The sequence below is a fragment of the Pseudoalteromonas translucida KMM 520 genome (assembly GCF_001465295.1).
In the GTDB taxonomy this organism is placed as follows: Bacteria; Pseudomonadota; Gammaproteobacteria; order Enterobacterales; family Alteromonadaceae; genus Pseudoalteromonas; species Pseudoalteromonas translucida.
Genome location: NZ_CP011034.1, coordinates 57,672 through 115,342, shown reverse-complemented (window position 1 = coordinate 115,342; position 57,671 = coordinate 57,672). Strand labels below are relative to the sequence as shown.

Sequence of the window (57,671 nt, the reverse complement as noted above, 5' to 3'; positions counted from 1 at the left end):
ACCCAAGATACACTAATAACTAGATTGTAAACAATGCTTAACCCACTGATAGATGAGATTTTTGAGTTGCTTTTGCAAAAAAAAGTATGGATGGTGCATACTTTAGCGGCAGAGTTACAACAACGTAAAGTGATTAGCACGCTTGATGCTGCCCCTGATCGTGATTTATTCAAACGTAACTTTTTAATTATGAACGCGCTTTATCAGCTACAGCAGCAAATTATGCCTAAGCAGCAACTCCTTATTGGTGGTTTACAAATACAACTTATTACCACAGCCAGTAACACCCTCGTAAAAAGTACCGATCCGCTACGAGACTACTACCTTGATTGGCAAAACTTTGAAACCTCTAGCGCCGAAATCGATGCTCTTTTAACCCAGTTTTGGCAGCGTTTTACCAAGCACAGTAAATCTGCACAAATAATAGATCCAGACACTCATAAACAGCTATTAGTAAAGTGGCAACTATCTCAGCAAAGCACGCTAAAAGAAGTACAAAAACGTTGGCGGCAACTGGCGTTACAGTGTCATCCTGATAAAGCAGTTGGTAATGCAGAAAAATTTAAACAGTTAAAGTGTGAATATGAGCAGCTTAGGGCAAGCTGCTCAATAGATTAGTAATTATTGAATTAGTTATTCAATACATTATTAGCACGTAAGGCGACGAGCGCGTATTTTACGGCCTTTAATATTACCTTCGGTTAATTTACGCAGTGCCGGCTTTGAAGAGTTACGCTCTACGGCAACAAACGCAACGTTGTCGAGTACGTTTATTTTACCAACTTGACGCCCTGCAATACCGTCTTTACCGGTAAGTGCCCCTAAAATATCACCTGCACGTACTTTTTGCTTTTTACCAGAATCAAGCATTAAGGTTACCATTTCTGGTTTGTACGGTGGTTTTTCTAATAAGCTAAACGATGGCATTGGCTCTGGGATCACATCGCGTTCATAATGATCACCAATTTGTGCAATTTTAAACGCTTCTGCTTCACCATAAATAGAGCATGCAATACCCTTTTTACCCGCTCTACCGGTACGACCAATACGATGCACATGTGTTTGTGTGTCGTGAGCTAAGTGATAGTTAATCACCATATCCATATCGTCAATGTCTAAACCACGCGCGGCCACATCGGTTGCCACTAGTATTGATGCACTTTTATTAGAAAAATGAATTAACGTACGCTCACGATCACGCTGCTCTAAATCACCATGCAAAGATACCGCACTAAAGCCTTCATCAACTAAATCATCACACAATTGCTGTGTTTCTACCTTAGTATTACAAAACACCACGCAGCTTTGCGGGGTAAATTTAAGCAGCAATAATTTAAGTGTTGGGTAGCGTTGTTTATTGTTATCCATTTTATAGAAGTATTGCTTAATAGTGCTTTTAGCTTGCTCTTCTTCTACCTTAACCATTACTGGATTGCTAAGCACACGCTTTGCAACAGCTTCTATTGCACGTGGAAACGTAGCGCTAAATAGTAATGTTTGGCGGTTAGTGGGAATGCGCTCAATAATTGCATCTAAGGTATCTTGAAAACCCATATCTAGCATTTGATCGGCTTCATCTAGTACGAGCGTTTCTACATCATCTAAACGCAAAGTACCTTTACGAATATGATCATCAACTCGCCCCGGTGTACCAACAATAATATGTGCGCCATGTTCAAGTGAGCCAATTTGTGGGCCAATTGATACACCACCACATAAAGTAAGTATTTTAATATTATGAATGCCACGCGCTAATTTGCGCATTTCTACAGCTACTTGCTCTGCCAACTCGCGTGTTGGGCACAATACTAAAGATTGAATACGAAAACGTTTTACGTTTAATTTAGCCAATACGCCTAAGCTAAACGCCGCAGTTTTACCTGACCCCGTTTTTGCTTGAGCAATAATGTCTTTTCCAGCCAGTACTGGCGGTAAACTTTGCGCCTGAACAGGTGTCATGTGGGTGTAGCCGAGTGTTGATAAGTTATCAACTAACCCAGAAGGTAAAGCCAAAGATGAAAAAGCAGTTGTGGTCACAGTAAATTCCAATGCAAAAAAAATAACATGGGGGAAAGCCCCACTCAATATGCTGCTAATAATAGCAGAATTCCTAATTGGCAACCATTAAGCATTATAAAAAAACACACCAAAAGGCATTGCAAATGATACTAGTTTTCATTAAGGTTAACTCAGCATTAATACTATTAACCCGGAAACAACTAATGAAACTAAGCCCACTTTTTATCGCACTGCTAGCAAGTACTACTGCGAGTGTTTATGCAAACGCAACAGATATAGAACATATAGAAGTAAAAGGAAGTTATTTTAATGACTATAAAGTAGACAATGCTAATGGCGCAATGAGAACGTCTGCTTCATTACTTGATACCGCACAGTCGGTTACCGTTATTACCGACACTATAGTAAATGAACAACTCGCAACTACGTTAGGTGAAGTACTTACTAATGACGCCAGCTTAACGCCAGGTTCAAAGCAACGTAACCGTGAAGTATTTAATTTACGCGGGTTTGAACTGAGTTCATCTACAGGTTACTTACGTGACGGCCATCAGCACTGGTCGCACTACCAACAACCTATCGAAATATTACAACAGGTTGAAGTTATTAAAGGTCCATCTAGTATTTTATATGGCCAATCGGGTCCTGGTGGCTTGGTTAATATGGTAACTAAAAAACCCACGTCGCAAACACTATTTAAAGCCAGTGCCGATGTTGATCAACATGGCTCAACCCGCTTTATGCTGGATGCGGGCGGTGCACTTACTGAATCGGAAGATTTACGTGCTCGTGGTATTTTAGTAAAGCAAGATGTTGATTATTGGCGTGAATACCAAAATGGTGAAAACCGTGAACGCGATCGTTTTTTAGGTGCATTAATTGTTGATTACGATATTAGCGATAACGCCTTAGTACGCGTACATTACGACCGCACAGATGACGAAGCCGGTTTAGATACGGGTGCCTGGATTGATAGTAATGCCAATGTAATTGGCGACGATAAAACAATTCGCGATATGTCTTGGGCGTTTACCGATATAACGGTAGAAAACCTAGGTGTTGACCTAGAAGTATTTTTAACCGAAAACTGGCAAGTAAAGCTTGGTTACAACGAGCAAACATTTGAGCGTCAACGCTTTGAGTCATCGCCACGTAAACCAAGTAACTTTATCGAGGGTGATAGCTACACCTCAAAACCTTACGATCGTTTTGATGATTGGCAGTTTAAAACCGCCTTTATTGACTTTATTGGTGAATTTGAAACCTTTGGTATTCAGCATCAATTTTTAATTGGCGCAAATTCGCTTGATTATTATTACGGCCAATTAAAAACTAATGCCGACTCATTTGACTTTAGCGCCGGGCAAAGCGAACCATCTCGCCCAACTATAAGCTATAAAACCGATGACACTATTAGCTCATCTGCTTATGATTATTACGGTATTTACATACAAGATCTCATTTCGTTATCACCAGAATGGCAGCTATCTTTAGGTGGTCGTTACGATAAGCAAAGTAAAGAAAATAGTAATAATGAATCGTTTGTTCCTAAAGTGGGTGTGCTATATCACCCTAATGCCTCAGCCACTATTTACGGCAGTTACTCTGAGGGCTTTGAGCCGCAAAACGAAACGTTAGTAAATACAAACGATGTTAATAATGGTATGAAGCTCGATGCGATTACCTCTGAGCAAAAAGAAATTGGTATTAAATGGCAGCTGTTTGACGATCGCTTAATGCTCAGTGGCGCATTATTTGATATTAGCAAAACTGGCACTTTAGTGAGCGAAGATCTTGTTAACCCTATTGATAATATAACAAGCATCACCACTCAAGCTGGCGAACAGCGCCATAAAGGCTTTGAGTTAGCAGCACAAGGCGCAGCAACTGACCGCTTATTTGTAATGGCATCAACTATGTATTTAGATGCCAACTATGAGCGCGACGCAACATTGCAAGGTAAGCGCCCTACCGATGCCCCTAAATGGTCTGCATCACTATGGACTCGTTACGAATTAAACGACGTAATTGCATTAAACGCAGGTGCATTTTACGAAGGCGAACGCTTTGCCGACAATGCCAATACCGTTACTAAAGATGCCTATACCCGCGTAGATGTGGGTGCAACGTATAAAATAAACTTAAACAATACCGACGTTAACTTACGCCTCAATATTGAAAACTTATTTGATACTAACTACCTAGCAGGTGGTGGCTTAAATAATGTAACCATAGGCGAAGGAGCGAGCGTACGCTTAGCAGCACAATTTAGCTTTTAATTAATACAGCCCATACACATTTAACTGTATGGGCTTATTTAACAATACGGTTGTTGAACAGGCAATAATTGTAAGCTGTGAATTAGCGCTATTTTTTGAATATTTTTAAATAAGCTAAATGCCCAAGCACAACAACTAAGCCAGCTATCACACCCAATAAGCCATCAAATATAAGTGGTGCTAGCACTTCACCGGTAGTACCTACAATTGTTTGCCCATAATTGGTTACCGCTATTTGAATATGATGCAAAGCTTTAATGCCATGCACTAAAATGCCGCCGCCAACTAAAAACATTGCAACTGTACCCGCAAATGCCAAAAACTGCATAAGCCGTGGTGCTGCCGCTAACAACCCTTTGCCTAGTATTTCTTTAAATTTATTAGCCGATTGCTTAGATTGATTAAGTAAATATAGCCCTGCATCATCAAGCTTCACAATTCCTGCAACTAAGCCATAAACGCCAATGGTCATAATTATGGCAATAACACACAATACCAATGCCTGATTTATTAATGTAGCAGCTGCAACTGTACCAAGCGTAATTACTATTATCTCTGCAGAAAGTATAAAGTCGGTTCTAATCGCGCCTTTAACTTTTTGCTTCTCGTATTCTACTAGGTCTAATTTGTCGCCCTCACTTTCGCTTTTATCATCATGAGGCAAAAACTTGGCAAATACTTTTTCTGCGCCTTCAAAACATAAAAATAATCCACCTAGCATTAATAATGGCGTAATTAACCAAGGTAACCACACACTTATTAATAATGCAGTAGGTACTAATATTGCTTTATTTAAAAACGATCCTTTTGCTACCGCCCACACCACAGGTAGCTCGCGCTCTGCAGCTACACCGGTAACTTGTTGAGCATTAAGCGCTAAGTCATCACCTAATACACCCGCTGTTTTTTTCGTAGCAACTTTACTCATAGTTGCAATGTCATCTAGCAGCACAGTAATGTCGTCTAATAAGGTTAAAAGATTAGTACCTGCCATATATATACCTAGCTTAAAAATAATATTATTAACATAACTTAAAGCTACATTTTCACCAACGGTTAATTTTGCTTTGTTATGCTGATTAAAATTAATACGCAAATATCGGTAATTATTTGCTGTTTGCACTGGAGATATAAATGAAAGCGCTGCTGATAATCGCATTAAGTGTATTAGGCTTATCTGCTTGTAATGAGCCCACAATTAATACTCGCTACCTGTGTAATCAAAAAGAAGCCACGCTTAGTGTTATCAATGAGCAAACAGCAGCACTAACACTTAATAGTAATACTTATCAGCTTAGCCGAGAAAAAAGTGCCTCTGGTAATAAATACATAAATAAAAGTGTGTTGTTTTGGAGTAAAGATAGTGAAGCCATGCTTATTATTGAAGGGATAAAATACCACTGCCTACAACAGTAGCTGATACAGTAAAACTAATAAAATTAAACCGTGATAAACCAAGTTTAGCGATACAAAGTAACTGTATTTTTCCAAGTGCTAATGGCTAAGTAACTGAGCATGCAATTTTACGTTACTTGGGTATAATACTTTTAACTTTATTGCTTAATAGCGGCCCACAATGAAATACAAAGATCTTCGTGATTTTATCGATTTACTTGAAAAAAGAGGTGAGCTTAAACGCATCACTCAAGAAATCGACCCGTATCTTGAAATGACCGAAATAGCCGACCGTACATTACGTGCCAAAGGCCCTGCGTTATTATTTGAAAACCCTAAAGGTTACGATATTCCGGTATTGGCTAACTTATTTGGCACACCCAAGCGTGTTGCCATGGGCATGGGCCAAGAAGATGTAAGCGAATTACGTGAAGTTGGCAAGCTCTTGGCTTTTTTAAAAGAACCAGAGCCACCAAAAGGCATTAAAGAAGCGTTAGGGCAAATACCTGTTTATAAACAAGTGCTTAATATGCCAGCTAAAGAAGTAAAAAAAGCCCCCTGCCAAGAAGTTATTTTACAAGGTGATGAGGTCGATTTAACTAAACTGCCTATTCAACATTGCTGGCCAGGCGATGCCGCACCGTTAATTACTTGGGGCCTTACCGTTACTAAAGGGCCTTATAAAAAGCGCCAAAATTTAGGCATATACCGCCAGCAACTGTTAGGCAAAAATAAAATTATTATGCGCTGGTTATCACACCGTGGCGGTGCGCTTGATTTTCAAGAATGGTGTAAAGAAAACCCAGGCCAACCGTACCCGGTATCTGTGGCATTGGGCGCCGATCCGGCAACTATATTAGGTGCAGTAACCCCCGTACCCGACACATTAAGCGAATACGCTTTTGCAGGCTTACTGCGCGGTAGTAAAACTGAAGTAGTTAAATCAATATCAAACGATTTACAAGTACCCGCAAGCGCCGAAATAGTACTTGAAGGCTACATAATGCCAGGTGAAATGGCACCTGAAGGTCCGTATGGCGATCACACCGGATATTATAACGAAGTTGACGACTTTCCGGTGATGACAGTAACCCATATGACCCACCGTAAAAACCCTATTTACCACAGTACCTTTACTGGCCGCCCGCCTGATGAGCCTGCTATTTTAGGGGTGGCATTAAACGAAGTATTTGTACCTATTTTACAAAAACAATTCCCTGAAATTGTTGATTTTTACTTACCGCCAGAAGGCTGCTCGTACCGCATGGCTATTGTTACCATGAAAAAACAATATCCCGGCCATGCAAAACGCGTAATGATGGGAGTGTGGTCTTACTTACGTCAATTTATGTATACCAAGTTTGTTATTGTGTGCGATGACGATATTAACGCCCGAGATTGGGAAGATGTTATTTGGGCAATTACTACGCGTATGGACCCCGCTCGCGATACCACTTTAATAGAAAATACACCAATTGATTATTTAGATTTTGCGTCACCAATTTCTGGCCTTGGCTCTAAAATGGGTATGGATGCAACGAATAAATGGCCTGGCGAAACAAACCGTGAATGGGGCGAGCCGATTGAGATGGATAAAGCCACCAAAGATCGCGTAGACGACATTTGGCAGAGCCTTAACATTCTCTAATATCCTAGACCAATAGGCTATAAAACAAACCAGCAGATATGCTAGAATCAACACATTCTATTGCGTATCTGCTATGAAAAGCGCTGCTAAAAGGTAAAAAATGCAAACATTAAAAGCTGAAGTTGTTGCTATCAGCCCACTTACAGAATTTGTTCATAAAGTAATTTTAAAACCACAACAACCGGTTTCGTTTGAAGCAGGCCAATACATGCACCTTGTATTGAGCGAAAATGACAAGCGTGCATTTTCGATTGCCAGTCGCCCTTCACAATGTGATCAAATAGAGTTACATATTGGCGCTTCGGGAACCGATACGTATGCAATGCAGTCGCTTGAACATTTACGCAATGCACTTAACGAAAAGCAGCTAATAGCAATAGAAGCAGGCTTAGGTATATCGCAACTTCGTTTACAGTGTGAACGCCCAATTATTTTACTTGCTGGCGGTACTGGATTTTCATATGCAAAATCAATGGCTGATCACCTAGCTGAAATTAGCTGCGATCGCCCGGTATTATTATACTGGGGCGTAAAAGAAGAATCGGCACTTTATGCACACCGCGAAATGCAAGTATGGGCCGATAGCCACAAAAACTTTCAATTTATTCCGGTAGTAGAAAACCCATCGGCTGATTGGCAAGGGCATACAGGTTATGTACACAAAGCCGTAATGCAAGATATAGTATCGCTAGCGCCTTACGATATTTACATGGCTGGACGTTTTGACATGATTGGCATAGTTCGTGATGATTTTATTGCTCATGGTGCTATTCGCGAAAACATGTACGCAGATGCGTTTGCATTTATTAAATAATTGCACTTAACGCTCTCAATTCAAATATTAAGGCATCTAAATAGGTGCCTTAATTATTTTTATAACAATAAATAATTAATAGTTAAAATCTATCAACATCATCAACATAAACAATTTCCTAAAAGTCGATCTATAAACCATACTTTGTATAGAACATTCAGCGGGAGAGACCCATATGCTCAATACAAAAGTAAAAGACTTTATGCAACACAAGTTGCCAAACATTACCCCAGATACCGAAATGACCACTGCCATTGCAGAGCTGCAAAAATTTAAATTACTTGGCGCCCCAGTATTCGATAGCAATAAGTTTTTAGTTGGCTTTATCTCTGAGCAAGAGCTGCTTAAACCACTCATGCAAAGCAGTTATTTTTGTGATGGGGTGGTGAAAGTATCGCAACTAATGCAAACAGAAGTAGTGACTGTAAATGGCGACACCAACATTATTGAACTTGCTGAGCAAATGAGACCCGGTAAACCGAAAAATTACCCTGTGGTTGACGGAGAAAAAGTAATAGGAATGATCAGCAGAGCCGATATTCTCAAAGCCCTTTACGATAACTACCTAGCTTGTCAAACACACTAAGCCACTAATTTATAAACACTTAACCTGAACTCTGGTTACTTAGATACAAAAATGCCGCTATTATTAGCGGCATTTTTTATACTAATAGTATTAAATTAGCGCGCACTTGCCATTGTTAGCAGTGCTTTTTTATCGCTGTAACTTAAGTAGGCAATTTCAAGCGCATTAGCTTGCGCTTTTTCTATATCGGCTTGTGATAAACCAGCTTGTGGCGCTGCCACTAAATATTCGTGTTCAATTTCAATACCTTCAACCGCAGGGTCATCGGTATTAATACAGGCCAAAATACCATGATCTAAAAACTGTTTTAGCGGATGCTGAGCTAAATCATTTACGGTACTGGTTTGTATATTACTGGTTAAGCACGACTCAATACCAATACGCTTATCGCGCAGATAGTTCATAAGTTCAATATCTTCAATTGCTTTAACACCATGGCCTATACGGCTCGCACCTAGCTCGTTAATTGCTTGCCAAATGCTTGGCGCACCTAGTGCCTCACCAGCATGAATTGTTGCAGCTAAGTATGCGTCGCGTACTTGCTTAAAGTGTTCTACAAATAACTCACCCGGAAAACCAATTTCATCACCGGCTAAATCGACAGCCACTAAATCATCTTTAAAAGCGAGTAAGGCATCAAGCTCTTGTTGGCAAACTTTTACGCCATAAGTGCGTGATAAAATACCAATTAAATTAGCTTTTACATTAGCACCTTTAGTTGCCGACTTAATGCCATCAATTACCGCTTCAACCACACCTTGAGGGTGTAAGCCTTGACTTTGTGCCATGTAGTAAGGACTAAAGCGCAGCTCAACATAATCGAGCCCTTGGGCTTGTGCATCTTCAATATTTTCAATCGCTATACGTCTACAAGCATCGTAGTCACCTAATACTGTTACACCCCAATCTAATTTTTGTAAAAATGCCATCAGGTTTGGCTCAGGATCAATGACTTGTACATGAGGAATAAGTGCTGCAACGTTATCAGCAGGCAAAGTTATATTAAACTGACGACCAAGTTCTAATATGGTTTGCGCTCGTACATTACCATCTAAATGGCGATGAATATCTAGCAAAGGTAGTTTTCTATTGATCATAGTAGCAACTCAGTTAGGTTAAAATTGCGCGCATAATACGCAGCTATAGTAATAATTCAAGTCTAGTTTATTTAAAATATACTTTTGAGGCCATATGTCTGCTTTTTATGCAAAAAAAGCAGATGATTTTATTTTTCTATCGCCGCTAAATAATGCCAAAGAGCTTTAAACAAAATATTCGCATCTATTGGTTTTGTTATATAGCTATTCATTCCACAGGCAAGCGCTTTTTTAACATCGTCATCATGCGCATTAGCCGATAAACCTATAATAGGTAAATCTAATAAGCCTAGCTCATTACGTATTACCTTGGTTGCTTGTAAGCCGTCCATTTTGGGCATTTGAATGTCCATCAGAACAATGTCATAACTTTTTTCAGTTAACATTTCAATTGCGGCAAAGCCATCATTAGCAATATCAGCAACACACCCTTTGGTTTTTAAAATGGCAGTGGCTACATGTTGGTTTAACGGGTTATCCTCAACCAAAAGTAATGTGAAGTTCGCAAATGATACGTTTTCTATATCCACGTCACTAAAGCTTTGCTCACTTTTCTCTACTTTAGGTAAAGGGGAGTTAAGCGGTAAACTAAAGGTAAATGTTGAACCTTGCCCTGCAGTACTTTTTAAATCTATAGCTCCACCCATAAGCTCAACTAGCTTTTTACAAATACTGAGGCCCAACCCTGTACCGCCATATTGGCGTGACGTAGAGTTATCTGCTTGAGCAAAAGGCCTAAATAATTTCTTTTGTGCCTCTTTACTAATACCAATACCTGTATCGCTTACACTTAAATAGGTCATGGTTTTTGATTGCCAAATTTTCAGTGTAATACTCCCTTGAGCAGTAAATTTAACCGCATTATTGAGTAAATTTAGTAACACCTGCTTTAAACGAATAGCATCGGTGTTAATCACCAAGTCTGTGTTTTTATCGTAATCTAGCTTTATTTCTAACGACTTAACATTTACTTCAAATTGTATTAAGTTAATTATCTCTTCGGCCAAGCGCCCTATATCTACGGGTTCTTGCATTAAATCAAGTTTACCTGCCTCCATTTTAGAAAAATCGAGCAAGTCATTTAATACTCTAAGTAACACCCCTAACGCACCATCAGCTTGCTCTATGTAAGTACGGGCTTGCTGCCAATCATTTTGTTGTAACGCTAAGTAGTGTAAGCCTTTAATACCATTAATTGGCGTGCGCACTTCGTGGCTCATATTCGCTAAAAACTGACTTTTTATTTGGCTCGCTTCATCAGCTTTTTGCTTTTCTTGGCGTAATGTGCGCGTTTGCTTAGCAACTTGCTCGCGTATTTGAATATTTGTGCCTGTAACAGAAATTAAAAATGCTACCAGTAACCACACAAACAGCATCCCCACTATTTGTGCCAACCAATATATTAGCCAGGAGGTTGTAACTAAGGGCTCGTGCAACTCAACCTGCCACATACGTTTACCAATGAGTAGCTGGTAGGACTTTAACAATTCCATTGACTCGTTGTTGGCAATATAAATAGCTTGGGTATTATTGGTATTGTTAATGTCTAAAAAGCTTGCTGTAACTAAGTTTTCATGATCAAAAAGTAACGACTGCGATAGCTTTTTTAAGCTCACTACCGCAACTGCAAAACCTTTAAAGTCATCTTCAGTCTCTATACTTCCAAATACGGGATGTAAAAATAGCACCCCTAACTCAGCCTGATTTTGCACCAACTTAACCGGTTGGCTAATGACCATTTCGTTGAGCACTTTTGACTTATTTAATGCCTCTTGCATAAAGCCGTTTGACGCTAAATCAAAGCCAATAGCATCTTCATTGCCTTTTAATGGGTATGCATACCTAATTGGGTAATATACATCTCGCTCAGCAACGGCTTGCCATTGGTTGGTTGGTGACTTTTCTTTTACAAAAAAATGATCAACATCGGCTAGTTGCGTCATTTGTTGATATTCTAACAGCGCACTTTTAGGAACATACGGTACCCATTCAAACGCCAATATTTCTTCGCTATAGCTCAACTGTTTTGCCGTAAATTGCCGAAACTCTTTAAAGCTCACATCTTCACTGCTCGAAAAAAAAGTAGCCAGTAATGCCAAGTGTGCGGTTATTTCATCTAATTTATGAGCAATTGAATCTTGTACGGCTAATGTTTTTATCTCTTGTTTTTGAATGTTTTTTTCTTTTTTAACACTGGCAGCGCCATAAAAGCTCACACTAATAAGAATGTAAATAAGTAAAGAAGGCAGGATAACTTGTAGCCGGTATCGCATCACTGAGTAATTAAATGCAGCCAGCATCAATGGCGTAAAAATGAGCACCCCAATACTGTCGCCAATCCACCACGCAATAAAACTATCTAGCGCGGCATGTTGTGCAATTATATTATTAAAAACAAGTAAGCTGGTGCCTACACTAGCGCCAATAATACAACATACAGGGCCGGCTATAATTAAGCTTTGTACACTGTGTTTTAGTGACGATAAATCGAGGGGGGCTTTAATAACTTTAATTATTATTTGCGCGCCAAGCCATGCTTGAAAAACAACAGCGATAGCAATTGCAGCGGCTTGGAAAAAAACTTGCCAGTTTAGTATATCAACAACATTATCAAGGTGAATTAAGCTAGTAAGTAATGCACCAACAATAATACCTAAAAAAGATTTGCGGCCCCATAACAAAAAGCTTGCTACAGCTATGCCCGCAGGAGGCCAAGAAGCCACAGCAAAACCATCTATAGCAAGCAATAAATTACTAAAGTAGCCTGTAATAAAGTAAGCGCAAGCTAAGCTAAAAGACAATTTAAACAAACCTTTCATCGCCTTTTGCTCCTTGCAGTATTAAATGATGTTTATTAAATGTAACTCATTACTTATAAAGTACCAATGCTTTATCTAGTTGTGCACTTTTTTCATAACTTAACTTTGCTTGCTGCATATATTGATTTTTATTTTCATTATTAAGTGCTTTATCAAACACCCTAGCCGCCAGGTCGTAATCACCTTGCGCATTAGCAAGACAAGCCAAAGCGAGCAGTAATGAGTTATTTTGCTCATCTTTTTTAAGTCGATCTTGAATACTCGTTTGTAATTTACGGGCATTTGCCGTTGTTGCTTTGCTTAATATGTTAGCTAATTGTGCATGTTGTTCATCATGCTTAACCATTTTTATTAAGTCATTTTCAATTACGCTTAATTGTCCTGCAGCAGCCATTTGCGTTAAATAAGCGCTGTAGGCGTAGCTATGTAGCTTTTTAGGTAGCTGCTTATATTTAACTGTTACTTCATCAACAGGGAATGAGGCAAAATAGGCATTAAAAACGCGATGCCACTGCTCATTTGTTAGTACTTTTTTGCGTAAAAGGCGCGGTAAAAATGCTTCTAAAGCACTAAAATGCTGTTGCTGTACTAGCACTTCGGTGTAAATTTTCAGCTCAAGCGCTGTCGCTTTTTTCGATTCTGCAATAACCCGTAATTGCGACTCTATAGCGCTACTATTACCACTAGCTAGCCATAGTTTAGCGACTTTTAGTTGCTGCTCTGGGTTTATGTCAAATAAGTACTCTAGGGCTTTGTCGGTTTGATTATTAGCTAGTGCCGCCTTAGCAAGCAGTGCTAAACGTATATCTTGATACTGATCAGGCACCTTGCCAGATAGCGCCTGCTCTATTTGTGCATAGTCGTCATTAATTACACTCCACAGCGCCTGCTCAATTGCGGCTTGCTTGCGCCCTTGGCTACGAGCAAAAAAGCCATGCTTGGTATTACGATAAATAGAGAATAAATAACGCACGAGTTTATAGGTTAAATAACTAACGACTAATACTGCAATCGTTAGCACAGCAAACGAAACAATTGTGCCTTCAATTGTGGTGTTGTTAAACGAAATTAGTACATAACCTTTTTCGTCCAATAAAAAAGGGGCTGCCGCTAACACCACAACAAGTGCAATAATTAAAATGATCAACCCTATCATTTTGCCCACTCCTTAACTTGCTGCGTGCTTTGTAAGTTTACTTTAGGGTTAAAGTTTAGCTGCTCTTTTTCTAGATTAGACAGCGACTTTAAAACCATTTTTGTAACATCATCATCTTGTTTAAAGTATTCAGCCACTAAACGTTTTGCTTCGCTTAGTGCTGCAAAGTAAACACTGGCGTGCTTGCTCAGTAATGCATCTTGCGCTTGTGTTATATAAAGCTTAACTCTTTGATTTACTAAGTGTCGCTGTTGTTCACTTAATAATGGCTCTATAGCAATACCTTCGCGATGACGAATAGTAATAAACCCATCTAAAAATTGATCCCAGCTATTTTTTAAGTTTTGTTGCCAATCGCTAAGATCTTCACTTAATACCTTGTCATCAATTTTTGCCACTTCTTCGGGCAGGTTCACCGCATTAAATACCAATTCATCAATATTTTTCAACACACTACTAAGCTGCAAATAAATAGCTTCAACGGCAATTGGTTTTATGGCATCTAGAGTTTGTATATCTTGTGTAATGGCTTGGCGCACTGTAATAGTACCGGGATGGTCACTAAGTAAAGCATCTAAACGTTTTAATACAGCGCTAGTTCCTTGATAGTCGTTTTCGGCCCACAACTTAAACTCAGCCATACGCTGCAAGCTGGTAACTTCTTGTGGATTTAAAGACGAGCCTTGCTGCTGCGCTTGTTGTAAGGCAGCTTTTAATTCTTGCTGATTTTTTGTGGTACTTTCGCGCATTGCGGCTGTTACTTTTTGCTCAGACGTTAATAGCGTCTGGTGCAAATTAGCTTGGGCTAACTTAAGTGCTTGCAGCTCTTGTTGTAGTAATTTATTTTGCTCATTTAACTGATTAACAGCTAAGCTTTGCGTCTTGCTCGCGTTGAGCTTTTGATAAAACTCAAAGCCAACTCCAGAGGCAACAATTAGCGAAATAATAAGTGCTAAGCTCCCGACTTTACTTACTCGCTGCTTAGTGTTATCAGCCTGATCAGTTGCTTTGTGCGTATCGCTTTTAGTCGTAGCTTTGCCATTGTTGGCTGTTGCATTAGTCGTTTTTTGCGCTGCTTTATCTACCGTTGACGGTACTGACTGTTCGCTCATTTTGCTACCTTGCTGATTAATGCAGGTAAACATAGCGTTATCGCTAGCTCCTGCTGCAATATGTATATTAGCCGAACTTACCTGATGCTGCTGTAAATAAGCGCCTATACGCTCACTAGCTACATAAAATCGGCACTGTTGTAACCATTGTTTTTGAGATGCAGCAAGGTTTTTAAAAATAGCATCAACCGCCGCATTACTTGTTATGACTATACCCTGTACATTTTGGCTTTGCCAGTGGTCTATCCAGTTGTTAGGCTCAGGGTCTATGGGAGTACGCTGATACACTACGCAGTTATTTAAAAATGCACCACGCTGCTTTAATGTTTTAGCTATATCAGGACGCCCACCTATTCCTTTAACTAATACAATATTACTGCTATCAACATCGGCAAGCGATTTAAGCGCTAATAACCCCTCTGAGTCGTGCTGTTTAGGAACAGCTGCTCGCACGCCAAATACCTCATAAATAGTGTCGGCTGTTTGTTGGCCAACCCCATAAAATTGCGCTTTTATATTAATATCTGGCTTTAATTCACTCAGCGCTAAAACCGCATCTTGCGACACAAAAATAATTTTATCGGCATTAATTAATGGGCTGAGCTCAATACTGTCGGGGGTTAAATACTCTATTTTTAATACGGGAAATAAAGACGCTTGATAACCCGCTTGCTCAAGTTGTTGTGCAAGGGCTGCGCCTTTTCCTTGGGGACGAGTTATCAAGATATTTAACATTACGCGTCTCTATATACTTCAGCTAATATTCTGTCTGCACCTTGAGCCAATAGCATTTTGGCCAGCTCAACCCCTAGTTTTTCTGCGTCATCAACGTGGCCGCTAACTTCATCACGTAAAATTTCGCTACCATCTATTGCGCCCACTAAACCACGTAAGTGTACTTGATCGCCGTTAACTAGCGCATAAGCGCCAATTGGCACCTGACAACCACCTTCTAAATGGCGGTTCATTGCGCGCTCGGCATTTACCCGAATACGTGTTTCGCTGTGCTCCAGTGGAGCAAGTAATGCTTTTATTGCTTCGTCATCAGTACGACACTCAATACCTACAGCACCTTGTCCATTGGCAGGCAATGACACTTCTGGCTCAATATAAGCACGAATGCGGTCTTTCATTTCTAAACGGATCAAGCCTGCTGCCGCTAAAATAATTGCGTCGTATTGGCCTGAATCTAGTTTGGCTAAGCGTGTATTTACGTTACCGCGAAGGTCATGAATTTTTAGATCAGGACGTGATGCGCGTATTTGACACTGACGACGTAAGCTTGAAGTACCCACAATTGCACCTTGTGGTAGCTCGTCAATATTGGCAAAGTTATTTGATACAAATGCGTCACGTGGATCTTCGCGCTCACAAATAGTGTGCAGTGTTAACCCTTCTGGAAACTCTACAGGCATATCTTTCATCGAGTGCACGGCCATATCAGCCAGCCCTTCTAGCATGGCTTGTTCAAGCTCTTTAACAAATAAACCTTTACCACCAATTTTAGCTAAAGGGGTATCTAAAATAATATCGCCTTGGGTCGACATAGGCACTAATTCTACTAAAATACCTGGGTGATAATGCTCTAGTTGCGCCTTTACAAATTCAGCTTGCCAAAGTGCCAATGCACTTTTACGAGTAGCAATACGCACTATATTTGTCGTTTGGGTCATAAAAAATACTCACTTAATAATTGCAATTTAGCTGGCTCAATCAGCTAATATTCTAAATTCTTTTTGAGCAATTAATTGGCCTTGCTCATCAATTACATCAACCCGCCATTGGCCTATTTGCGAGTCCATTATATTCTTAGTTGAATATGTACGATAACGAGAGGATGTTATATCTAACTCAATTTCAGCCACAATATCATCCTCAAAAAACCATACATGCTTTACCTGTTGGCCTTGTAAGTTTTTTAGTTCACTAAAAAACGATAACGTCTCGTCAAATTGACTTAAACGAATATCTGCAGCAAATACATTTACCGGCTCTCGCTTGCTTACTTTACGTGTAAGCACGGCTCGGCTTATTTTATCGGTATCTATTTGCGCGCCAAGTGCCACACTCGCTAGCTGCGCCAAAGGGGCAAAGCCCTGCGTGCTAGAAGGTGCTGTATCACTAATAGCGGCAACATCTGTATCAACTAATAAATCGGTAGTGGGAACTTGCTCAATATTAACCGGCTCTGGTGAGTAGTTTTTAATCTCAGCTTGCGGGGCTGCGGGTAACTCTGCCGCTACTACTTTATCAGGCTCTGCTATTTTTTGCTCTGCAACTAAATTTATAGGTGCAACTAACAACTCACTTTCACTGTTTTGTGGCGCAACTGTTGCCGGACTATTTAGCCCTGCTTGCGTTGTTTGTAATGCAGTAACAGCACGCTGGCTTGTATCGTTACTTTGCGCCAACACCCTATCTTCTGGCTCATTTGGGTGATCGTCCTGCTCGGCACTAACGGCACTGGTTAAGCCATATATAACGGCAGCAGAGGTCATGAGTAGCAGCATAGAAATACTCACAATACGACGCCAATTCCACTCGTAGGTTAGTGTAGCTACGCTTTCTTGTGGTTCGCGTTTAACATTTGCTTTAATAACTATTTTTTGACTCATTTTAACCTCAGCGGCTCCATTATTAGCTTAAGCGAGCAATTAACCAATGGCGAATAGCTTGCAGTTCTTCTGCGCAAACCTGGTGAGCCATAGGATACTCTTGCCAGCTTACATCCATGCTAAGTGCTGTTAATACTTCGAACGCACTTTTACCGGCACTAGGCGGCACTACGTTATCTTGACTGCCATGCGCCATAAAAACATTTAAATCTGTGTGTAGCGCTTCATCTGCTAGTTTTTCTGGTACACACATATAGGTTGAAAGCGCCATTACACCCGCCAGTTTTTGCTCAAAACGTGGGGCTAAATGCAAAGCTACAACGCCACCTTGGGAAAAACCCGCTAAAATAATTTTATCAGCAGCAATACCATTGGCTATTTCTTGGTTAATAAGTTGCTCTACTTTAGCGGCAGAATCTCTTACACCTTGCTCATCGGCACGTTTATCTAATTCTATTGATTTAATATCATACCAAGAACGCATTTCCATGCCACCATTTATGGTGACCGGTTGCACAGGCGCGTGCGGGAAAATAAATCGCAGCCCTAGTTCACTTGGTAATTGTAACTGTGGTGCTACGGGTGCAAAACCTTCCCCCGAATCACCTAAGCCGTGCAACCAAATAACGGTTGCTTTATGCTCACCTTGAGCCGGATATTCTACAAACTCTAAACTCATAACGATGATTGCCATTTAACGTCTTGGCCAGCTTGGCGAGTTGATGCCTCGTTAATAAACTGCCAAAACTCTGCGCCAGAGCGATTATCTATCCACTTATCACCACGTAATTCAAAGTGATGTCCGTTAAATTTAGTCGCAACCCATACTTGGTGTAAAGGTGCTTGCTTGTTAATCACAATTTTACTGTTGTCAGGAAAAATAAGTTCTAAAATACCTTGTGCCGACTCATAATCTAAATCTGCTTCACAATCATCAACTTGTTCTTCAATTGTGAACATAAGTGCTTCGGCTAATTGGTGATATTCATGATCAGTCATGGTTAATTTCCTTTGCAGGCGAGCCGCCTAATAGTGGGTGCGTTTTTGTACAGCTAGTGTAACAGGAATAAAATCATCCGCGAATAGCTGCATTTTTTAGATATTCTGTTACTCTGCGATTATAAAGCCAGCAACACTATTAATCTAATGAAAGCGATACATACTTCACAATTTAAGCAACTATTAATAAGCACTGTACTGCTAAGCGCATTAGCTGGCTGTGGTCAAAGCGGTCCGCTCTATTTGCCAGAGCAAAAAGCAGAACAAAATAAACCTCAAGACGTAGCTAATCCAGCAGCGCAAACTGAGCAAACCAATACACCTAAAAATCAGGAGCAATAAATGGATTTTTTTAATTATAAAAACAATCAATTATTTGCTGAAGATGTAAGCATTGCAAGTATTGCTCAGCAATATGGTACGCCATGCTACGTTTATTCGCGAGCCACCTTTGAGCGCCATTATTTAGCCTTTGCTAACGCCACCAAAAATCATAAAAGCCTGGTATGCTACGCCGTAAAAGCAAACTCTAATATTGCGGTACTCAATATATTAGCGCGTTTAGGGTCGGGCTTCGACATTGTATCTAAGGGTGAACTGGCACGGGTGATTAAAGCCGGTGGCGATGCCTCTAAAGTGGTGTTTTCGGGTGTTGCTAAAACAGCTGACGAAATAGCCTATGCATTAAAGCTCGGTATTAAATGCTTTAATGTTGAGTCGGTCTCGGAGCTAGAACGTATTTCTGAAGTGGCCTGTGAGCTAAATTTAGCAGCGCCTATTTCTATTCGTGTTAACCCCGATATAGATGCAAAAACGCATCCGTATATTTCTACCGGCTTAAAAGAAAACAAGTTTGGTATAGATATTCAAACAGCTGTGAGCGTGTATCAACATGCCGCTTCGCTGCCTGGGTTAAACATTATTGGCGTTGATTGCCACATTGGCTCGCAACTCACCGAAACCAGACCCTTCCTTGAAGCACTTGATAAGTTACTCACGCTAATAGATGAATTAAAAGCGTGTAACATCGAGCTTACCCATTTAGATATTGGTGGCGGTTTAGGGGTAACTTATAATGACGAGCAACCTCCGCACCCTAGCGAATATGCCGCGCAAGTTACTGAGCGTTTGGTTAATTATCGCCACCTTGAGCTTATATTTGAACCCGGCCGTGCCATTGCTGCTAACGCTGGAGTTTTAGTTACTCAAGTGGAATTTATTAAACAAAACCAAGATAAGTACTTTGCTATTGTTGATGCTGGCATGAACGACATGCTGCGCCCAGCGCTTTATCAGGCATGGCAAAAAATTATTCCGGTATCGGTACGCGACGACGAAACCCCTACTCATAACTTTGATATTGTTGGCCCTGTTTGCGAAACCGGTGACTTTTTAGGTAAAGACCGCGAGTTAGCACTTAAACAAGGCGACTTACTGGTACAAAGAAGTGCCGGTGCTTATGGCTTTACTATGAGTTCAAATTATAACTCTCGTCCGCGCGTTGCAGAAATAATGGTAGATGGCAGTCAACACCATCTTATTCGCGAACGCGAAACCATAGAGAGCCTGTATCAAGGTGAGAAAATTTTACCTTAAACGTTTTTGTAAGTCCCTGCTCTGTGGCATGATTAGCGCAGAGCAAAACCGAATTAGAGCGCTATGTTAGTTAATTTTTCCAAAATGCACGGCTTAGGCAACGACTTTGTTGTGATTGATAACATTACACAAAACGTTTTTTTGTCGCGAGATCAAATAATAAAACTGGCCGACCGCCATTTTGGCATTGGCTTTGACCAACTGCTAATGGTTGAAGCACCATACTCCCCAGATCTCGACTTTCATTACCGTATTTTTAATGCCGATGGCACCGAAGTAGAGCAATGCGGCAATGGCGCACGTTGCTTTGCCCGCTTTGTACGTATGAAAGGCCTTACCAATAAACACAAAATTACTGTATCTACTAAATCGGGTAATTTAACCCTATACATAGAAAAAGACGGCCAAGTAACTGTAAATATGGGCCACCCTAATTTTGAGCCAAGTAAAATCCCACTCAAAGCAACCAAGCGCGAACTGACCTATATTATTCGTACCGAAGAGCATACTGTTTTTAGTGGCGCGGTTTCTATGGGTAACCCACATTGTGTATTAGAAGTTGACGATATTACTACCGCACAAGTTGATATTTTGGGTCCGTTACTTGAAAACCATGAGCGTTTTCCGCAGCGAGCTAATATTGGTTTTATGCAAGTAATTTCCAAAGAACATATTAAATTACGAGTATGGGAGCGCGGTGTAAGCGAAACACTTGCATGTGGTACAGGTGCTTGTGCAGCCATGGTTATTGGGTTTATTCAAAATAAGTTAACCACCACAGTACAAGTAGACTTACCCGGTGGCAGTTTACAAATTCGCTGGAACGGTGAAGGTCACCCAGTGCGTATGACCGGCCCAGCAGAGCATGTGTTTGATGGACAAGTAGCACTATGAGTGAGCTAAGTGCGCAGCAAGTTGTTGATTATTTAAAACACCACCCTGATTTTTTAATTCAGCACCCTGAGCTACTTGCTCAGCTTGAGCTACACCAACAAGCTCAAGGTGCAACATCTTTGGTGCATATTCAGCAGCGCCAATTGCGCGAGCACAATACGTTGTTAAAAAATCAAATTACCAGCATGAGCAAACACGCTGCACAAAATGAGCAAGTGTATCGCTTATTTAGCTTATGCCATCAACAGCTTTACACTAATAACGACTTCGATGCGCTTGCCAGTAACTTACAAAATATTATTTGTAGTAATCCAGATATTAGCGAGTGTCGGTTAGTAAAGTACGACACTCAATATGCTCAACTTGTTGAGCATCGCCTGAGTAATTCTGGGCACTATTTAGGGCGTATTAATCAACAAGAGCAGGATTTGTTATTTAGCGATACGGCGCAATCAACGGCTATTTATTTAATTGGCGATATTAAAAAGCCCATCGCTATTTTGGCCTTTGCCAGCAATAACGCGAACCACTTTGAACCCGCGCAAGACACCCTTTTTGTACTCGACTTTGTACTCGCTCTGCAGTCAAGGTTACTGGAACTTGCATGAGTGACAACCCTGCGCCTAATATCAGCGATTTAAGCGATAACTGGCGCACGCCTATTACTTTATTTAGCGACTATTTAAAATTTGAAAGGCAGTACTCAGCGCACACTGTTAACCAATATGTCAGCCAGCTTGGCTTTGCAGCGCTTTACTTTAGTAAACTCTGCGACGACTGGTTTAGCGTACAGGGTGAGCATATTCGCCGTTACAGCATGGCACTGCGCTCAAAACAATTAAGTGGCCGCACTATTAGTTTAAAGCTCAGTTGTATTCGCAGTTTATATAAATTCTTAAAAGCCAAAAACATTGCTAAACAAGCGCATTACCATAACCCAGCGGTAGGCATAAAAGGGCCTAAGTTTGCTAAGCCTTTACCTAAAAATCTCGATGTAGATCAAATGGCACGCTTGCTCGAAATACCCGACGACGAACCTCTGGCCATTAGAGATAAAGCCATGATGGAGCTTATGTACTCATCAGGCTTACGTATTAGCGAGTTAGTTGGTGCTAACCTACAAGATATAAGCGCCGCAAATGGTGAAATATTAGTACGCGGTAAAGGCAATAAAGAACGCTTAATTCCAGTAGGCAGTAAAGCGTTAAGCGCGCTAAAAAAATGGCTAATAATACGCCCTCAATTTGCAAACCCTGACGAAGTGGCGGTATTTTTAAGTAGCAAAAAAAATCGCATTTCGGTACGCCAAGTACGTTTAAGAATGCAAGAATGGGGCATCAAGCAAGGCATTAGCTCGCAAGTGCATCCGCACAAATTGCGCCACTCGTTTGCCTCGCATATTTTAGAGTCATCAGGCGATTTACGCGCAGTACAAGAACTACTCGGGCACAGTAGTTTATCGGCCACCCAAGTGTATACTCATTTAGATTTTCAGCATTTAGCCAAGGTGTACGACAACACGCACCCAAGGGCAAAAAAGCGAACCGATTAGGAAAAACCATAATATGATCCGTTTTAATCGTGCCATTGCACCTGTGTCGGTATTAAGCTTCGACCTAGACGATACCCTTTACGACAATCGCCCTATTATTAAAGCCGCCGTACAAGCGCAAACTGATTATTTAAATACCCTACCGGGTTATCAACATAAAGGCTTGCAGCAATGGCTGCATTGTCGTGATTGTGCACTGCAGCAGCAGCCAAAATTAATTGAAGATGTAACGCAGTGGCGTTTGCAAACACTGGGCTTACTTCTTGCCAAGCAAGGCTTTAATGCCGACGACGCAAAACACTTTGCAAGTGCTGCGTACAAGATATTTGCTCAAGCTCGCAGTAATATAACCGTGACCGATGACGTACTTAACTTACTCGACAAGCTCGCTACTCGTTTTACCCTTATAGCCATAACAAACGGCAATGCCGATGTGAGCCAGTTTAATTTAAATAATAAATTTAACTTGGTACTGCAAGCGGGTTTACACGGTAAAGCTAAACCGCACAACAACTTGTTTGATCAAGCGGCTACACATTTACAGGTGCCACACAAAGCTATTTTACACATTGGTGACAGCCTAGATAGCGACGTGCAAGGCGCTAATAATGCCGGCTGCCAATCTGTATGGTTAAATAACCAAACTGCCAACTATACTTACAAAGGCCTTGCCGATATTGAAATAACTAACATTAATGCCTTATCACACTTAATCTAAGCGTAAGTATATTAACCATTAAATTTAATATAAATCAGTAAACAGATAGGTTAGAGTTAAGTATAAAAATAATCCTAAGGACAGAAAGTGACTCTAAGTGACTACCTAGAAAAATTGGCAAATGAGCCAAAAAGCATCGAATTTACCGACACTATGGCAATTATCGATACACATTACCGCTTCACTCCTTGCGCATTTAATAATCATGGTTTACTCAGTGCAGCGAGCGAGAACAATGGTTCTTGCAAAATTTTCGCTTTTGCAAAACTAAACCAACTTAGTAAACAAAATACGCTCGATTGCTTTGGTCAGTTTTATCATCAAGATGTGCTTAACAACCCAAAAGGTAGCGATCATATGAATATTCGTACCTTTATGCTTGCTCCTGAAGTTACCCCATTTTTAGGCGTAACCTTTACAGGCGAGCCACTTAAAGCTATTTAATCACCCTGCAAGGGTTAAATAAGCGGCTTTTCCATAAAATAGCGAGTACCCGTGCGCGGATAATTATTAAGTTGATACTTAACTTGGTAACCGTGCTTTTCATAAAAAGGCTTGGCCTGAAAATCAAGCGTATCGAGCTGCGCCTTCGTTGCTCCAAGCTCAACTGCCGCCTCTTCAAGTGCGACTAGTAACTTAGTCGCCAAGCCATTGCCACGTACTAACTCGCTGCACCAAAGCCAATTTATCTGCAACCAATTGCCAAATACACAGCCACTAATCCCTGCGACCAATTCTTTTTGTGCGCCTAAAAACTGATAACCAAGAGGCATACGCTCAGCATCAAAATGCGCGCTATTAAACGCCACTATTTTTTGACGAAGCGCCTGATTTAAGCAATCGTCATTATTTGCATATAATTGATACATTAACGCCTCTAATATTTATAAAATTAAAAATTATTAAACCAACAACTACTTATAAAATGCATACTCTGTAGCGCCTAACACTAAAGTTATGGCTATTTACCCACCTTCAGTAATGTTTACTTGGCAGCTTTGCTATAATCTGCTGCACACTTTTGCTAACGACTAACAGCACCCATTTATGAGCACCAAAATTCGACTTGCTAAATACATTGCCCATGCCGGTGTTTGCTCGCGTAAGCAAGCCTCACGTTTAATTGACGAAGGTGCAGTGATAGTAAATAACCGCCCAGCTAATCATATTGACCATGTTGATGAACAAGACCACATAACAGTTAACGGGCAAATTATTAAAGGCGCTGCTGAGTTAATTTATTTTGCTTATCATAAGCCTGTAGGTATTGACTGCAAGCTTGATCAGAATGACCCTACTAGCCTTTATCACCACCTGCCTACTATTACGCGGGTTTACCCTATTGGCCGCCTTGATAAGGACTCCCGTGGCTTACTTATATTAACCAACGATGGTGAGTTATGTAACCAGCTAATTCACCCCGACTTCCACCAGCCAAAACGTTACTTAGTTAGCGTTAATAAAAGTATTGATGCCGAGTTTTGTACAAAAATGGCCGCAGGTGTACCGGTAGATAAGCAAATAACCTTGCCCTGTAGCGTTGAAAAAATAGCAGACAAACAATTTAGTATTATTTTAAAGCAAGGGCTTAATAGGCAAATTAGAAAAATGGCACATTACTGTGGTTATAAGGTAATTGACTTGTATCGCGAGCAAATTAGCGAGCTAACCCTGCAAACGCTAAACCTTGCCCAAGGGCAATATATTGCAATTAATAAAAGCGATATTTTAAAGTAAGCGCCTTTTAAAGCGCTTTGGGGGTTTAAAATAAATTTAAAAGCTCACTGCAATCATTGCAATAGCTGTACTTATACCAACAAACCACATAATTGAGCGCATAATATCTAGGTTAAGGTAGTAAAAAGCACAAAATAAAACACGTGCTACAATGTGGCTCATCGCCAAGGCTTCGGTTACCGCATTAACATTATTAGTGCCTAATACCACCGCAAGTGCAACGGCAAATACTGCTAACGACTCAAAACAGTTTTGGTGTGCAGCTAAAGCCCGCGCTCCTAAACCGGTTAATTGAGTTTGTTGTTGGCGCGGATGCTTGTTGTCGTAGCCGCCCAATTTATTAAGTTCGATTACTGCGGGGATTCTTGCTAAATAAGGCATTACAACGGCCAATAAAGCACAAGCGATTAAAATAGTCATAGTACGGTTCTTTGTTATTATTAATTATTTAAAATAACACACCCACTATAAAAAAGCCGCCAGATAAGTGCCTGACGGCTAAGCAGTAACATCAAACTAACTATAAACTAATTTTACGGCCGTTAAACTGCGGCAAATTGTCGCAGCTGAGCCTAAAGCACTATCGCTTTACTTTGTATACCTTGTTAACTTATCGCCCTCTATTATTTTTGTATTGTTATTATGACTTGGGTATTTTTCACTTTTTTAGCCGCTTTTATGCAAGCTTGGCGCAATGCACTGCAAAGTAAGTTAAGTAGTAATGTGAGCGTAGCTGGCGTTACTTTATCGCGCTTTATTGTAGCAGGCCCTATTGCTGCTGTGTATTTGTATGGCTTATATCAATACCAAGGTACCGCTATGCCTAGTTTTAATAATGCTTTTTGGGGCTTTATTATTGGCGCAAGTATTATGCAAATACTTGCTACTGGCTTAATGGTTAAATTATTTAAAATGAATAATTATGCTGTAGGCGCTGGGCTTGCAAAAAGTGAGGCTTTGGTTGCCGCTATTTTAGGAGTATTATTTTTTGGTTCGGCGTTAACCTTATTAGGTTGGCTGGGAGTGTTTTTAGGGGCTATTGCCGTACTGCTAATGAGCGGTATAACCAGCATTAAACGCTTTGATGCCAAAACAGCTTTATTAGGTCTTGCGTGCGGTACTTGCTTTGCGCTTACTTCATTATGGGTACGCGAAGGCAGTTTAAATTCAGGGTTATTATTTCCTCACTCTGCTGCTTGGGTACTGCTTTTTGTTATTAGCTTGCAAACCCTAATATTGCTGGGTTATTTATTATTAAAAGAGCCACACACCCTCAGTAAACTTTGGCAATATAAGGGCACAACTATCGCAATTAGTATTTTTAGCTGTGTGGGCTCTATTGGCTGGTTTAGCGCCATGAGCTTGCAGCATGTTGCCTATGTAAAAACGCTTGGCCAAATAGAGGTGTTTTTTACCATACTCATTGCCGTACTGTGGCTAAAACAACCGCTTAAAAAACAAGACAGCGCCGGGTTATTACTCATTGCCGTTGCCGCTATTTTAGTCATGTTGCCCAATTAATTACAGGCAAAAAAAAGCGCAGGCTTTTAATCCTGCGCTACTTTTGTTTAAACCGCGTTGAATTTACTTTTTAATGGCTTATTTTAAGTGTGATCACACCGCAAATAATCATTAATACACCGGCAATACGGCCAAAAGTGGCGGCATCACCATAAAACAAAATGCCCACTATAAAGGTGCCAGCAGCGCCAATGCCTGTCCATACCGCGTAAGATGTACCCATAGGAATATCACGTTGGGCTAGCCACAACATAAAGCCACTAACCACCATAAATGCAACCGCAATGCCAATACCTAACCAGCGGCTGTCACTTTGTTGCGAAATTTTTAAGCCTATGGGCCAGCCAATTTCAAGCAAGCCCGCAATTATTAAATACATCCAAGCCACTTAAAGTACCCACTATATTAAAAATTTGCGGTATTTTAGCGAGCTAATTTATTCATTAACAGCATAAAACAAAATTAATGCTAATTAACCAACTCACACTTTAATAAGCGACCTACTTTGTAGTGATTAAAAGCTACTTTTTTGCTTATCCGCACTGACCTTTTTATCATCGCTGACTTTTTTTAGCATTATGTCGTATAAATCTTCACGTCGATCTTTTAAGTTACGTACTGTCCCTTCGCTGTGAAGAATTTTTAATTTATCCATATCAAGATCACTAAATAACAACATTTCGGTATTAGTGGTTGCTTCGTTAAGTGTTGCATCATGTGGGAATGAAAAATCAGACGGTGTAAGTACTGCCGATTGTGCAAACTGTACATCTAGGCTTTCTACTTCTGGCAAGTTACCAACAGAGCCCGCTATAACCACATAACATTCGTTTTCAATAGCGCGTGCTTGAGCACAATGGCGTACCCGTAAATAGCTATTTTTAGTATCAGTCCAAAAAGGTACAAATAAAATTTCTAAGCCTTCTTTGGCCATAATTCTAGATAACTCTGGAAACTCAACATCGTAACAAATTTGAATACCAACACGCCCTGCATCAGTTTCAAATACCGCTATTTTATCGCCTCCTTGAATAACCCAGTCATTTTGCTCATGCGGGGTAATATGAATTTTACGTTGCTCATCTATTTTACCGCTGCGGTGACATAAATAACTGACGTTATAAATTTTATCCCCGTCGGCTACTGGCATTGAGCCGGTAATAATATTGGCGTTGTATTCAATTGCCATTCGCGACATAGCATTTTTAAAAGTTTCTGTGTACTCGGCTAAATTACGGATCGCTTCGGTTTGATTAACTTGCTCGGTTAACCCCATTAGCGGAGCATTAAAAAATTCAGGGAATAAAATAAAGTCACTTTGATAATCAGAAACTGTATCAACAAAATACTCGACCTGCTTGAGCATTTCCTCTACCGACTCCACCTTACGCATTTGCCACTGCACCGCGCCTACACGCACAATCGACTTTACTGTGCCAATCACGGTATCGGTAGGTTCGTACAGTATGTTATTCCACTCCAGTAATGTGGCATAACCTACTGATTCTTGATCTTCGGGTAAATACTTTTTAAGTAAGCGTTTAACTTGAAAATCGTTGGCTAGCTGAAAACTTAAGATAGGATCGTACAGCTCTTTTTGATCTACTTTAGCTATATATTCCATTGGGGTCATTTCATTACTGTGATTGTAATAACGCGGAATACGACCACCCGCTAAAATAGCGCGCAAGTTGTATTGGCGGCACAATTCTTTTCGGGCATCGTACAGCCTACGCCCAAGGCGCATACCTCTGTGTGTTTCGCTAATCGCAACATCTAAGCCATACAGTGCATCGCCGGCGGTATCACTAAATACGCGGTCATGGCCATCGGCTATGTCTTCATAGGTATGGGGGTTAGAAAAGCGGGCATAGTCTACTTGCACACTTAATGCTAAGCCTACCAGCACACCATCATCCACAATGCCTATTTGCCCTTCTGGAAATTGGTCTATTAATCTAAAAATTGTATGGCTAGGCCATGCACCACCTAAATCTGGGTATGCTTGATCCATCAAGGTTTTAATTTGTGGGTATTGCTCTTTAGTTAAATTACAAATTTCGAGATGGGTTTTTTCTACCGTCATACACAACTCCTTGAGGAATGGGGAATAAAAAAGCCGAACATGTGCCCAGCTTAATAAAATAGTTGATGTGCTATTACTTAATTCATTTTTATTGTTTTAAACTACGATAAAAAAGTGTAGTTACACGCTCTTTAGGTAACCAGCTAGCGTATTCAAGGCCAAGCTCTGCCAATGGGTCGGCGTTAAGTACTTGCTCTAAGCTTGCGTTGTTTTGCATTGCTTTAAGCATAACATCTTTGGCTTTTTGCACCAGCTTACGATACACCACCAGCCCTGAACGATCGCTTAGCGGACCATGTCCTGGGATCACTTTAGTATTATCGTCAATTTGTTTCATTACGTCATCTACCGCCGCTAAAATACCATCAACACTGCCACCACTATCTACGTCTACAAACGGTAAGCTGCCAAAGTTAAAGAAAATATCGCCCATGTGTACAATGTTAGCCTTGTTAAAAAATATGACTGCGTCACCGTCAGTATGCGCATGCTGATAATGCACTACATGAGCATGTTCGTTGTTAAAGTGCAGCTTTAAATCGTGGCTAAAACTCATCCGTGGTAAAAAATCTGATCCTTCACCATGCTCCGCTACTAAGCGCTTATGCACATTATCGTGAGCAATAACGTGGGCACCTGCTTTAGCAAAGTTTTCGTTACCTCCGGTGTGGTCGCCATGATGGTGGGTGTTAATTACAAACTCAGTACTGCCGGGCTGTAAATCGCTAATCGTTTTTTTAATATCGCTTGAAAGCTTGGCAAATTGATCATCAATAATATAAATACCATCGTCGCCCACACTTACAGCAATATTGCCTCCTTGACCAAGTAACATATAAATATGCTCGCTCAGTTTTTGCGTTTTAACTACACTTTCATCGGCATAAGCCGCGCTACTTAACAATAAGCCAGTGATTAACACGGGAAGTAATTTTTTCATTTTAGTGCTCACTTATATTTATAATTAATTATCGTCTATTTATGGGAAATAACCACACTACATAGACCCTGCCTGCCTAAAAACACACAACTGTATATTCACCCTAAAAAGATAAACAGCCTCTAGCTTAGTTCACTAAACAGCTACTTGCCTTTTGGCGATATTATTATTTGATGTACTAGCGCTTGTGGTAATAATGGCGTGTTTTCTGCATTTATATATTGACTAAAACCGGCACGATAAAAGTTTGATAACGGATGCCCCGACTGCCCGCCAGGCACGCTTAAAATAGCGTTTTCTAAATGTCCAGGCTGTACAATAAAGCGTTGTGAAGCACCAAAACTACGCCCCTGCACTGCTGGCATGTAACTATCACCAAACCCTGGCGTTTTTGGCATATTTAAAAAGCGGGCAAGTATTGGTATTTGTTTAGCAAACGGATGCTCTATAACCAACTCGTTTACTTTGCCCCACTGCCAGCCTTGAATGTTATTACCGTATTGCGTACTGAGTTTAGCAATAGCTTGACTAAATGCACCCTGCAGCTGCTGCTCCCAAGTTGAAAACTGTGGATTGAGCCAACTGCTTGGTTGCGCGTTAATAAGCTGCCAAATTGCCGGTTCTAAATCACGCCTCACGTAGCTCAACGTGCCATTTTTCTCACTTAAGCTTTGCTGCAACGTACTAAAGGTAATATTAATCACTTCATCGCGATAATGCTTTACCAAGGTATAACCTACTGAGCTTGCACACGCGCACTGCTGCCAGTTTTCAACCGCGCTAATATACGCCGCATTATTATTTTTATCGGCTTTGAGTTGCTTGAGCAATAAAGCGTGCCAAGGAATTAAAAATCGCGCTTGGTTATCAAGCTGTAATTGATAAAAATCGTCCTCAACAAATTTTTGCTTTTCAAATAAGCGATCGCGCACTTGTGTTGCACGTGCGCCAAGTGAATAGCCGCCGTTACCAAAGCGAGCGTTATCCTGGGCACTTACCACCCGAGAGTTTGCAGTCCATATTCGTCCACTTGCTGGGTTTTTAACCACGGGGCGCTGCGCCTCATTTTGCAACCAAAGCGGCGAGTAATCAGTACTTTTCACACTAAGCTCGCTGGGTGTTTTACGCCCTGGAATACCCCCCATTAGCTTCCATGCGGCACTGCCTTGGCTATCAACTACAATTAAGTTTTGTACCGGAATACCTACATCGCTGGCTATAGCTAGGGCATCATCAACTTCGGTAGCGTGTTCGAGCTGTAATAATTGCATATTAACCGCATAACTTTGATGCGCCGCCCAACTCAGTGCATAAGCTTGCCCGTTAATATATTTTACCGGACCATATTCGCTCAGGGTAAGTGTGTAAGTTTCGGCTTCATTATTTGGTAATGCAATTTGCTCATCTACTTGCCACGTTTTATCGTTACTTGTAAGCGCAACCCAATCTGCGGTATCAATATAACCATTGGTAAACCCCCATGCGATATGATTATTAGTGCCCACTACAATAGCTGGCGCACCCGGTAACGACACGCCTGTAACTTGGGTTTTTACATTATTATGTACATAATTTAATTGCGCTTTGTACCAAATAACAGGCACCGCCATTGCTAGGTGCATGTCATCAGAGAGCATAGCAGCTCCGGTTGTAGTTAATGCGCCGGTAACTGCCCAGTTATTACTGCCGCGCTCTTGGCTTGCTGCAAAAGAATTAAATGCATACATTGCTGGTATTGATGATGATTGCACAGTGGATAATTGCTGCGTTTGTTGCTTGGGTATTGGTAGCTTAGGTATGCCTGCGCTGTAAGGTGCTAATTGGCTGCCATCAAGCGCAGCTTGGTATTGACTAGGTTGCGTTAAAAATTTGAGCATATGTTTGCCGTATTGCTGCTCAATTTGAATTAATGCTTGGTCGCGCTCAAAGGTGGCACTTTGTAAATCAAGATACATACTAAAAATTATTAATAGGCTATCTTCGCTTTGCCATGGTCTTTGCTGTGCACCAGTGAGTAAATATTCAAAGCTTGAGTAACCTATTTGTGCTAATCCTTCGTTAACCCCTTGGGCATAGCTTTTAAGTAATTGCTTATCCGACTCAGGAAGGTTTTTTAAAATAGTTTGGCTGCGTTTACGCAATTGATGAAAACGCATTTTTTTATCTAGTGCAAGCGCTGCCTTACCAAAAATTTCGCTCAACTCACCGGCGGCATTACGCCTAAGTAAGTCCATTTGAAAAAACCGGTCTTGCCCATGCGCATACCCCAAACCATAAGCGGCATCGTTGCGGCTTTGTGCTTTGATAACAGCTTGACCAAGTACATCGCGCGAAATAATTACCGGCTCATTAATCGCTTCGCTATGACCTTTGCCGTCAAGTGCTGGTAAACTTAAACTAAGTACACCATAAACAACCGCGGTACCGGCCAGCCCTAAAACCACTACTAACAGCAGCAAGCGCTTGATTACTTTAAACATCCAGCTATCCTTTAAAAATTCTAATAAAGTATTATTAACATATATTTACTATCCTTCTATTAAAAAGTCATATTCTGCGGCTCAAAGGATGAAATAAACATCAAAATCCACGATAATAGCTAATCCACATATTGTGCAGCCCTAGTTGAGATGAGTATGACTGATAAAACATTTATAAAAGGTAAAGACCGCGATTTAGAATCGTCGATCTCTACTATGCAAAATAAGCTAAAAGCCCTTAATATTAATATTGAGGAAGCGTTATGGCTTAACCCTGTAGCTAACTGTTATTCGGTACATATTCGTGACCAAGACTGTGGCGTAATGTTTACCAATGGTAAAGGCGCAAACGACAAAGCATCGTTAGCTTCGGCATTAGGCGAATACTTTGAACGCTTAAGCTGTAACTACTTTTTTGCTGACTTTTATTTAGGTGAAGAATTTGCCCATGCAGAGTTTACCCATTACCCAACCGAAAAATGGTTTACAGTAACAAACGATGAAGTGCCTGAGGGCATTATGGATGAAAGCTTATGGGACTACTTTGACCCAGAGCGCGAACTTAATGCATCGCACCTTTTCGATTTTAACTCTGGTAATGTTAAGCGTGGTATTTGTACTGTGCCATACACCCGCCAAAGCGATAACCAAGATGTGTATATTCCGGTTAACGTTATTGGTAATATTTTTGTATCTAACGGTATGAGTGCCGGCAACACTAAATTTGAAGCACGCGTACAAGGCTTATCCGAAGTATTTGAACGCGCTATAAAAAGCCGCATTATTACTGAGGGCTTGTGTCTGCCTATCGTGCCTGAAGAAGTAGTTAAGCTGTATCCTAAAATTCATGAAGCGTGTGAAGAGTTACGCAGCCATGGTTTTCATTTACGTATTGCCGATGCCTCTCTAGGCGGTAAATACCCAGTAATGAGCGTTACCCTTATTCACCCAGCCGATGGCTCTGTATTTGCTTCTTTTGGTGCTCACCCATCGTTTGAAGTGGCACTTGAGCGTACCGTAACAGAACTATTACAAGGTCGTCGCTTAGATCAACTTGATGTGTTCCAACCTGCTACTTTTGATAATGATGAAGTTGCCTCTCCAGAAAACACTGAGCTGCACTTTATTGATTCTAGCGGCTTAATTTCTCATGATTTTTTCCGCGCAAAGGCCGACTTTGACTTTGTGCATTGGGACTTTAGCGGTACAACTGAGCAAGAATATAACTTTTGTACCGACTTAATTCATAGCATGGGGCATGATATTTACATCATGGATTACACCCACTTAAACGTATATGCATGTCGTATTTTAGTCCCTGGTATGTCAGACATTTACCCAGTTGATGAACTAATTTGGCGTAACAACAATGAAGGCGCTAAGTTTCGCGAAACATTTTTATCACTTGATCAGTACGACGTTGAGCAATGGATGGAGATTTATGACTCACTAGAAGAAGCGGGTCATAGCGATATCATTCGCGCCGCCGAGTTTATTGGCTTAGTAACCGACCCTAATACATCTTGGGATACACTGCGTATTGGTGAACTAAAAGCGCATCTTTGCCTAGCCGCAGGTAACGAAGAAGCCATTGATTGGGTTGACTGGATATTACATACCGGGCAAGTAAACGAAGATGCAATGCGTCACTTTCGCTGTTTAAAAGCTATTTTAGAAATAAAATACGATGACGAACGCGAATATGCAGACTATCAAGATGCATTAGGCTTAATGTTTGGTACTGCCAATGTAACGCTAGCAATTGAAATAGCCGAAGGTCGTAAATTATTTAACGGTTTAACCTTCCCAGGCTTATCGCTTACTGGCTTTACAAAGCATGCCGCATTACTCGATGGTTATCGCAAACTCCATGTAGCTAAACAGCAGCATTGGGCACGCGAAGTTAGCGACTCGTAATTTAGTTAAACTATTAATTATAAAAATAAAATGGCGCATAATCTGATGCGCCATTTTTATTTGTACAATAAATTAGCTATAGTGGATACTGTCTAATATAAAAGCAAAATGTAGCTAATGTCGCCAATGAATAATAGTAAAAATAATAAAGTTCATAATTTTAAGCTGACCTTCTGGCTATCACTTACTCTTATTGTATTAGTAAGTGTTGTACTTGATCGGATTAACTATAACCGAGCAAAAGATGCACACCGATTACAAATACTCTCTGAAGTAAGCACTTATCGAGCACAACTTGAAGCTATTTTAGTATCTAATATTCAGCTAATTCGTGGTTTAGGTGTTGCTGTTGCCGCAGAACCAAATTTACAGCAAGCACGCTTTGCGCAAATTGCTGCCCCCTTATTTGACACTTCCAATGAGCTACGAAATATTGGTGGCGCACCCGACATGATAATTAACATGATCTATCCGCTTGCCGGTAATGAACAAGCCCTAGGCCTTAATTTTTTAGATAATGAAGCGCAACGTATCGATGCAATTAGAGCCAGAGACACAAATAAAATTGTAATGGCTGGCCCATTAACGTTAATACAAGGTGGTTCTGCACTCATTGCTCGCGTGCCTGTTTATAATGCGGATAAATCCTTCTGGGGGCTGCTTTCTGTCGTATTAGATCTTGAAAAAGTATATGCAAACGCAGGTATTAATGAACTCGAAAAACAATACAATGTGGCGATACAAGGGCGCAATGGACTGGGGAAAAAAGGCGATTTTTTTTACGGTGAGCCCACCATAATAGAGCAAGATCCTCTTGAGTTTTCTTTAAGTTTTCAAGGTGGTAATTGGCAACTTTATGTTGCACCTAAAAAGGGTTGGAGCCCTGTAAGCTCCTCTATTTGGCCTTTGCGTGTAGCTATAATAATTATATGCGGCCTATTAATTTGGGCGTTTTTATTCTTTTTAAAAATGTTTAACCGCCAACAACAAAATGAAAAAATGCTGGAGGTTATGAGTGATCTGGCACTCGTAGGCGCTTGGTCGTTTAATTTAGAAAATAAACAAGCATATTGGTCTGATATGACCAAAAAAATATTTAAATACGCACCTGACGAACAACCTCAATGGCCAAAGGATCTTGGTTACTTTAAGCCCGGAAAAAGCCGAGAAACGGCGGCTAAATTAATTGAACGAGCAATTAAATTTGGTGAGAGCTACGAAGCTGAATTTGAAGTTATTGACGCTAAAGGTAATATTATTTGGGTATTAGTGCACGGTGAAGCTGAGCATAAAAATAATCGCTGTATAAGAATATTTGGCTCATTACAAAATATTGATACCCGTAAAAAAATAGAATTAGAAAATAATAAAATATCGCTATTTAACGAAGCCTTGGCGTCTTTAACAGTTAACGATCAAATTTTAAACGGGCAATTAAGCCAATCTAAAGGTGTGATTACTCAAGCAATTTGTCAGGCACTCAACATCGATCAAGCCAGTATTTGGCTATTTAGCGACAATAAAACCCAGCTCAAGCCTATTGCCTTTCATAATATAAACACCACCATAAATAACAACAATGAACCATGGTTACAAAAAGATATTCCTGATTTTTTTGAAGCTATAGAGCGCAAAGCCATATTTAGTGCAGCAGATGCACAGCAGTGCCCTATTTTAATGCCAATTAAAGAGCACTACCTAAAGCCACTAAAAATAAATGCCATGTTGTGTGCAGTTATTCCTGCCGGAAGTGGGATCATAGGCATGGTTTGCGCCGAGCAATGTAACAAAACCCGCGCTTGGGCGCACAACGAAGAAAGCTTTTTAATTGCTGTAGCGGCACTTATTGGCAGCCTTTACTCTAGCCAAAAACGTATAGAAACAGAGCAACAACTAGTAACAGCCAAAGAAACGGCAGAGCAAGCTGTAGCTGCTAAAAGTGAGTTTTTAGCGAGCATGAGTCATGAAATTCGCACTCCTATGAATGGGGTGTTAGGCATGCTTAATATTGTTAAAAACACAAAGTTAGATCAACAACAAATGCACCATATAGAGCTTGCTCAGTCGTCGGCGCAATCATTACTAAATATTATTAACGATATTTTAGATTTTTCTAAAATAGAGGCTGGTAAATTAGATATTGAAAAAATTCAATTTAATTTACCACGTTTGTTAGGTGAGGTTGTTGAATCATTTGCGCTTAAAGCGGAGCAAAATAATACCATATTAATTTTAGATGCAACTCTCATCACTGTCAGCGAAATAGTTAGCGATCCTAATAGGTTACGACAAATATTAAGTAACTTAATTAGTAACGCAGTTAAGTTTACATTTGACGGAAAAATAGTAGTCACCGCAAAAATTGATGAAACAACCGATGGTACATCTTTAGTTTGTTCAATTATTGATACCGGTATTGGCATAAAACCAGAAAAACACGCCACATTATTTGACTCATTTACTCAAGCAGATACCTCTACAACACGCCAGTATGGCGGCACAGGCTTAGGCCTCGCTATTGTAAAGCAGTTATGTGAGCTGATGGGAGGTGAAGTAAGCGTAACCAGTATGCTACACGAAGGCAGCACTTTTTCGTTTTCAATAAAAGTACAACCTAAATTAAGTAAGCAGCAAGACCTACCTAGCCATTTAATTAAAAACAAACATATTTTAATTATTGATAGCTGCTTATTAAACTCAACCATAGCCAAAAAGCAGCTGATTATATGGCAAGCAAATGCCAATACCTTAACCGATTACACTGCTGTAAGTGCGTATTTTAAAGACCAGGCAAATAAAACTCTCGATGCTATTTTAATCGACTATTATTTTTTTGAACAAGCGCCGCAATCGCAAGTTACTGAGGTTAAAAATCACTTAGCTAAGCACAGTTGTAAGCTGATAATAATGGCACCTATGAGCTATTCCAAAGATAACTCTACGCTAAATTTAAAAGTAGACTCAATGATTTTTAAGCCATTAACACCCTCAGACTTATTTGACTCTCTCGCTAATGATAAATACATAGAACAACAGCAACAACAGGCACAACTGCAAAATAAACTCACTGAAACACCATTAGTTAATGCAAGTGAGCCACAAATTTTATTAGTAGAAGACAATAAAATTAACCAAGTTGTTGCTGGGGCTTTATTAAAACAAGCCGGTATTTCATTTGATATTGCTGAAAACGGATGTGAGGCGATAAAGCAATTAAATGATCAACCCGCTAATACTTATCAGCTAATTTTAATGGACTGCCAAATGCCTGAAATGGACGGCTACCAAGCAACTAAAGCGATTAGAAATGGTGACGCGGGTAAGCATTATCAAAACATAGCCATTATTGCTTTAACTGCCAATGCAATGCAGGGAGATAAAGAAAAGTGCTTAGCAGCAGGTATGAATGATTACTTAAGTAAGCCACTCGATTTTAGTGCACTGCACCCCAAACTTCAGCAATGGCTTGGTACTCAATAAAAGTGTAAGCTAATCATATAGTTTATTAGTTGAGATGAGTTATGCAATTATCAGCAAATCAACAGCGTATTATTGGCTGTTTACTAGAAAAGCAAAGTACAACTCCCGAACACTACCCTTTGTCGTTAAATGCGCTAACTAATGCGTGTAATCAAAAATCAAATCGTGCACCGGTTTTAAACTTAACCGACAGCGAAGTGCAAATTGCACTCGATGAATTAATAAATGCCCGACTGGTTACCATTGATGAAGGGCTTTCTGGGCGAGTAAATAAATACGACCACCGTTTTTGTAACACCGAGTTTAGTAGCTTAAAATTTAGTGCGCAGCAGCGCGCAATTATTTGCTTGTTACTGCTACGTGGTGCGCAAACTCCCGGAGAATTAAAAACGCGATGCGCACGATTAGCAAATTTTAATAGTGTAGATGACGTTGAGCTTGCACTTAATAAACTAATTGAAAATGACATAATAACCAAACTTGCGCGCGAATCTGGTAAACGTGACTGTCGTTATATGCATTTGCTTGGCGAGCAGGCAATAAGTGAAATAACACGCCCTGCAGAGCAAGCGACTGATGAATTAAAAAATGAAGAACTCAATGAGTTACTCGCCGAAGTAGACGAGTTAAAAGCCGAGTTACAAAAAATTAAAGCTCACTTAGGGCTTTAATTTGTTAGCCCTAAATCACATAATACAAGCGCTCTGCTGAGCGAAATAATTATTTAACCCTAAGGAGTTGGCCATGCGCGCCGAGATTATGGCTGCAATGAAAGTGCAGCCAGTTATTGATGTAAATGCTGAAATTAGCCGTCGTGTTAACTTTATTAAAGCCCGCTTAATAGCAGCCCATGCAACGTCTTTGGTATTAGGTATTAGTGGCGGAGTCGACTCTTCAGTGTGCGGTCGTTTATGCCAACTTGCTGTTAATGAACTTAACCAAGAGCAAAGCACTACTGATTATAAATTTGTTGCTGTACGCTTACCTTACGGTGTGCAAGCCGACGAAAATGAAGCGCAACTAGCGGTTGATTTTATTCAACCTAGCAGCCGCATGACCGTCAATATTAAGCCCGCAACTGATGCGCTACACGAACAAACAATGGCGGCTATTGTTGGTAACGGTGAATCACTTCCTGAGCAAGAAAAAATTGATTTTATTAAGGGTAATGTTAAAGCCCGTCAACGCATGATTGCACAATACGAAATTGCTGCATTTTGCCAAGGTTTAGTGGTCGGAACCGATCACAGTGCCGAGAATATTACCGGCTTTTATACCAAGTTTGGTGATGGCGCTTGTGACTTAGCACCGCTTTTTGGCTTATCAAAACGCCAAGTGCGTGCTTTAGGGAGTACATTAGGTGCTTCGTCTATATTAGTTAATAAAGCACCTACCGCAGATTTAGAAAGTGATCGCCCAGGACTTACCGACGAAGAAGCGTTAGGTTTAAGTTATGAGCAAATTGATGACTTTTTAGAAGGCAAACCGGTTACGCAACAAGTTGAGCAAACACTTAGCGCTATTTATCAGCGTACGCAACATAAGCGTCAACCAGTGCCAACTATATACGATGAGCTTTAATACAGTAATTATCGTACGATACCTGAGTAGTTTGACTGATCGACCGCTTAAAGTATTACGTAAGATTTTAATTAAATTGGTATTAACGCTGATCCCCTGCCAAAAGAGAGTTTTGTAGTATATATGACACCACAGATTTTAATTACAGGTGCTGGGCAACGCATTGGCCTTGCTTTAGCTAAACATTTTATTGCACAAGGGCAGCCGATAATTATTACCTATCGTACTCGTCACGCTGCGGTTGATTTACTGGAGCAGCAGGGTGCTGTATGCATTTATGCAGACTTTAGTACTGATGATGGTATTAGCACTTTTATTAAAGTACTTAAAGAGCATACCAACTCACTACGCGCTATTTTGCATAATGCTTCAAGTTGGGACTGCGAAGCTAATAATGCCAACTTTGCGCAACTGTTTGACAATATGATGCGAATTCATGCAAAGACACCTTATTTAATTAATTTACTGTGTGCGGATTTATTACTAAATTATCAAACAGAGATGAATACTCCCGCAGATATTATTCATCTTACCGATTACGTAGTAGAAACAGGTAGCCCAAAACATGTCGCTTATGCCGCAAGTAAAGCAGCGCTTGATAACTTAACCAAATCATTCAGCGCCAAGTACGCACCTAAGATTAAAGTAAATTCGGTTGCACCATCGTTAATTATTTTTAATGAGCATGATGATGAACAATATCGTGCTAAAACGCTGAAAAAGTCATTAATGGGTATCGAGCCAGGATGCCAAGAAATAATCAATAGTATTGATTTACTATTACATAGCCACTACATCACAGGCCGCGCTATACCTGTAGATGGTGGTCGGCATTTAAAGTAAACCAAACTAAATTAACTGAGAAATTTATGCATAACGAACTAAAACAAAGCTATGAAAATATTATTACCGCTGTAGGGGAAGATCCTAACAGAGAAGGCTTACTCGACACGCCAAAACGTGCTGCTAAAGCAATGGAATACCTAACTCAAGGGTATCGTCAAACATTAGAAGAGATTACTAATAACGCCGTATTTACCTCAGATGCAGACGACATGGTATTAGTACAAGACATAGAGCTTTACTCTATGTGTGAGCATCATTTATTACCTTTTACTGGCCGTTGTCATATTGCTTATATTCCCAATGGTAAAGTATTAGGCTTGTCTAAATTTGCCCGTATTGTTGACATGTTTGCCCGTCGTTTTCAAATTCAAGAACAACTAACTCATCAAATTGCTAAAGCCGTTGAAGAAGTAACGGGTGCAACCGGGGTTGGCGTAATTGTTGAAGCTAAACATATGTGTATGATGATGCGCGGCGTAGAAAAGCAAAACTCAAGTATGCGTACCTCTGTAATGCTAGGTAACTTTAGAGCCGATCCAAAAACACGTAATGAGTTTTTGCAGCTAATAAAAGGCTAACTTATGGCTAATGCAATTATTAACGTAACCAATTTACGACTGCGTACTTTTATTGGCTTTAATCAAGAAGAGCGCGAGAAAAAGCAGGATGTAGTGATTAACTTAGAAATTCATTACCCTGCACACGACGCCTGTAAAACCGATGAAGTAGATCAAGCACTAAACTACAAAGTAATTACCAAAGAAGTAATCACTTTAGTGGAACAAGGCGACTTTTTATTACTCGAAAAACTGGTTGCTGAAATTCTTGCTGTTTGTCATTCACACCCAAGTGTTCATTATGCTAAGGCTCGCGTAGATAAACCGCATGCACTACGCTTTGCCGATTCTGTGTCTTTGACGTTAGATTGGGCTAAATAATACGTGTGGAGCAATTAATTTAGAATAAGTAGGAAAGCTTAAATAAGTTTTTCGACACCTAAGGTAAGGGTGATAACGGCTAAGTAGCGTGCCCCCTTACCTAGTGTTACCAACAATAAAAACGTACTAAAACGCACTTTAAATACCCCCCCTATTACGGTAAGCGGATCGCCAACTATAGGCAACCAGGCAAATAATAAACTATATACACCGTATTTATTAAACTGCTTTTGTGCTTTTTCAAGCCCCTGCTCTGACACTGGAAACCAGCTTTTATCTTTAAAGCGTAGTACTTGAGTACCCAACCAGTAATTAACGCAACTCCCTAGTACATTGCCCAAAGTGGCAGCTAGCCATAACAACAATAAATTTACTTTACCTTGGGTCATCATAGCTACCATTACCACCTCTGACGAGCTGGGCAATAAAGTAGCCGATATAAAAGCGCTAAAAAACAGCGTGAGATAAAGCATAGTATCCTTAACAATAGGGAGTAAATAAAAAATAAACCCAGCAAAAGCTGGGTTTAAAATACGCAATTAACAAACCGACATTGCTATTTTATCAAATTTAAACTCAACGGGTAGTCAAACTCTTTACCATCATTGGCTTTAACCGCAGCAATAATCACCATTACAAACGAAAATATAGCGACTATTGGCAGTAAAATTACACCAATAACAACAAACATTAAAAGAAAACACACAAAGTAAGCAATCATCATAGTGATTTGAAAGTTGAGTGCTTTTTTGCCATGAACATCAACAATCGGCATGTCATCTTTTTTTATTAACCACACAATTAACGGCCCAATTACAGAGCCTAATGGCACAATAAATCCAGATAAGGCACTTAAATGACAAAGCATTGCCCATGTGCGGTCATCTTTTTTGACGGGTTCCAGCTGTTGCTCATCATGCATAACGCGATCCTTATATTTACTATTTTTGCGTAAGTGTAAGTGTATATCTCATAACTATAACTCAGTTTATAAACTTATTTAGCTAACTTAGTAATAAATTAAGGCATCACTTTTAAATGATGCCTTTAGCTTATTACCCAATGGTTGTACTTTAATTACTCTTTAATGCCCATTAAATCGAGCATAAATGCATAGTTTAGCGCGGTATCTTCTAAGCGCTTAAAGCGCCCTGATGCACCGCCATGCCCTGCTTCCATATCAATTTTAAACAGTAACTTATTGTCATCTGTTTTATAATCACGCAGCTTAGCAACCCACTTTGCTGGCTCAAAATACTGTACTTGCGAGTCGTGCAGACCCGTAGTTACTAGCATATTAGGGTAAGCTTGCTTAGACACTTGATCGTACGGCGAGTAAGATAGCATGTACTCATAGTATTCTTTTTCATTTGGGTTTCCCCACTCACCATATTCGTTAGTTGTTAGTGGAATACTTTCATCAAGCATGGTTGTAACCACATCCACAAAAGGTACTGCGGCAACCATACCTTTGTAAAGTTCAGGAGCTTGGTTTGCTACAGCGCCCATCAATAAGCCACCAGCGCTACCGCCTTGGGCAAATATTTTGTCTTTAGCGCCATAACCTTGTGCTACCAATGATTTAGTCACATCTATAAAGTCATTAAACGTATTCTTTTTAGTAAGTAACTTACCATCGTCATACCAGGGACGACCTAACATTTGCGAGCCACGAACATGTGCAATTGCAAACACAAAGCCACGGTCAAGCAAACTTAAACGCGCGCTTGAAAAAGTTGGATCCATAGTGGCGCCATACGAGCCATAACCATATTGTAGTAATGGATTCGTCGCATCTTTTTTAAATTTATCTTTACGATAAACTAAGCTTACGGGTACTTTTACACCATCGCGGGCGTTAATAAATATTCGTTCAGATGCGTAATTATCAACATTAAAATTGCCTAGTACGGCTTGTTGTTTTAAAAGCGTTTTATCCGTCGTTTTTAGGTTTATATCGTAAGATGAACCCGGCGTGGTCATACTCGTATAGTAAACACGTAACTTATCGCTGTTTATATCGTTATTACCATAAGCACTAATAGTGTAGGCACTGTCGTTAAAAGATAATAACTGCTCTTGATTGGTGCTTAAATTGCGCACTATTTGTCGCGATTGTCCCATTTCGCGCTGTTGGTAAACCAAATAGTCATTAAATAACTCTATCCCCTCTAGCTTAATATCATCACGTGCTGGGATCAGCGTTTGCCAGTTTGCTTGATCATGGGCTTTATTAATAGCGACTTTCATTAGCTGAAAATTAACCGCATTTAAATTAGTGACAATATAATAACTCTCACCTAATTTAGAAATACTATATTCAAGATTCGCTTGGCGTTTAATTAAGCGTTGAGGCATTGCTTTAACGTTATTTGCGCTAAGCACCGACATACCCGATGCAGTGCTACTACTGTGCCAAATATAAATTTCAGTACCGTCTTTGCTTTTACTTAATCCTGTGTAATAGCTTGAGTCTGTTTCTTCGTAAACTAGTTCGTCATTGGCCTGCGGCGTACCTAAAGTATGGCGATAAACCTGGTAGCCTAGCAAAGTCTGTAAGTCTTTTTTAATGTAATACAATGTTTTGTTATCGTTTGCCCAAACAAGATTGCCACTTGTGCCTTCAAGCGTATCTTCGAGTAGCCTCCCGGTGCTTAAATTTTTAATTTTAACGGTATAAATACGTCTACTGAGAGTGTCTTCGCCGTAAGCCATTAAGTTACCGTTTGGACTCACATCTAAACCACTTACAGCATAATAGTCATGAGCCTTAGCAAGTTCATTTACATCTAAAATAACCTGTTGGTTAGTTCCTGAAAAGTCACTGCTACGCACATAAGTAGTGTACTCGTTATTGCCACGAGTTTGCGACGAGTAATAATAATCACCTTTTTTTACCGGTACTGAATCGTCATCTTTTTGAATACGCCCTTTAAGCTCAGCAAACAGTTTAGCTTGCTGCGCTTGAGTATGAGCGAGCAAGGTATTTGTGTAGCTATTTTCAGCCTCAAGGTAACTAATAACATCGGCTGCTTTGCGTTCATCGTCACGCAGCCAATAGTAATTATCAATGCGGGTATCGCCATGAATGGTCATGGCGTGCGGTACTTTTTTAGCTATAGGTGCAACAACTTGAGGTAACTGCTCTGCTGTAGTACTTATAACGTTTGCTTGGACTGCTTCGGGCGCCTGATTGCAACCACTTAAAATAGCTAAAGATGATATAGCTAGAACACAAGGGATATGTCTCATAAGATAAAGCCTTTACTTATTTGATTAGCTAAATAAAAAGGGAGCCGAAGCTCCCTCTAAGTAACAATTAAGTTATAAGCTTACTTTTGCTTACGACGACGCATAAATGCAAGCGGCGCAGTAAGTAATAACCAAGCTAATGAACCCGAAGATTTTTTCTCTGGCTCTGGTGTTACAACAACCGGTGGTGGTACTACTTTAGTAATACTAACCGTAACCATTGCAGGCTCTGATACATTACCACGTGTATCAATTGCCACTACTTGTATCTCAGCTGAAGAATCACCTGTCAGTAAAGCTGTGTTAGTAACAACAACTTGACCATCGGCATCAATACCCAAACCTTGGTGAGTATTTGACTGAACGAAGTACTCTGAAATAGCTAAATCAAATTCAGACTCTGTAACTGTTAAAGCACCTACTACGGTACCGTTTGCTGCATCTTCAGAAACAGTAAACTCACCACCAACAAGCGCTGGCGCTGAAACATCTGGAACCTCTAAATCAGCAGCTGCCATCACTTTAACAACATCTAAGCCTGAAGCCTGTGTTAGCGCAAATGGACCACTTGCTGTAACAACTGCTTTTTCACCTGGTTTAAGTGTTGTAACTGCTTCACCTGTTTCAAGCGAGGTAAACGCTACTTGAGGTTGCATACCAAATACAGTTGAACCTGTAACACTATCAGTTTCTGTAAATACACCACTTTGATATGCAGCATAACCCACAGATGCTTTAAAGTTCATCTGTTCGCCTAGTAATGTCCCATCTATATTAAGTAGTTCAGAACAACCAGAGAAGGTAATGGTGTCCTCTCCCGCAGAGTGATAAAGCGGAGTGCCCCACGCCCATGAATCATTACCCGCGCCATCTGTCTCACCAATTAGCGTACGGCTACGCCCAGGGAACGCTGTATCGCGGCCACGGTCGTTTAAGTTTGTCATAAACTGATCTGCTACACCGTCATTATCGGTATCAATTTCTAATCTGTAACCCGCTTGGAAGGTATGCGTTAGTGGGTCACGTAGTTGAATCGATGAGGTAACAAATATGCCTGAGTCACAAAACTCTGCATTAAACGCCGAGAAAGTAGTTGCTAGAATATTAAATTCAGCTTCTGCAAATGTTTTCTCAACACCCACTGCAACAATGCTTTCTGCTTGTGGCATAATTTCAGTTTGACCACTATTTGTAACAACAAGAGCCATTTCACTATCGACGATTTGCGATGAAACGCTTAGCTCAGTAGCTGCTTTAGGCATTGCATGATAAACAAGATGTAAATCATGGTCAGTATCTGTGCTGGCATCATCAAACACCAAAGCACCATCAAACTCTACTGAGGTTAATGCTGCACTTCTTGCTGCAACTTCCTCTGCGCTAAATGGGTTATTTAGATTCCACTCTGGTAACTTAGCTGGATCAACGGTTAATACTACGTCGAAATTAATAGCTTGGCCTGCAGGTACAGTAATTGATGCAGGGAAGTCCCAGCTAATAGCCGCAGTGTCTATATCGCTCTGGTAACGCGCCTCTGTACGTAGGTTATAAGTTTTAGCGTCAGCTGAGAAGTTCTTAACTGTTACCGTTTTAGTTAACGATGCAGTTTCTGTCATGCTTTCTAAGCCAAATGAAAGCGCTGCTTGCTTGGTATTAAACTTAGCGTTATTTACCCATGCAGCAACCGGTAAATTAACCGCTTTAGCTACATCAACTAAACCAGCGCCAATCATACTAATAGGTGCTAATTCTGAAGCAGGGTTTATTGCTAACGGCTCGTTTGTTACATTTAAATTAGCCGCATTCATTATTGTTGCTTTAATCTCAAAGGCATTACGATCTGGATGCGCTTCACGAATCATCGCAACAGCACCAGCAGTAATTGGACCTGAGAAAGATGTACCTGAAACTGGGTTAGTACCAGTTTGAGTACCTGCTGCTGCAACATCAATACTAGTACCTGGTGCAGTAATTTCTGGTTTTAATAAACCATCCATTGAAGGACCACGAGATGAGAACGTAGCTACAGCGCCAGATGTAGTTTTAATGTCAATGCTAATATCAAATGTTGCTGGCTCACCTGCAGTTAATTGAGCTTTTAAAGCCGCACCTGCAGCAAAATTAATGCCTACATTTTTAATTGTTACATCAGCATCAAAACCACCCATAGGAGCTGGTGTGCCATCATCAGTATTGTTTGCAATCATCACAAACTCTGCACCATTTGTTTGTGCGTTTAATACTTTGTCGGTAAATGCACAAGCACCACGGTCTATTAATACAGCTTTACCGGTAAAATCAACATCGGCAGCAAAGGCAACACAACCATTTTGGTTTGCGTCTGGATAAACTAACTCAATGTCTGCGCCTGTTATTGTATAAGCTTCTTGAGGACCAAAGCTTGATGGCTGAATATTACCTTCAACGCCAGCAATAGTACCTGTAGCAACACCTATTTCTGTTGTAGGATGAGTCATTGCACCAACAGATAAGGCATTAGGTGTGGTACTTGGGCCACCGATACGGAATGGATTATCGCCATCATTACCCGCAGAAATAACCATATTAACGCCTAATTCAACAGCACGCTGAATTAAGTATTGTGTACCGCCGCCAGTATATGTGTCGCCAAACTCGCCACCAAGCGACATATTCATTACATCTACACGGTCAGAAATATCACCATCGCCATTAGGATCCATTGCAGCTTCTAATGCTGCAGCCTGCGCGGCACTTGGACAACCGCCACCACATACAGAGTAAACATAAAGCTCAACGTCTGGCGCAATACCATTTACTGAGTTTGAAGATGAAGTACCATGGTTTGTTGGAGCCCCTGTTGCTGGAGAATTAGCAGGGTCGTTCTCTATCGGATCAGCGTCTTCATTAATAAAGTCGTAGCCACCTTTAACAACACCTTGAGGCCAAGCCACTGTAGTAGGATCTGCTTGCGCTGCTAAATATGCTTCAACTGTACCTTCACCACCAAATGCTTGGTGAGTGTAATCAATACCCGTATCTAATACCGCAACACGTTGACCTTTACCACTTGCAATACCGTCTACAATAAGTGGTTTTGCATTAATATAGTCAGAGCTTGCTGCAACATGCAGTTCGCTATCGAACATAGGTAATACTTTTGCTACTCGTGAATCTTTAGCAATTTTAGCAAGTGCTTCAGCTGAAGCTTGAACGATTAACGTAGGTGCTAATATTTTGGTTTTACCAATTATTTTTGCATCAAAATCTAAGCTATTTAACTCAAGAGTCATAGTGTCTTGAAGTTGCTCTATATTAGCTGTAATTTCACGATTATTTGATTGCTGGTAAGTACCTGCAACATAGGCATCTACTGATGTGGTAGCGCGTAATACAATCATATGTGCCGATGGTTCTTTTTTATCTGCAACTTGTTCTTTTACTGCTTCAGCTTTTTGATAAGTAATATTAGCCGTAGGTAAGTTGCTTGCACTTGCAAGTGTTGCAATAAATGCGCTTGAGACAGCAGTGGCAATAGCTGTTTTCTTTATTATATTTTTAGACATTATTTCCCCTAGGATAGGTTATGTATTATTGTATTTACTATATTCAACCATTAGCTTAAATATAAAACTTAAACCCATACACGAGCAACACCTTAGTTACATTTAAGTTACACGCAGTGTATGAAAACAAGTAAAAAACAAACAACACTTTGATCTTAATGAGAAAATAATAAAATCTCGTTTGTGAACAATTGTAAATGACCAACACTTATTTTGAGATATAAATGGATAACGAAGTAATTAATATTTTAACCATGGCCAAAGTGATTCAAACCGCGGTTGCTCCCGTCTTTTTAATTACCGGTATTGCAGCCACATTAGGTGTTTTATCAAACCGTTTAGCGCGCATAACAGATAGAGCCAGGCAGTTAGAGCGTAGGCTAAAAGTGAGTACCGATGAAGACTTCAATCTATCGTTAACCACCGAATTACGGGCACTGTTAAAACGTTCTCGCTGCGTCCATATTGCATTTAGTTTAAGTGTATTAAGTGCATTACTTGTGTGTACTGTAGTTATGTTGTTATTTTTATCGCATATTCAGGCTGTTAATTTAAGTGTCACTATAGGCAGCTGCTTTGTTGGCGCTATGATGCTGCTAATATTTGCTTTTATATCACTACTTTGCGAAGTGTTTTTAGCCACACGCAGTATGCGCCGCGGTATGATTTTTGCCGACATTGATATTAATGATTGAGTTTGAGTTTAACTGTCGCTTTTACTTGAATTAAAGTAGCAGCTAAGATACAAAGGCTGACATTGAAAGTTATTTTACAGGGACAAATTTAATGAAACTTAAACAAGTATTTATCGGGGCATTATTATCAACATGCGCACTTAGCGTATCAGCAAATTCTGCATTTAAAGAGCCAAGCGATGCTATTGAATATCGTCAAGCTGCATTTTCTATGCTCTCAGTACAAATTAGTGACATGGGCGCTATGCTTAAGGGCAAAATACCTTTTGATGCAGAACAATTTAAAGCACGTGCAAATAACGCAGCTGCACTGGCAAAAATGCCATGGGAAGCGTTTTACGAAGGCACTGATAAGGGTGATACTGCTGCACTTGCCGCTGTTTGGGCTGAAAACGACACTTTTATGAAAAAAGCAACTGCATTTCAGCAATACGCAGATGAACTTGCTGTAGCTGCACAGTCTGGCGACAAAGCGGTTATTGGTAAAGCGTTTGGCGCATGGGCCAAAGGCTGTAAAGATTGCCACACACAATTTAAAGACTAAGTTATTTAAATAATAAAGGCGCCTACTTAAATTCATAACCGGATTTAAATAGGCGCTTTTTTACTTTTAACCCAAGTTAAGTAAATAACTAAGTGGCTCGCTGCCCCAGGTGGTCATAAGCACTACAAGCAATATTAAAAATACTATCCATGCTAACCAAGGTGCTTTAGTAAGTATTGCTGGTTTTTCATTTGGCTGCTGCTTCGTTCCGGTGATCATCGCCTTAACTAAAGGCTTGCCTTTAATCTTATAAAATACAATTGCTAAAACATGCAAACCAATAGCATAAAGTAAAATGTCAAAGTTTAAACTATGTAACCAATTAGCAAAATCAACTGTACTGCTCGACACGTACTGCGCTAATGGCCCATCCGTTAAAATACCATCACTACTCATTAAGCCACTAACGAGCTGCGTAATAATAAGTATAAAAAACAACAACACCATATAGCTACCTGGTGCAGAATGCCCAAGCGGAGTTTTATTAGTTTTAAGTGATGTTATTACCGCTTGCGGTGAGTGTATTAACGCGCTTAACTTTGCTGTTTTACTACCTATAATCCCCCATATTAACCGCGTTAAAATAAGTGCCAAGGTAAAAAAACCAGCAATAAAGTGTAGTTCAATCATACCTTCTTCAATACTAAAATAGAGCACGGCAATACTAAACACTAATAACCAGTGAAAGCTTCTGACAAAGCCATCCCATACTTTTACTTTAAACATTAGTTATCTCGCTAATTAAGTTATTGTTTCATTATTTCAAAATTTGTTTAGATTTGCATTAAACCTATTATTTAAAGCATGCTTTATGGCACACTTAAGCAATTAATTTTACTGGCTAATATTTCTGCAAATGAACAGACCATCGCGTGCAATTTTAAAAGGCTTTGTTGATATGTTACCGCTTTGTTTGGCGGTGATCCCTTGGGGAATACTCTGTGGCTCACTGGCTATTCAAAATGGCTTTACTGCCCTTGAATCTCAAGCGATGTCGTTATTAGTATTTGCTGGCTCTGCGCAGCTTGTCGCTATTGAGTTAATTGCGGGAAATACGCCACTACTCACCATTTTATTTACTACCTTTATAATTAGCTCTCGGCATTTTTTATATGGCTTAGCGGTACGTCATAAAGTAATTGATCAACCTTTGCGCTGGCGTCTACCGGTAAGCTTTGTATTGACCGATGAGTTATTTGCATTTTCGCACCACCCTAAAGCCTATCGTACAAAAATACGTTTAATTTACGCACTTAGCGCCGGCTTTAGCTTTTATATTGCATGGAATTTATGGACGTTTATAGGCATTGTTGCTGGTACTATGCTCCCCGATTTAACCCATTTAGGCCTCGACTTTGCTATAGCCGCTACATTTATAGCTTTAGTTATTCCGGGTATTAAAAGTCTCGCCTCACTCGTTACAGTTATAGTAGCTGGCACTAGCGCTACACTGTTTAAAAGTACCGGATTTGAGTTATGGCTGGTGAGCTCTGCATTACTGGCTATGAGCGCAGGATACTTTACAGCAAGAATAACTGCTAAAAAGGAGCGCAACTTATGATGACCACTATTTTACTAATGGCCTGTATTACCTTTTTTACCCGTTACTTATTTTTGCACCGCGCTTTACCCTTTAAAGTTGGGCCTAAAATGCAACAATTTTTAAGTTTTAGTGCACCAGCGGTACTTACGGCTATTTGGGTACCTATTGTATTTTTAAACGATGATGGCATTAATTTACATTGGCAAAACCCTTATTTAAGTGCGGCTATAGTCGCTATTATTGTGGCTTATAAAACCCATAATATTTATTACACTACGATTGCGGGTATGGGGTTGTTTTTAATTTTAAATTAAAAACAACCTTAATATATACAACAACCATATTAAGCAATGTACTTAAAAGAGTAGATTGAGCATCAAAAAATATAAGGTAAAGCATAAATAATGCACAAGTTTCATCAGTTAAGCGCCACCAGTTTACAAGGTAACACCATTAATTTTAGCGAGTTTGCTGGTAAAGTCGTGCTTATTGTAAACACGGCAAGCAAGTGCGGCTTTACCTACCAGTACGAGTCATTACAGGCTTTGCATAATAAATATGCTAGCCAAGGCTTAGTAATTTTAGGATTTCCGTGTAATCAGTTTAATCAGCAAGAACCGGGAGATGCACAGCAGATAGAGCAAGGATGTTTAATAAATTACGGGGTTAATTTTTTAATGGCCGCTAAAGTAGAGGTAAACGGAGAGCATGCTCATCCGGTATTTCGTTATTTGAAATCGACACAACCTGGCTTTTTAACTCGCAAAATAAAGTGGAACTTTACTAAGTTTTTAATCGCAGCAGACGGCTCACCAATTAAACGCTATGCACCCTTTACCAAGCCAGAAAAGCTAGAGCTCACCATTCAAAAAGCACTGCAACAAAGTAATAAGTAACGCCGCTTAAAAGTAATAAAGAGGCACACAGCCTCTTTATTGCCAATCTAATCAAAATTTAAACATACATAAAAGCGTACATTTAGAGTCTAATTCACATTGGTACTTTAGTTATACTAGCGCAATTTAATCGGTGTAATCGCTTAAATCGTCTTCGCCTAGGTTTTTACGCAAGCGCTTTTGCTCAAGGTAGTCTTCCAACTTTTTCTTAACCTTTTGCTTGTTCTTATCGTGCTGATTACGCCCGAGCATTTCGTACTCGTCTTCAACAAAATCGTCATCTAGCGCATCGTAACTAAATGTCTTACCCACAACCCACTCCATAAAGTGTTTGAGACCAACCAAGGATTTTATAATCGCAATAATTGGTAAAATTAAAATGTTCGACACATAAAGTGCAATGCAGTTTAGCGCCAAAATAAAGCCATGTAGCTATCTTAAATAGCCTCCATGTCAATACTGTGAATAAATAGCGCTAAATTCGCTTTATGGAAAGTGAGAGTTTTTTATCGTATCGATAAATAAAATTAATTATTGCTTTAGCTTTAGCCAATTTGACTAAAAAATAGTTTTTTTATAATAAACTCTTGCTATAGCTAATACTAAAAATAAAACCAACTTATTGTTTAATATAATAAAAAAACATTGGCACTAAACTTGTTATTACTTATTTATCATCAATAAAAAACTGAGAATAAATATGAAAAAATTACTATTAGTGAGCACTTTAATATGTGCACCTGCCGTTATGGCACATAATGATAACGATTCAACAGTGTCATTTAATAATGAGCAATGTAATGTAGAATTTAAAAATGATGTACGCATTAAGCCTAACGAACTAGAGATTTTTACCGCCGATAAGCAAACTATGCAATTTAATACCAATGGTAATTTAACCATTAATGGTGAATCGGTAGCGCTTAATCATTCCCAGCAAAAGGCGCTAACTCAATATTCAGATAGTTTACGCACGCAATTACCCGAAGTAGCAAATATAGCCTTAGAAGGCGTTAAAATTGCCGGTGTTGCACTGCAAGAAGTTGCTAATGCTTTTAATATTGATGGCCTCGATAATATCTCATCGTTAATGGACGACATTAAACTTGAAGTACAAAATACTTTTTATCAACAAGACACCTTTGTTATGGGCCAGCAAAGTTTTAATCAATTTGGTGAAAACTTTGAGCAGCAGTTCGAACAACAAATAGAGAGCGCTGTTGAGTCGGCTGTAATGCAATCTATGGGGAGTATTTTAGTTGCTTTAGGTTCTGAATTACTTGGCTCAGGAGGCGACATGCAAGCCTTTGAGCAACGTATGGAAAACATGGGTACGCAAATAGAAGAAAAAGTAGAGCAGCATGCCGATGCGCTCGAAAAGCGTGCCAATGCCTTATGCGAAAATTTTGCCAATATAGCTAAACAAGAAGAGCAGTTAGTAGTCCAAGTACCTGAACTTAAAGGTTACCAATTATTTAGCTTTAAACAAAACTAGTTTGCAAACTTCACTTAGGTGATTATTTAACATCCCTTTGCAGCCGTTACGCTTAACTTAACGGCTGTTTTTTATTGTGCCGCAAAACTTGTTACAAGCTGTTGATCCCCCTTAAATTAGGCTACTTTTTTTGCTAGTAAGGTAAGTTTACCCAGTGTGACAATTGCTTGCTCTATTTGCTCACTCCACTGCACACCATAACTTAGCCTTATACAGCTTTTGTATTTATTTGAAGCTGAAAATATCAACCCTGGAGTAATGCTTATACCTACCTCAAGCGCTAATAAAAATAGCTTTTGGCTATCATACTCGCTGCCTAAGTCTAACCAAATAACACAGCCACCTTGTGGATCGCTGATCCGTGTACCTTTTGGCATAGCTTGCTGTAAGCAACGTCGCATATGCTCTTTATTAGTGCGTAAACGCTGCCTAAGTACTTTTAAATTACGGTCGTATTCACCGCTAAAAACAAATTCTGATAACGTCCATTGATTAATTAGTGAGGTAGAACAACTCAATGCTCTTTTATAACGCCTAGCTTGCCCTGCAAATTTTCCCGCAATAAGCCAACCAACTCGATAACTAGGGGCAGCCGTTTTAGAAAAAGACGAACAACTTAGCACCAAGCCTTTTTTGGAATACGCTATAGCCGGTGTACCTCGTTTGGGTGTAAAGTATAGGTCACCATATACGTCATCTTCAATGAGCACTACGTTATGGCTTTCAACTAGTTCCACCAGTTGTTCTCGATTTTCATCTGGCATAAAACTACCAACCGGATTACTAATAGCCGTAGAAAATAAACACGCTTTAATATCGTGCTCATTAAGCGCCTGCGCTAAATCGTTTAGCCAAATACCATTATCTGGGCATAAAGGTATTTCTAGTGCTTTAAGGCCTAAACTTTCTATTAACTCTATAATTCCGTGATAACAAGGGCTCTCTATGGCCACTACATCACCGGGCTTAGTTACGCATTTGAGTGCAATTGCCAGTGCTTCTTGCGCACCATTAGTGATCACCATTTCATCCATATTAATACCAATGCCAAAGTCTAAATAGCGATGAATAAGCTGCTTTTTTAACGGTGCATAACCATCCAGTGGCCCGTAATTAATAGCGCTACTACCGGCAAGTGTCATTACTCGGCGCATATTTCTGGCTAAGGCTTTATCGGTTGGTGCCGCAGCAACCGGGTTAGCTACTCCAAAAGGCACCACATGGGCCTGATGAATGGCTGTGTATACCTGCTCAATCAGCGCCTGCTTGTTTACAATCACAGGCTCGCGGCTTAACTTAACCCGTTTTGGTAAGCTGCTTGCCATGTTAACGGCTTTTAAAAAGTAGCCTGATTTTTCGCGTGCCTCTATAACCCCCTGATCTTCTAGCGCTTGATAGGCCTGCTTTACCGTAGGAATACTTATATTGAGGTTGCTAGCCATTTTACGTAATGACGGCAGCTTTTCTCCAGGCAATAAAGCCTGTTGAGCACTCATATCCCTGATCAGCTGAATAACTTGCTGGTACAAAAACTCATGCCCCTGATGGCTAACCGCTTTTAAAATCATCACACCCTCAATCTGTATAGGTTACATATTTCATTTTCTGTATATAGTAAGTATACAGATAAGCTTTAAAATAGCAGCTTAATCGACTTTGGAGAGCAGTATTGAAAAGTGCAGCACTATATATAACAACTGTTTTAATTTGGGGCTCAACCTGGTTGGCCATAGAGTTTCAGCTAGGCGATATTGCTGTTGAACTATCGCTATTTTATCGTTTTGCAATCGCGGCATTATTAATGTGGTTATATGTGGCATACAAAAAACCCAAGATGCGATTTAATTTAGTCGATCATGGTTTTTTCGTATTATTGGCCCTGTTTAACTTTGGTCTAAATTACTTAATGCTTTACTGGGCACAAAATCATCTTAGCTCTGCAATGACCTCGATTGCTTTTTCAATGCTATTAGTAATGAATATAGTTAATACCCGATTATTTTTTGGCAAACCTATTTCAAAACGAATTTATACCGGTGCTGTACTTGCCATTTTAGGTATAACCTGCCTGTTTTGGCCACAATTACAGCAACTCAACTTGAGTAACAGTGCATTCGTCGGGTTACTACTTGCTCTTGGCGGCACCTTTGTGGCTTCATTAGGAAACATGGTAAGTGTACGTAATTCACGCAAACAAATTGGTGTGTTACAAGGTAATGCTTGGGGCATGTTATACAGTGCCATTGGCTTAGCCTTATATGTATTTATGAGCGACGTGCAATTTAATTTTACTGCACCTACTAGCTATTGGCTGTCATTATTGTACTTATCTATTTTTGGCACTGTAATCGCCTTTGCTTGTTACTTTGCACTGTTAAAAAATATTGGTCCCGAAAAAGCCAGCTATGTCATCGTACTGTTTCCTTTAGTTGCGGTAACACTAAGCAGCTTTTATGAAGGCTTTGAATGGCACGCAAATACCTTTGCAGGGTTTAGCTTAGTACTACTTGGTAACGCCATAGTGCTTACCCCAACAAAACGAATTAATGCCTTTTTAGCAAACAGAGCGGTTGCTAGAAGAGGCTCTGTCCCCAGTTAGACGCGTTATTAACGCAACTAACGCAAAAGCGCCTACTGTAAAGTAGGCGCTTTTTTATTGGTTAATATAAAAATGGCAGCCAAGTGCTCGTTATAACACCTAGTAATAGCAACTTTATTAAAAACACCATTTTGCTAAAAAAAATGGTAACTCATCCAAGCAATGCAAATATAAAGTGAATTACACCAACTTTTTTTAGCACTTTACTGATAATTTTTTAACGCTCATAAAGTTAATTTTATAAACACTAATTAAACAGCATAAAAAATCATTTAATTAAAATAATTTAATCTGAATAAATAACCAAAAAACCCTGCTTTTATCGCATTAAAAAATAAAAACAAATACAGAGACCCCACAACAAAAGGGATTTAAAAACTAACGGCGTGAATAAAAATGCAAAAACACCCAACCCCACCAAGTGAACGGCAGGTTAATAAAACCCTTTCAGATTAAAATAACTAATGCTTCGGGCTCAATTTTTATCGCTTTATTTTTAAACAATTAAGAGGCAGAATGCCCCCGTTTTCACCAACCACAACTCGGAGTTAAGTAATGAATCCAATTAACACATTAAATGAAACAGCTGCTACTCACATTGCCGTTAAACCAACAAACCGTAAAGCTAAAATGTTAGCAAAGCTTAATCGCTTCGGTAAAAGACTCGCTCTTGGTAGCACAGCTCAATATAAATAGTCACACAACCATGACTATTTATACGGTGCAGCAAGCACCCAACCACTAAATAAAGCTTCTTATTTAGCTCCCACTGCTTGCTGCAACCTATTTAATTTTACTAAAATTGTCTTTATTTCCCCTTATTTACAAAAAAAACCTCATTTTAGCCTAAATTTTAAGCAAACAGTCTTTTTGCTATTTACACATGCGTATGACCTAAGTATTATTCTGCGTCACGGAGAGATGGCAGAGTGGTCGAATGCACCGGTCTTGAAAACCGGCATAGGTTTGTAGCCTATCTAGGGTTCAAATCCCTATCTCTCCACCACATTTATATTGGTGGCTTAATTTTTACTTCCATCAATAAATAAACGGTTATGCGTTGGAGAGGTGTCCGAGTGGCCGAAGGAGCTCCCCTGCTAAGGGAGTATAGAGTTTGTAGCTCTATCGAGGGTTCGAATCCCTCCCTCTCCACCATACTTAATTTAAACCACTTAATTGTGGTTTTTTTGTGCCTAAAATTTAACACCAATACTAAATTGGGAGGGTGAGATCCCTCGACAGGGTTCAACAAAATGTCTGGAACATTTTGGGCCGCTGCAAGCGTCGCGTAGCGATTGATTACATGGATGTAAGCAAGTCTATCCCTCCCTCTCCACCATACTTAATTTAAACCACTTAATTGTGGTTTTTTTGTGCCTAAAATTTATAAAACTAAACAAATTGTACCAAACTATAACTTAGGGCATGATTAGCTTAACTTTAAGCCAATTTAGGTTTAACTATGATCCGGGTTATATTGCTATCAATTTGCTTAACCGCGCCAACCTTTAGCTTGGCAGAAAACATTACTGTGTATAAATGCGTTATTAAAGGAGTTCCTACATTTAGTCAGCTGCCCTGCGCTCTAAACGCACAAGCCATTACGCTGAAAAATGTTAATGTTACCAAAGCCTATAGCAACACACCTGCAAACAGTAAAATTACAGATACCTCTGTTGATGATTACTTAAAAACGCAGCAAATTAATCGCGATATAAAACGCTACAAACTGGCTATTAAACAATATCAGCAGCAATATACAGAAAAAAAACAGCAAATTGATTACATGACGCAAGATAAAGCAAATCGTTTAGGGGCTTCCTCTATTGCCAATGCGATTGCAACTAAAACATCAGCCCTAAAACAATCATACGATGCTTTAATTGGGCAAGCACAGCAACAAATAGAGGCGTTAAATCAGCAAAAAGAGCAGCTTAGTCAGCAACCTTAATCGCTTTTTTTATAACTGCTATAAATTTATGTACTGCATCGGCGCTGTTATATACATGCGGTGAAACTCGTATACCAAGCTTTCTCGCATCCACACTAATCCCTGCATTATTAAGCTCATTTAATACATGTTGTTGCTGCATGTTAAAGTTTAAAATAGCAGTACCACTGCATTGATGCTGCAGCGTCGGCGATACAACATATTTACCCAGCTGTTGCTGAATAAGCGCAAGCATTGCTAAGTTATGTGACCTAACCTTATCAATTCCCAATGCGGCAAAATAGGCAATACTATTGGCTGCAATAATATAAGGTACAACTGAGGGA

At 39.9% G+C, this 57,671-nt stretch carries 55 protein-coding genes and 2 tRNA genes (1 of these 57 only partly in view); 33 read left to right on the top strand and 24 right to left on the bottom strand.

The window, feature by feature from the left end; all coding sequences use genetic code 11:
• Positions 1-33: 33 nt before the first annotated feature.
• Positions 34-618, top strand: a complete 585-nt coding sequence (locus tag PTRA_RS00555; protein WP_058372299.1) for a DNA-J related domain-containing protein — start codon at positions 34-36, stop codon at positions 616-618.
• Positions 619-648: 30 nt separating this feature from the next.
• On the opposite strand, the gene dbpA is transcribed toward PTRA_RS00555, so the two are convergent.
• The gene (dbpA, locus tag PTRA_RS00550; RefSeq protein ID WP_011326836.1) at positions 649-2,037 is read right to left on the bottom strand and encodes an ATP-dependent RNA helicase DbpA; all 1,389 of its coding nucleotides are present in this window, start codon (positions 2,035-2,037) and stop codon (positions 649-651) included.
• A 185-nt stretch (positions 2,038-2,222) separates the two neighbouring features.
• Between dbpA and PTRA_RS00545 the strand changes: the two genes are divergently transcribed.
• Complete coding sequence (locus tag PTRA_RS00545; RefSeq protein ID WP_058374476.1) at positions 2,223-4,298, top strand: TonB-dependent siderophore receptor; 2,076 nt, start codon at positions 2,223-2,225, stop codon at positions 4,296-4,298.
• Between the two features lie 88 nt (positions 4,299-4,386).
• Here the strand turns inward: PTRA_RS00545 and PTRA_RS00540 are convergent, their stop codons facing one another.
• Complete coding sequence (locus PTRA_RS00540; protein WP_058374475.1) at positions 4,387-5,292, bottom strand: DUF808 domain-containing protein; 906 nt, start codon at positions 5,290-5,292, stop codon at positions 4,387-4,389.
• Positions 5,293-5,432: 140 nt separating this feature from the next.
• Between PTRA_RS00540 and PTRA_RS00535 the strand changes: the two genes are divergently transcribed.
• From PTRA_RS00535 to PTRA_RS00520, 4 genes are all read left to right on the top strand, one after another.
• The gene (locus PTRA_RS00535) at positions 5,433-5,714 is read left to right on the top strand and encodes an MliC family protein (RefSeq protein ID WP_058372298.1); all 282 of its coding nucleotides are present in this window, start codon (positions 5,433-5,435) and stop codon (positions 5,712-5,714) included.
• A 160-nt stretch (positions 5,715-5,874) separates the two neighbouring features.
• On the top strand, positions 5,875-7,341 hold the full coding sequence (gene ubiD, locus PTRA_RS00530) for a 4-hydroxy-3-polyprenylbenzoate decarboxylase (protein ID WP_058372297.1): 1,467 nt from the start codon (positions 5,875-5,877) through the stop codon (positions 7,339-7,341).
• A gap of 100 nt (positions 7,342-7,441) precedes the next feature.
• A complete protein-coding gene (gene fre, locus PTRA_RS00525) occupies positions 7,442-8,155 on the top strand; it encodes an NAD(P)H-flavin reductase (RefSeq protein WP_058372296.1) in 714 nt (237 codons plus the stop codon).
• A gap of 175 nt (positions 8,156-8,330) precedes the next feature.
• Positions 8,331-8,741 (top strand): CBS domain-containing protein, encoded by a 411-nt coding sequence (locus PTRA_RS00520; protein ID WP_011326830.1) that lies wholly within the window; start codon positions 8,331-8,333, stop codon positions 8,739-8,741.
• A gap of 95 nt (positions 8,742-8,836) precedes the next feature.
• Here PTRA_RS00520 and add read toward each other — a convergent pair whose 3' ends face one another.
• From add to cyaY, 8 genes are all read right to left on the bottom strand, one after another.
• Positions 8,837-9,838 carry an adenosine deaminase gene (gene add, locus PTRA_RS00515; protein WP_058372295.1) on the bottom strand — a complete coding sequence of 334 codons (1,002 nt, stop codon included), beginning with the start codon at positions 9,836-9,838 and terminating at the stop codon, positions 8,837-8,839.
• Between the two features lie 128 nt (positions 9,839-9,966).
• Complete coding sequence (locus tag PTRA_RS00510; RefSeq protein ID WP_058372294.1) at positions 9,967-12,657, bottom strand: CHASE domain-containing protein; 2,691 nt, start codon at positions 12,655-12,657, stop codon at positions 9,967-9,969.
• A 49-nt stretch (positions 12,658-12,706) separates the two neighbouring features.
• Positions 12,707-13,813, bottom strand: a complete 1,107-nt coding sequence (locus PTRA_RS00505) for a heme biosynthesis HemY N-terminal domain-containing protein (protein WP_058372293.1) — start codon at positions 13,811-13,813, stop codon at positions 12,707-12,709.
• Positions 13,810-15,660 carry a uroporphyrinogen-III C-methyltransferase gene (locus PTRA_RS00500; protein ID WP_058372292.1) on the bottom strand — a complete coding sequence of 617 codons (1,851 nt, stop codon included), beginning with the start codon at positions 15,658-15,660 and terminating at the stop codon, positions 13,810-13,812. The genes PTRA_RS00505 and PTRA_RS00500 overlap by 4 nt, the downstream gene beginning before the upstream one ends.
• Positions 15,660-16,598: a hydroxymethylbilane synthase gene (gene hemC, locus PTRA_RS00495; RefSeq protein ID WP_058372291.1), complete on the bottom strand. Its 939-nt coding sequence runs from the start codon at positions 16,596-16,598 to the stop codon at positions 15,660-15,662. The genes PTRA_RS00500 and hemC overlap by 1 nt, the downstream gene beginning before the upstream one ends.
• A gap of 36 nt (positions 16,599-16,634) precedes the next feature.
• A complete protein-coding gene (locus PTRA_RS00490; RefSeq protein ID WP_058372290.1) occupies positions 16,635-17,540 on the bottom strand; it encodes a DUF2914 domain-containing protein in 906 nt (301 codons plus the stop codon).
• 22 nt (positions 17,541-17,562) lie between these two features.
• Complete coding sequence (locus PTRA_RS00485; RefSeq protein ID WP_058372289.1) at positions 17,563-18,219, bottom strand: alpha/beta hydrolase; 657 nt, start codon at positions 18,217-18,219, stop codon at positions 17,563-17,565.
• Entirely contained in the window at positions 18,216-18,539 is a 324-nt protein-coding gene (cyaY, locus tag PTRA_RS00480) for an iron donor protein CyaY (protein WP_011326822.1), read from the bottom strand. Before cyaY ends, PTRA_RS00485 begins: the two co-directional genes overlap by 4 nt.
• A gap of 147 nt (positions 18,540-18,686) precedes the next feature.
• Here cyaY and lptM point away from each other — a divergent pair, with 147 nt between their 5' ends.
• From lptM to PTRA_RS00445, 7 genes are all read left to right on the top strand, one after another.
• Complete coding sequence (gene lptM / locus PTRA_RS00475) at positions 18,687-18,881, top strand: LPS translocon maturation chaperone LptM (protein WP_058372288.1); 195 nt, start codon at positions 18,687-18,689, stop codon at positions 18,879-18,881.
• Positions 18,882-20,135, top strand: a complete 1,254-nt coding sequence (gene lysA, locus PTRA_RS00470; RefSeq protein ID WP_011326820.1) for a diaminopimelate decarboxylase — start codon at positions 18,882-18,884, stop codon at positions 20,133-20,135.
• Between the two features lie 63 nt (positions 20,136-20,198).
• On the top strand, positions 20,199-21,029 hold the full coding sequence (gene dapF / locus PTRA_RS00465) for a diaminopimelate epimerase (RefSeq protein ID WP_058372287.1): 831 nt from the start codon (positions 20,199-20,201) through the stop codon (positions 21,027-21,029).
• Positions 21,026-21,637 (top strand): DUF484 family protein, encoded by a 612-nt coding sequence (locus PTRA_RS00460; protein WP_058372286.1) that lies wholly within the window; start codon positions 21,026-21,028, stop codon positions 21,635-21,637. Before dapF ends, PTRA_RS00460 begins: the two co-directional genes overlap by 4 nt.
• Positions 21,634-22,581: a tyrosine recombinase XerC gene (locus PTRA_RS00455; protein ID WP_058372285.1), complete on the top strand. Its 948-nt coding sequence runs from the start codon at positions 21,634-21,636 to the stop codon at positions 22,579-22,581. The genes PTRA_RS00460 and PTRA_RS00455 overlap by 4 nt, the downstream gene beginning before the upstream one ends.
• Before the next feature lie 13 nt (positions 22,582-22,594).
• Positions 22,595-23,299, top strand: coding sequence for an HAD-IA family hydrolase (locus PTRA_RS00450; protein ID WP_058372284.1), 705 nt, complete (start codon positions 22,595-22,597; stop codon positions 23,297-23,299).
• 87 nt (positions 23,300-23,386) lie between these two features.
• Positions 23,387-23,743 carry a HopJ type III effector protein gene (locus tag PTRA_RS00445; RefSeq protein ID WP_011326815.1) on the top strand — a complete coding sequence of 119 codons (357 nt, stop codon included), beginning with the start codon at positions 23,387-23,389 and terminating at the stop codon, positions 23,741-23,743.
• Positions 23,744-23,757: 14 nt separating this feature from the next.
• On the opposite strand, the gene PTRA_RS00440 is transcribed toward PTRA_RS00445, so the two are convergent.
• Complete coding sequence (locus PTRA_RS00440; RefSeq protein WP_058372283.1) at positions 23,758-24,168, bottom strand: GNAT family N-acetyltransferase; 411 nt, start codon at positions 24,166-24,168, stop codon at positions 23,758-23,760.
• Between the two features lie 178 nt (positions 24,169-24,346).
• On the opposite strand from PTRA_RS00440, the gene PTRA_RS00435 reads away from it, so the two are divergent.
• Positions 24,347-25,036 carry a pseudouridine synthase gene (locus tag PTRA_RS00435; protein WP_058372282.1) on the top strand — a complete coding sequence of 230 codons (690 nt, stop codon included), beginning with the start codon at positions 24,347-24,349 and terminating at the stop codon, positions 25,034-25,036.
• 36 nt (positions 25,037-25,072) lie between these two features.
• Here the strand turns inward: PTRA_RS00435 and PTRA_RS00430 are convergent, their stop codons facing one another.
• Positions 25,073-25,456: an MAPEG family protein gene (locus PTRA_RS00430; RefSeq protein ID WP_058372281.1), complete on the bottom strand. Its 384-nt coding sequence runs from the start codon at positions 25,454-25,456 to the stop codon at positions 25,073-25,075.
• Positions 25,457-25,678: 222 nt separating this feature from the next.
• On the opposite strand from PTRA_RS00430, the gene PTRA_RS00425 reads away from it, so the two are divergent.
• On the top strand, positions 25,679-26,557 hold the full coding sequence (locus PTRA_RS00425) for a DMT family transporter (RefSeq protein ID WP_208855512.1): 879 nt from the start codon (positions 25,679-25,681) through the stop codon (positions 26,555-26,557).
• Between the two features lie 70 nt (positions 26,558-26,627).
• Here PTRA_RS00425 and PTRA_RS00420 read toward each other — a convergent pair whose 3' ends face one another.
• The 4 genes from PTRA_RS00420 to PTRA_RS00405 form a co-directional block, all read right to left on the bottom strand.
• Complete coding sequence (locus PTRA_RS00420) at positions 26,628-26,945, bottom strand: DMT family transporter (RefSeq protein ID WP_041454308.1); 318 nt, start codon at positions 26,943-26,945, stop codon at positions 26,628-26,630.
• A 126-nt stretch (positions 26,946-27,071) separates the two neighbouring features.
• Positions 27,072-28,643: a bifunctional GNAT family N-acetyltransferase/carbon-nitrogen hydrolase family protein gene (locus tag PTRA_RS00415; protein ID WP_058372279.1), complete on the bottom strand. Its 1,572-nt coding sequence runs from the start codon at positions 28,641-28,643 to the stop codon at positions 27,072-27,074.
• 88 nt (positions 28,644-28,731) lie between these two features.
• Entirely contained in the window at positions 28,732-29,583 is an 852-nt protein-coding gene (locus tag PTRA_RS00410; protein WP_058372278.1) for an MBL fold metallo-hydrolase, read from the bottom strand.
• Positions 29,584-29,726: 143 nt separating this feature from the next.
• A complete protein-coding gene (locus PTRA_RS00405; protein WP_058372277.1) occupies positions 29,727-32,063 on the bottom strand; it encodes a penicillin acylase family protein in 2,337 nt (778 codons plus the stop codon).
• Between the two features lie 156 nt (positions 32,064-32,219).
• Here PTRA_RS00405 and ycaO point away from each other — a divergent pair, with 156 nt between their 5' ends.
• From ycaO to folX, 7 genes are all read left to right on the top strand, one after another.
• Complete coding sequence (gene ycaO / locus PTRA_RS00400; RefSeq protein WP_058374474.1) at positions 32,220-33,980, top strand: 30S ribosomal protein S12 methylthiotransferase accessory factor YcaO; 1,761 nt, start codon at positions 32,220-32,222, stop codon at positions 33,978-33,980.
• Positions 33,981-34,097: 117 nt separating this feature from the next.
• The gene (locus PTRA_RS00395) at positions 34,098-37,460 is read left to right on the top strand and encodes an ATP-binding protein (protein WP_058372276.1); all 3,363 of its coding nucleotides are present in this window, start codon (positions 34,098-34,100) and stop codon (positions 37,458-37,460) included.
• Between the two features lie 41 nt (positions 37,461-37,501).
• Positions 37,502-38,131, top strand: a complete 630-nt coding sequence (locus PTRA_RS00390) for a YceH family protein (protein ID WP_058372275.1) — start codon at positions 37,502-37,504, stop codon at positions 38,129-38,131.
• A 73-nt stretch (positions 38,132-38,204) separates the two neighbouring features.
• Entirely contained in the window at positions 38,205-39,041 is an 837-nt protein-coding gene (gene nadE, locus PTRA_RS00385) for an ammonia-dependent NAD(+) synthetase (RefSeq protein WP_058372274.1), read from the top strand.
• 123 nt (positions 39,042-39,164) lie between these two features.
• Positions 39,165-39,884, top strand: a complete 720-nt coding sequence (gene folM, locus PTRA_RS00380) for a dihydromonapterin reductase (protein ID WP_058372273.1) — start codon at positions 39,165-39,167, stop codon at positions 39,882-39,884.
• A 26-nt stretch (positions 39,885-39,910) separates the two neighbouring features.
• The gene (gene folE, locus PTRA_RS00375) at positions 39,911-40,465 is read left to right on the top strand and encodes a GTP cyclohydrolase I FolE (protein WP_058372272.1); all 555 of its coding nucleotides are present in this window, start codon (positions 39,911-39,913) and stop codon (positions 40,463-40,465) included.
• A 3-nt stretch (positions 40,466-40,468) separates the two neighbouring features.
• Positions 40,469-40,825, top strand: a complete 357-nt coding sequence (gene folX, locus PTRA_RS00370; protein ID WP_011326799.1) for a dihydroneopterin triphosphate 2'-epimerase — start codon at positions 40,469-40,471, stop codon at positions 40,823-40,825.
• 38 nt (positions 40,826-40,863) lie between these two features.
• On the opposite strand, the gene PTRA_RS00365 is transcribed toward folX, so the two are convergent.
• The 4 genes from PTRA_RS00365 to PTRA_RS00350 form a co-directional block, all read right to left on the bottom strand.
• Complete coding sequence (locus PTRA_RS00365) at positions 40,864-41,298, bottom strand: YqaA family protein (RefSeq protein ID WP_058374473.1); 435 nt, start codon at positions 41,296-41,298, stop codon at positions 40,864-40,866.
• 83 nt (positions 41,299-41,381) lie between these two features.
• The gene (locus PTRA_RS00360) at positions 41,382-41,747 is read right to left on the bottom strand and encodes a DUF4870 domain-containing protein (protein ID WP_011326797.1); all 366 of its coding nucleotides are present in this window, start codon (positions 41,745-41,747) and stop codon (positions 41,382-41,384) included.
• 155 nt (positions 41,748-41,902) lie between these two features.
• Positions 41,903-44,077, bottom strand: a complete 2,175-nt coding sequence (locus PTRA_RS00355; protein WP_058372271.1) for a S9 family peptidase — start codon at positions 44,075-44,077, stop codon at positions 41,903-41,905.
• Between the two features lie 80 nt (positions 44,078-44,157).
• Positions 44,158-47,622, bottom strand: coding sequence for a S8 family serine peptidase (locus PTRA_RS00350; protein ID WP_058372270.1), 3,465 nt, complete (start codon positions 47,620-47,622; stop codon positions 44,158-44,160).
• 224 nt (positions 47,623-47,846) lie between these two features.
• On the opposite strand from PTRA_RS00350, the gene PTRA_RS00345 reads away from it, so the two are divergent.
• Positions 47,847-48,317: a DUF2721 domain-containing protein gene (locus tag PTRA_RS00345; protein ID WP_058372269.1), complete on the top strand. Its 471-nt coding sequence runs from the start codon at positions 47,847-47,849 to the stop codon at positions 48,315-48,317.
• 91 nt (positions 48,318-48,408) lie between these two features.
• Complete coding sequence (locus PTRA_RS00340) at positions 48,409-48,861, top strand: c-type cytochrome (protein ID WP_058372268.1); 453 nt, start codon at positions 48,409-48,411, stop codon at positions 48,859-48,861.
• Between the two features lie 66 nt (positions 48,862-48,927).
• Here PTRA_RS00340 and PTRA_RS00335 read toward each other — a convergent pair whose 3' ends face one another.
• Positions 48,928-49,587: a cytochrome b/b6 domain-containing protein gene (locus PTRA_RS00335; RefSeq protein ID WP_058372267.1), complete on the bottom strand. Its 660-nt coding sequence runs from the start codon at positions 49,585-49,587 to the stop codon at positions 48,928-48,930.
• A 130-nt stretch (positions 49,588-49,717) separates the two neighbouring features.
• Here PTRA_RS00335 and PTRA_RS00330 point away from each other — a divergent pair, with 130 nt between their 5' ends.
• The 3 genes from PTRA_RS00330 to PTRA_RS00320 all read left to right on the top strand — a co-directional run bounded on the left by PTRA_RS00330 (position 49,718) and on the right by PTRA_RS00320 (position 51,300).
• The gene (locus tag PTRA_RS00330; RefSeq protein WP_058372266.1) at positions 49,718-50,422 is read left to right on the top strand and encodes an AzlC family ABC transporter permease; all 705 of its coding nucleotides are present in this window, start codon (positions 49,718-49,720) and stop codon (positions 50,420-50,422) included.
• The gene (locus PTRA_RS00325) at positions 50,419-50,718 is read left to right on the top strand and encodes an AzlD domain-containing protein (RefSeq protein ID WP_058372265.1); all 300 of its coding nucleotides are present in this window, start codon (positions 50,419-50,421) and stop codon (positions 50,716-50,718) included. Before PTRA_RS00330 ends, PTRA_RS00325 begins: the two co-directional genes overlap by 4 nt.
• 90 nt (positions 50,719-50,808) lie before the next feature.
• Positions 50,809-51,300 (top strand): glutathione peroxidase, encoded by a 492-nt coding sequence (locus tag PTRA_RS00320; RefSeq protein WP_011326789.1) that lies wholly within the window; start codon positions 50,809-50,811, stop codon positions 51,298-51,300.
• 126 nt (positions 51,301-51,426) lie between these two features.
• Here PTRA_RS00320 and PTRA_RS00315 read toward each other — a convergent pair whose 3' ends face one another.
• On the bottom strand, positions 51,427-51,612 hold the full coding sequence (locus PTRA_RS00315) for a PA3496 family putative envelope integrity protein (RefSeq protein ID WP_007579801.1): 186 nt from the start codon (positions 51,610-51,612) through the stop codon (positions 51,427-51,429).
• A gap of 388 nt (positions 51,613-52,000) precedes the next feature.
• Here PTRA_RS00315 and PTRA_RS00310 point away from each other — a divergent pair, with 388 nt between their 5' ends.
• Positions 52,001-52,795 (top strand): YggN family protein, encoded by a 795-nt coding sequence (locus PTRA_RS00310; RefSeq protein WP_058372264.1) that lies wholly within the window; start codon positions 52,001-52,003, stop codon positions 52,793-52,795.
• A gap of 116 nt (positions 52,796-52,911) precedes the next feature.
• On the opposite strand, the gene PTRA_RS00305 is transcribed toward PTRA_RS00310, so the two are convergent.
• On the bottom strand, positions 52,912-54,363 hold the full coding sequence (locus PTRA_RS00305; RefSeq protein ID WP_418055004.1) for an aminotransferase-like domain-containing protein: 1,452 nt from the start codon (positions 54,361-54,363) through the stop codon (positions 52,912-52,914).
• Positions 54,364-54,464: 101 nt separating this feature from the next.
• Between PTRA_RS00305 and PTRA_RS00300 the strand changes: the two genes are divergently transcribed.
• The 5 genes from PTRA_RS00300 to PTRA_RS00285 all read left to right on the top strand — a co-directional run bounded on the left by PTRA_RS00300 (position 54,465) and on the right by PTRA_RS00285 (position 57,345).
• Entirely contained in the window at positions 54,465-55,394 is a 930-nt protein-coding gene (locus PTRA_RS00300) for a DMT family transporter (RefSeq protein WP_058372263.1), read from the top strand.
• Between the two features lie 555 nt (positions 55,395-55,949).
• Positions 55,950-56,090, top strand: coding sequence for a hypothetical protein (locus tag PTRA_RS19100; protein WP_167376929.1), 141 nt, complete (start codon positions 55,950-55,952; stop codon positions 56,088-56,090).
• A gap of 219 nt (positions 56,091-56,309) precedes the next feature.
• Positions 56,310-56,400: transfer RNA gene (locus PTRA_RS00295), tRNA-Ser, on the top strand.
• 56 nt (positions 56,401-56,456) lie between these two features.
• Positions 56,457-56,549: transfer RNA gene (locus PTRA_RS00290), tRNA-Ser, on the top strand.
• A 307-nt stretch (positions 56,550-56,856) separates the two neighbouring features.
• Entirely contained in the window at positions 56,857-57,345 is a 489-nt protein-coding gene (locus tag PTRA_RS00285; protein WP_058372262.1) for an RNA-binding protein, read from the top strand.
• On the opposite strand, the gene PTRA_RS00280 is transcribed toward PTRA_RS00285, so the two are convergent.
• Positions 57,329-57,671, bottom strand: partial view of an aminotransferase class V-fold PLP-dependent enzyme gene (locus PTRA_RS00280; protein WP_058372261.1) — the end only. Its footprint extends 782 nt past the window's final position; only the last 343 of its 1,125 coding nucleotides appear in the window; its start codon lies off the right edge, out of view — the gene reads right to left on this strand; it ends in the stop codon at positions 57,329-57,331. The genes PTRA_RS00285 and PTRA_RS00280 overlap by 17 nt on opposite strands.

Coding starts and splice junctions, on each gene's coding strand:
- PTRA_RS00440 (WP_058372283.1), bottom strand. CDS start 24,168: ATGTATCAATTATATGCAAATAATGACGATTGCTTAAATCAGGCGCTT.
- PTRA_RS19100 (WP_167376929.1), top strand. CDS start 55,950: ATGAATCCAATTAACACATTAAATGAAACAGCTGCTACTCACATTGCC.
- folM (WP_058372273.1), top strand. CDS start 39,165: ATGACACCACAGATTTTAATTACAGGTGCTGGGCAACGCATTGGCCTT.
- fre (WP_058372296.1), top strand. CDS start 7,442: ATGCAAACATTAAAAGCTGAAGTTGTTGCTATCAGCCCACTTACAGAA.
- PTRA_RS00485 (WP_058372289.1), bottom strand. CDS start 18,219: ATGAGTTTAGAGTTTGTAGAATATCCGGCTCAAGGTGAGCATAAAGCA.
- PTRA_RS00355 (WP_058372271.1), bottom strand. CDS start 44,077: ATGAGACATATCCCTTGTGTTCTAGCTATATCATCTTTAGCTATTTTA.
- PTRA_RS00325 (WP_058372265.1), top strand. CDS start 50,419: ATGATGACCACTATTTTACTAATGGCCTGTATTACCTTTTTTACCCGT.
- PTRA_RS00505 (WP_058372293.1), bottom strand. CDS start 13,813: ATGATAGGGTTGATCATTTTAATTATTGCACTTGTTGTGGTGTTAGCG.
- PTRA_RS00305 (WP_418055004.1), bottom strand. CDS start 54,363: ATGATTTTAAAAGCGGTTAGCCATCAGGGGCATGAGTTTTTGTACCAG.
- PTRA_RS00285 (WP_058372262.1), top strand. CDS start 56,857: ATGATCCGGGTTATATTGCTATCAATTTGCTTAACCGCGCCAACCTTT.
- add (WP_058372295.1), bottom strand. CDS start 9,838: ATGATCAATAGAAAACTACCTTTGCTAGATATTCATCGCCATTTAGAT.
- PTRA_RS00435 (WP_058372282.1), top strand. CDS start 24,347: ATGAGCACCAAAATTCGACTTGCTAAATACATTGCCCATGCCGGTGTT.
- PTRA_RS00405 (WP_058372277.1), bottom strand. CDS start 32,063: ATGTTTAAAGTAATCAAGCGCTTGCTGCTGTTAGTAGTGGTTTTAGGG.
- PTRA_RS00520 (WP_011326830.1), top strand. CDS start 8,331: ATGCTCAATACAAAAGTAAAAGACTTTATGCAACACAAGTTGCCAAAC.
- PTRA_RS00450 (WP_058372284.1), top strand. CDS start 22,595: ATGATCCGTTTTAATCGTGCCATTGCACCTGTGTCGGTATTAAGCTTC.
- ycaO (WP_058374474.1), top strand. CDS start 32,220: ATGACTGATAAAACATTTATAAAAGGTAAAGACCGCGATTTAGAATCG.
- nadE (WP_058372274.1), top strand. CDS start 38,205: ATGCGCGCCGAGATTATGGCTGCAATGAAAGTGCAGCCAGTTATTGAT.
- PTRA_RS00320 (WP_011326789.1), top strand. CDS start 50,809: ATGCACAAGTTTCATCAGTTAAGCGCCACCAGTTTACAAGGTAACACC.
- PTRA_RS00510 (WP_058372294.1), bottom strand. CDS start 12,657: ATGAAAGGTTTGTTTAAATTGTCTTTTAGCTTAGCTTGCGCTTACTTT.
- hemC (WP_058372291.1), bottom strand. CDS start 16,598: ATGACCCAAACGACAAATATAGTGCGTATTGCTACTCGTAAAAGTGCA.
- PTRA_RS00410 (WP_058372278.1), bottom strand. CDS start 29,583: ATGAAAAAATTACTTCCCGTGTTAATCACTGGCTTATTGTTAAGTAGC.
- PTRA_RS00415 (WP_058372279.1), bottom strand. CDS start 28,643: ATGACGGTAGAAAAAACCCATCTCGAAATTTGTAATTTAACTAAAGAG.
- PTRA_RS00360 (WP_011326797.1), bottom strand. CDS start 41,747: ATGCATGATGAGCAACAGCTGGAACCCGTCAAAAAAGATGACCGCACA.
- PTRA_RS00345 (WP_058372269.1), top strand. CDS start 47,847: ATGGATAACGAAGTAATTAATATTTTAACCATGGCCAAAGTGATTCAA.
- PTRA_RS00455 (WP_058372285.1), top strand. CDS start 21,634: ATGAGTGACAACCCTGCGCCTAATATCAGCGATTTAAGCGATAACTGG.
- PTRA_RS00350 (WP_058372270.1), bottom strand. CDS start 47,622: ATGTCTAAAAATATAATAAAGAAAACAGCTATTGCCACTGCTGTCTCA.
- PTRA_RS00460 (WP_058372286.1), top strand. CDS start 21,026: ATGAGTGAGCTAAGTGCGCAGCAAGTTGTTGATTATTTAAAACACCAC.
- PTRA_RS00365 (WP_058374473.1), bottom strand. CDS start 41,298: ATGCTTTATCTCACGCTGTTTTTTAGCGCTTTTATATCGGCTACTTTA.
- PTRA_RS00425 (WP_208855512.1), top strand. CDS start 25,679: ATGACTTGGGTATTTTTCACTTTTTTAGCCGCTTTTATGCAAGCTTGG.
- cyaY (WP_011326822.1), bottom strand. CDS start 18,539: ATGACTGATCATGAATATCACCAATTAGCCGAAGCACTTATGTTCACA.
- PTRA_RS00330 (WP_058372266.1), top strand. CDS start 49,718: ATGAACAGACCATCGCGTGCAATTTTAAAAGGCTTTGTTGATATGTTA.
- PTRA_RS00310 (WP_058372264.1), top strand. CDS start 52,001: ATGAAAAAATTACTATTAGTGAGCACTTTAATATGTGCACCTGCCGTT.
- folE (WP_058372272.1), top strand. CDS start 39,911: ATGCATAACGAACTAAAACAAAGCTATGAAAATATTATTACCGCTGTA.
- PTRA_RS00430 (WP_058372281.1), bottom strand. CDS start 25,456: ATGACTATTTTAATCGCTTGTGCTTTATTGGCCGTTGTAATGCCTTAT.
- folX (WP_011326799.1), top strand. CDS start 40,469: ATGGCTAATGCAATTATTAACGTAACCAATTTACGACTGCGTACTTTT.
- PTRA_RS00490 (WP_058372290.1), bottom strand. CDS start 17,540: ATGAGTCAAAAAATAGTTATTAAAGCAAATGTTAAACGCGAACCACAA.
- PTRA_RS00340 (WP_058372268.1), top strand. CDS start 48,409: ATGAAACTTAAACAAGTATTTATCGGGGCATTATTATCAACATGCGCA.
- PTRA_RS00500 (WP_058372292.1), bottom strand. CDS start 15,660: ATGTTAAATATCTTGATAACTCGTCCCCAAGGAAAAGGCGCAGCCCTT.
- PTRA_RS00535 (WP_058372298.1), top strand. CDS start 5,433: ATGAAAGCGCTGCTGATAATCGCATTAAGTGTATTAGGCTTATCTGCT.
- PTRA_RS00540 (WP_058374475.1), bottom strand. CDS start 5,292: ATGGCAGGTACTAATCTTTTAACCTTATTAGACGACATTACTGTGCTG.
- lysA (WP_011326820.1), top strand. CDS start 18,882: ATGGATTTTTTTAATTATAAAAACAATCAATTATTTGCTGAAGATGTA.
- PTRA_RS00545 (WP_058374476.1), top strand. CDS start 2,223: ATGAAACTAAGCCCACTTTTTATCGCACTGCTAGCAAGTACTACTGCG.
- PTRA_RS00390 (WP_058372275.1), top strand. CDS start 37,502: ATGCAATTATCAGCAAATCAACAGCGTATTATTGGCTGTTTACTAGAA.
- lptM (WP_058372288.1), top strand. CDS start 18,687: ATGAAAGCGATACATACTTCACAATTTAAGCAACTATTAATAAGCACT.
- dapF (WP_058372287.1), top strand. CDS start 20,199: ATGTTAGTTAATTTTTCCAAAATGCACGGCTTAGGCAACGACTTTGTT.
- PTRA_RS00555 (WP_058372299.1), top strand. CDS start 34: ATGCTTAACCCACTGATAGATGAGATTTTTGAGTTGCTTTTGCAAAAA.
- PTRA_RS00335 (WP_058372267.1), bottom strand. CDS start 49,587: ATGTTTAAAGTAAAAGTATGGGATGGCTTTGTCAGAAGCTTTCACTGG.
- ubiD (WP_058372297.1), top strand. CDS start 5,875: ATGAAATACAAAGATCTTCGTGATTTTATCGATTTACTTGAAAAAAGA.
- PTRA_RS00395 (WP_058372276.1), top strand. CDS start 34,098: ATGTCGCCAATGAATAATAGTAAAAATAATAAAGTTCATAATTTTAAG.